A 55,362-nucleotide genomic window follows, 5' to 3' on the forward strand; every position below is an offset into this window, starting at 1 on the left:
CCCCGGCGCGGGGGGGCCCCCCCCCCCGGGGCGCCCCCCCCCCCGCCCGGGGCCGGCCCCCCGCCCCCCCCCCGGCCCCCCGCCCGGCCGGGGGGGCCGCCCCGGGCCTCCCCGCCCCACACCGGGCCTCGTGGAGCGTCCGGGACCTCAGGGCCGGCCGGGGCCGGCGGCCGTCAGCACTCGATGACGTTGACGGCGAGGCCGCCGCGCGAGGTCTCCTTGTACTTGATCTTCATGTCGGCCCCGGTCTCCTTCATGGTCTTGATCGCCTTGTCGAGGGAGACGTGGTGGCGGCCGTCGCCGCGCAGTGCCATCCGGGCGGCGGTGACGGCCTTGACCGACGCCATGCCGTTGCGCTCGATGCAGGGGATCTGGACCAGGCCGCCGACCGGGTCGCAGGTGAGCCCGAGGTTGTGCTCGATGCCGATCTCGGCGGCGTTCTCGACCTGCTCGGGGGAGCCGCCGAGGACCTCGGCGAGGCCGCCCGCGGCCATCGAGCAGGCGGAGCCGACCTCGCCCTGGCAGCCGACCTCGGCGCCGGAGATGGAGGCGTTCTCCTTGAAGAGCATGCCGATGGCGCCGGCCGCGAGCAGGAAGCGGACGATGCCGTCCTCGTCGGCGCCCGGGATGAAGTTCAGGTAGTAGTGCAGGACGGCGGGGATGATGCCGGCCGCACCGTTGGTGGGGGCGGTGACGACGCGGCGGCCGGAGGCGTTCTCCTCGTTGACCGCCATCGCGTACAGCGTCACCCACTCCATCGCGTTGGCCGGGCCGATGCCCTCGGCGCGCAGCGCGCGGGCCCCGGAGGCGGCCCGCCGGCGAACCTTGAGGCCGCCGGGGAGTATCCCCTCGCGGGACATGCCGGCCCGGACGGACTCCTGCATGACGCGCCAGATCTCCAGCAGCCCGGAGCGGATCTCCTCCTCGGTCCGCCAGGCCTTCTCGTTCTCCAGCATCAGGCCGGAGATGGACAGGCCGGTCTCCCGGCTGAGCCGGAGCAGTTCGTCGCCGGTGCGGAAGGGGTACTTCAGCGCGGTGTCGTCGGGCTTGACCCGCTCCGCGCCGATCGCGTCCTCGTCGACGACGAAGCCGCCGCCGACCGAGTAGTAGGTCTTCTCCAGCAGGGTGGAACCGTCCGCGCCGAAGGCCCAGACGGTCATGCCGTTGGCGTGGTAGGGCAGCGAGCGGCGGCGGTGCAGGACCAGCTGGCTGTCGGGGTCGAAGTCGATGGCGTGGGTGCCGAGCAGGTTGAGCCGCTTCTCGGCCTTGATCCGCTCGACGTCCCGGTCCGCCTGGTCGACGTCGACGGTGCGGGGAGAGTTGTTCTCCAGGCCGAGCAGGACGGCCTTCGGGGTGCCGTGGCCGTGACCGGTCGCGCCGAGCGACCCGTACAGCTCGGCGCGGACGGCCGCCACCTCGGTCAGCAGGCCCTCCGACTTCAGGCGGCGGGCGAACATCCGGGCGGCGCGCATCGGGCCGACGGTGTGGGAGCTGGACGGGCCGATGCCGATGGAGAAGAGGTCGAAGACGCTGATGGCCACGGAGGGACGTCCTTGTCTGGTCTCGTGGGATGTGCAGGCGGGCGGGTGCTGACACGGGACGGGGCACCGCGCGCACTCTCCAGTGTGCGCGGTGCCCCGGAATCCCTGGTGGACCGGCGGGGTGAGGCCGGTCACCTGCACCCGAACTACAGGTTCGGGTAGAGCGGGTACTTGTCGGCCAGCGCGGTGACGCGGGCCTTCAGCGAGGCGGCGACGGTCTCGTCGTAGGCCGGCTTCAGGGCCTCGGCGATGATGTCGGCGACCTCGCGGAAGTCCTCGGCCTGGAAGCCGCGGGTGGCGAGAGCCGGGGTGCCGATCCGCAGGCCGGAGGTCACCATCGGCGGGCGCGGGTCGTTCGGGACGGCGTTGCGGTTGACGGTGATGCCGACCTCGTGCAGACGGTCCTCGGCCTGCTGGCCGTCGAGCTGGCTGTTGCGCAGGTCGACCAGGACGAGGTGGACCTCGGTGCCGCCGGAGAGCACGGACGCACCGGCCTCGGCGACGTCGTCCCGGAGCAGGCGCTCGGCGAGGATCCTGGCGCCGTCGAGGGTGCGCTGCTGGCGCTCCTTGAACTCCTCCGAGGCGGCGACCTTGAAGGCGACGGCCTTGCCGGCGATGACGTGCTCCAGCGGGCCGCCCTGCTGGCCGGGGAAGACCGCGGAGTTGATCTTCTTGGCCCACTCGGCCTTGGAGAGGATGACGCCGCCGCGCGGGCCGCCCAGGGTCTTGTGGGTGGTGGTGGTGACCACGTCCGCGTACGGCACCGGGTTGGGGTGCAGACCGGCGGCGACCAGGCCGGCGAAGTGCGCCATGTCGACCATGAGCAGCGCGCCGACCTCGTCGGCGACCCGGCGGAACGCGGCGAAGTCGAGCTGGCGCGGGTAGGCGGACCAGCCGGCGATGATCAGCTTCGGCTGGTGCTCCTTGGCGAGGCGCTCGACCTCGGCCATGTCGACCCGGCCGGTCTTGTCGTCGACGTGGTAGGCGGCCACGTTGTAGAGCTTGCCGGAGAAGTTGATCTTCATGCCGTGGGTCAGGTGACCGCCGTGGGCCAGGGACAGGCCCAGGATGGTGTCGCCCGGCTGGATCAGCGCGAACATCGCGGCGGCGTTGGCCTGCGCGCCGGAGTGCGGCTGGACGTTGGCGTGCTCGGCGCCGAACAGGGCCTTGATCCGGTCGATCGCGATCTGCTCGACCACGTCGACGTGCTCGCAGCCACCGTAGTAGCGGCGGCCGGGGTAGCCCTCGGCGTACTTGTTGGTCAGGACCGAACCCTGGGCCTCCATGACCGCCACCGGGGCGAAGTTCTCGGAGGCGATCATCTCCAGGGTGGTCTGCTGGCGGTGCAGCTCGGCGTCGACCGCGGCGGCGATCTCCGGGTCGAGGGCGTGCAGGGACTGGTTCAGAACCGTCATGGTGGGGTCTTCCCGGGAGGAGAGAAGGAGAGCCGCACGCGGCGCCCCCGCGGGGGCGGCGACGGGCGACGGGAGGGCGAAGCCGGTGGGCGCGGGGCGGCCGCCGCGCTGCGGCCGCCCCGACGGGTGGCTCAGGCCGAGGGGTTGGTGAGCGCGGTGTACTCGTCCGCGCTCAGCAGCTCGTCGGTGGACTCGACGCGCACCTTGAACAGCCAGCCGCCGTCGAAGGGCTCGCCGTTCACCAGGGCGTTGTCGTCCAGGACGGCCTGGTTGACCTCGGTGATCTCGCCGGTCACCGGCGAGTAGAGGTCGCTCACCGACTTGGTGGACTCCAGCTCACCGCAGGTCTCACCGGCGGTCACGGTGTCGCCGACCTCGGGCAGCTGCACGTAGACGATGTCACCGAGGGCGTCGGCCGCGTGCTTGGTGATGCCGACCGTGGAGACGCCGTCCTCGGCGACGGTCAGCCACTCGTGCTCCTTGGTGTACTGCAGGTGCTGGGGGTTGCTCATGACGTCATTCTCCAGGATGGGAAGCGGGTACGACGAAGCGGCCCGGTGGGCGGGCATGCCTCGGGAAGGGGAAGGGGTCAGCGGGCGCGCTTGTAGAACGGCAGCGCCACGACCTGGACGGGCTCGTGCTTGCCGCGCACGTCCACCGCGACGGTGGTGCCGGGGGCGGCGTGCGCCGCGTCCACGTAGGCGATCGCGATCGGCTTGCCCAGGGTGGGGGAGGGGGCGCCGGAGGTGATCCGGCCGATCGGCTCGCCGTCGGCGGAGACCACGCTGTACTCGGCGCGCGGGACGCGCTTGCCCTCGGAGACCAGGCCGACCAGCACCCGCGGCGGGTTGGCCTCGGCCGCGGCGGCGGCCTTCTCCAGTGCCTTGCGGCCGATGAACGCGCCCTCGTTGGTGGTCTTGTCGAAGCGGACGACCCGGCCCAGGCCGGCGTCGAACGGGGTCAGCTCGGTGGACAGCTCGTGGCCGTACAGCGGCATGCCGGCCTCCAGGCGCAGCGTGTCGCGGCAGGAGAGACCGCACGGGACCAGGCCGCGGTCGGCGCCGGCCGCGGTCAGCGACTGCCAGATCTGCTCGGCGTCGCCCGGGTGGCAGAAGATCTCGAAGCCGTCCTCACCGGTGTAGCCGGTGCGGGCGAGCAGCACGTCGCGGCCGGCCACCTGGGCCGGGAGGATCGCGTAGTACTTCAGGCCGGGCAGGTCGGCGTCGGTGGTGTCGGCCAGGATGCCGGTGGCCTCCGGGCCCTGCACGGCGATCAGCGCGTAGGTGTCGCGGTCGTCGGTGACGACGGCGTCGAAGCCCTTGGCGCGGGCGATCAGCTCGTCCAGCACCAGCTGGGCGTTGGAGGCGTTGGCGACGACCAGGAACGCGTCCTCGCGCAGGCGGTAGACGATCAGGTCGTCCAGGATGCCGCCGTCCTCGGCACAGATCATGGTGTAGCGGGCGCGCAGCACGCCGAGCGCGGAGACGAAGCCGACCAGCGCGTGGTCCAGCATCTCGCCGGCCTGCGGGCCGGTGACGGTGATCTCGCCCATGTGGGAGAGGTCGAAGAGGCCGGCCCTGGTGCGGACGGCGAGGTGTTCCTCGCGCTCGCTCCCGTAGCGCAGCGGCATGTCCCAGCCGGCGAAGTCGGTCATGGTCGCGCCGAGGGCGCGGTGCAGCGCGTCGAGCGCGGTCAGGCGGAGGGACGACATGGCCAGGAACTCCTCGGTCGGGGCACTCAGGGGTGCACGCGCCGGAGCCGGCCCTGCTCGGGACCGACCCTGCGCGCGGGCATGCGGCGGCTGGGCCTCCCCATCTGTCGTCGAACCTGAGAGCTTCACCGCGCGCTGTCCTACGGGAACAGCATGGCGGCTTGCACCGTGGGTGGGCGTACGGCAGGGCCGTGCGCCGCTTTCCAGATGTGCCTAACCCGTGCGGTAGGGGTGCCTGAGAGATTCCGGGGAGGACTTGCTCCTTCGGCGCCGGCTGTGCCACCAGACGGGGCACTCCGGACTCTCCCGCGCGGGTTCGAGCGGCCGGTATGGAGTTAGGGGCCTCGGTGGGAATACACCCGAGACGCGGACATCATGGCACGTCCGCCCGGATGAGGGGAGAGGGGGAGGGGCCGGGCCGGGGGATCCGGCCACCGGGGAGCCCGGCGCCGGGGCGCTCCGGAGCAGGGCCGGGGCGGTGCCCGCTAGGCTGCGGGCGTCGGCGAGCGGAGGGCGGTACAGCGGCGCATGGGGAACCCGGTGGAGCAGCAGCAGGGGTGGGGCGGCCAGGAGCCGGTGCCGCCGGGCGGCGGATGGCCGGCCAACGAGCTGGAGCAGGTGCTCACCGCCGCGCTCGGTGATCCGGGGGCGACCCCCCGGGTGATCGAGGTGCTGGCCCGCAGCCAGGTGTGGATCCCGCTGCCGGCCGGCGGCGACCCGCAGGGGCAGTCGCTGGACCTCCCGGTCGTCGAGCTGGCCGGCGACCCGTACGTGCCGGTGTTCTCCTCGCAGGAGGTGTTCGTCCAGCAGGCGCCGGGGATGGCCTTCGCGGTCGCGCCGATGTGGGAGTTCGCCCGGGGCCTGCCGCTGGGCGTGGGGGTCGCGGTCAACCCGGAGGCGGCGGTGGGCATCCCGGTGCCGCCGGAGGGCGTGGCCGAACTGCGCCGCGGGCCGCGCGAGGACCGCTGGGAGGCCGGGGACGCGCCGTCCGGCGGCCGGGTGGCGCTGCGCGAGCCGGTGCCGGGCGAGGACCCGGAGCCGTTCCTGGCCGCCTGCCGGAACGAGCTGTTCGCCCTGCCGGGGGTGTTGACCGCACGGCGGGCACTGGCCAGTGTGGAGGGCGAGCCCACCGTGATGTTCGTGGGCGTCCAGCTCGATCCGTCGGCCCCGGCCGACCCGGGGGCGGTCAACGAGGCGCTGGGGCGCGCGCTGGGAACCGCGCCGCTGCCCGGCGGCGTCCACCTCGTACTGCTCGACCTCGCGGACGACCCGGTGGTCGACTGGATGCTGAACCGGGTCGCCCCTTTCTACGCGCGGGGTTGATCCGGCCCCCGGCCGCGGTCGGGCGGGGGAGCGGTGCGCACCCTGGCACGTCGGCGTGGCGGTGGTCGGCGGCGCCCCATAGGGTGCGTCCTGGCGGCCGCGGGGCCGCCGGTGGCAGACGAGGAACGAAGAGGCGCAGCGAGGTGGGCGCATGAGTGCGGGAGCGGTAGCGGGCGGTGCACCGGGGCCCTGGGGCCAGGCACCCACCGGACGTCCGGATCAGGGCGCGCTGGAGCGCGCCCTGCGCGAGGTGGCGCCGGAGCGCTACGAGGCGTACGAGACGCTGCTGCACGCGCTGGCCGAGGGGCAGGTCTGGATGCTCCTCTGGCACGGTACGCCGGGCAGCGCGGACGCCCAGTACGGGAACATGGAGATCAGCGGCCACGGCTACGCGCCGGCCGTGACCTCGCCCGAGCAGTTGACGGCGTCCGGCTGGGCCCGGGCGCACGAGGTGATCTCCGGCCGGGAGATCGCCGCCTCGCTGTTCCGGACCCGCTGGGGGCTCTGGCTGAACCCGCACGCGCCGGGTGGCGGTGTCGGGGTGCCCTGGGCGGACCTGCGCCGGGTCGCGGCGGGGCTGGACCGGCTGCCGGCCGGTCCGTTGAAGCTGAGCGAGCCGCAGGTGCCGGCGCAGCAGTTCTTCGCGCTGCTGGAGCGCCAGGCGGTCGAGGTGCGGGCGGTGCGGGCGCTGCGCCGGGCCTGGGTGCGCCCGACGGTGGGCGAGCCGTACCTGGCCATCGGCCTGGAGCTGTACGAGAGTTCGCCGCCCACGGTGGAGGCCGTGCGGGCGCTGATGCAGCGGGCGATCGCGGTCGCGCCGGAGGGCCTGGCCGTCTCGACGGTGGCGATGGCGGACGAGTTCGACCCGGTGGCGCTCTGGATGCGGGCCAACGCGCGCCCGTTCTACGACCGGGAGGCGGCCGGGACGGGCCGCCCGCAGGGGCCGTACCCGCCGGTGCCGCCGCCGCCCTACGCCTCGCAGCAGGGGCCCGGCTACGGCTACGGCACGCACCCGCCCGCGCCGGGCTGGCCGGGGCAGCAGCAGCCGCCCCAGCAGCCGTGGCCCGGCTACCCCGGGCGCTGAGCCGCCAAACGCAATAGCAACTTTCCTTTTCCGGAACCGGTCTGACGACAAGTCAGGCCGGTTCCGACGTTTTCCGGACGAACTTCCCGAAGTCGGTGGCCATCATCTTGACATGGCTGTTACAGCTGTGTGAAGAGGGATATACCGGGGATCAGGGAGGTGCATGGGCGCAGATCACAGTTGGGCATCTGTCGGTTGTCAGGGCTGGCGCAAGCCAGTTCGGATGGCAGAGAGTTCTGCAACAGCCGCCGCGCGTGGTTGGCGCCTCACAAAGGCGAACGCGCTGACGGACCGCAATATCCACGTGATGCCCATGCCGCGTGGCAGCAGTACTGAGCACGCCGTACCGCTGGGAACACCGCACTCCGTATGCCCGCACGTCCGCACCAGCCGTACCGCCGATCCCGGCGTCCGGCACCCGTGGGCCGGCCACCGTCGGCGAGGGGACCGAACTGACCATGACCGCACCCGTCAAGACCGCCGGCAACGCTCCGGAGGCAGCAGCCGCCGCGAGCCCGGCCAACAAGATCGAGGGCCGCTCGCTCGGCCGGATCGCCTGGACCCGCTTCAAGCGGGACAAGGCCGCCGTCGCAGGCGGCGTCGTCGTGATCCTGCTGATCCTGCTCGCCGTGCTGGCCAAGCCGATCGAATCGGTCTTCGGCCTCGACCCCGACGCGCTCAACCAGGACCTGCTGGACGCCAACCTCGGCGGCCTGCCGCTGGGCGACTGGGGCGGGATGAGCTGGGACCACCCGCTCGGTGTCGACCCCCTGCAGGGCCGTGACCTGCTCTCCCGCGTCATCGAGGGCTCCTGGGTCTCCCTGCTGGTCGCCTTCGGTGCGACCCTCCTGTCCAACACCATCGGCACCGTGCTCGGCGTGATGGCCGGCTACTACGGCGGGTGGGTGGACACCCTGATCAGCCGGGTGATGGACGTCTTCCTCGCCTTCCCGCTGCTGCTCTTCGCCATCGCGATCTCCGCCTCGCTCCAGGGCGGCGCGTTCGGCCTGCACGGCCTCCCGCTGCACATCGCCGTGCTGATCTTCGTGATCGGCTTCTTCAACTGGCCCTACATGGGCCGGATCGTGCGCGGCCAGACCCTCTCGCTGCGCGAGCGCGAGTTCGTCTACGCGGCCCGCAGCCTCGGCGCACGGGGTCCGTTCATCCTCTTCAAGGAGCTCCTGCCGAACCTGGTCGGTCCGATCCTGGTCTACTCGACCCTGCTGATCCCGACCAACATCCTCTTCGAGGCGGGCCTCAGCTTCCTCGGCGTCGGCATCCAGGCACCCCAGGCCTCCTGGGGCGGGATGCTCAACGACGCGATCCAGTACTACCAGGTGGACCCCCAGTACATGGTGGTCCCCGGTATGGCGATCTTCCTGACGGTGCTCGCCTTCAACCTGCTCGGCGACGGGCTCCGTGACGCCCTCGATCCCAAGAGCAACTGACCCAGCGTCAGGACCCTCCGTTCGGCCACCACTTCCTCAAGGGGTTGATCCCACCCATGCGCAGGTCCCGTACCGTCGCACTGACCGCCGCAGCTGCCGCCGCGGTCCTGGTCGTCACCGGCTGTTCGTCGAGCTCCAAGAGCGACGACGCCAAGCCCACCGCCACCGGTGGCTCCGCGGCCGGCGGTGCCTCCGGCGCCGACGCGGCCACCAAGGGCATCGTCAACGCCTCGGACAAGAAGGGCGGCACCGTCACGTACGAGATGCGTGGCACGCCGGACTCCCTGGACCCGGGCAACACGTACTACGCGTACATCTACAACTTCTCCCGCCTGTACGGGCGTCCGCTCACCACCTTCCAGCCGGACGGCCAGAAGCTCGTCCCGGACCTGGCCGAGTCGCTCGGCCAGGCCAGCGCGGACGGCCTGTCCTGGACGTACAAGCTGCGCGCGGGCCTGAAGTACGAGGACGGCACGCCGATCACGTCCAAGGACGTCAAGTACGCGGTGCTGCGCTCCAACTACGCGCCGGAGGTCAACTCCAACGGCCCGACGTACTTCAAGGAGATGCTGGTCGACAACGAGACGCCGTACCAGGGTCCGTACAAGGACAAGGAAGGCGACCTCAAGTCCATCGAGACGCCGGACGACCAGACCATCGTCTTCCACCTGAAGCACGCCTTCGCGGACTTCGACTACCTGGTCTCCGCCCCGCAGACGGTGCCGGTCCCGAAGGACAAGGACACCGGCTCCAACTACGTGAAGCACGTCATCTCCTCGGGCACCTACAAGTTCGAGAGCTACGAGGACGGCAAGCAGGCGGTCCTGGTCCCGAACACCAACTGGGACAAGAGCACCGACCCGATCCGCAAGCAGCTGCCGGACAAGATCGTGCTCAAGATGAACATCGAGCAGTCCACGATCGACAAGGACCTGCTCGCCGGGAACGCCCAGGTCGACCTGGTCGGCGCCGGCGTCGACCAGCAGACCCAGGCGAAGATCCTCCAGGACCCGAAGCTCAAGGCCTCCACCGACAACGCCTACGGCGGCCGTCTGGTCTACACCGCGATCAACTCCAAGGTCGCGCCGTTCGACAACGTCGAGTGCCGCAAGGCCGTCCAGTACGCCATCGACAAGGTCTCGGTGCAGACCGCGATCGGCGGCCCGATCCGCGGCGCGGTCGCCAACACCGTGCTGCCGCCGGACATCCCGGGTCACGAGGACTTCAACACCTACCAGACCAAGGACAACAAGGGCGACGAGGCCAAGGCCAAGGACGCCCTGAAGGCCTGCGGCAAGCCCGGCGGCTTCGACACCGTCATCACCGCGCGCACCGAGCGCGGCCCGGAGATCGCCGCCGCGACCTCGATCCAGGCCGCGCTGAAGAAGGTCGGGATCAACGCCGAGATCCAGCAGTACCCGCAGGGCAAGTACCTCTCCGACCACGTCGGTGTCCCGGCGTTCAACAAGGAGAAGAACGTCGGCCTGATGATGATGCAGTGGGGCTCCGACTGGCCGACCGGCTACGGCTTCCTGCAGCAGATCGTCGACGGCCGCTCGATCAAGGCCTCCGGCAACAGCAACCTCGCCGAGCTGAACGACCCCGAGGTCAACAAGCTGATCGACGACGCCGCGGTCAACACCGACAAGGCGGCCCGCGAGAAGATCTACGCCCAGATCGACAAGAAGGTCATGGACGCGGCCGTCTACGTCCCGCTGACCTACTTCAAGGTCTTCCTGTACCGCCCGGACAGCGCGACCAACCTCGTCTCCACGCCGGCCTTCTCGGGTGAGTACGACTACCTGAACATCGGCACCACCAAGTAAGAGCCTGGCTCCGCATCCCTGAAGGCAGGTGAAGGCAGCGGCGCCCGCCGTCGTCCGGAGGATCCCGGACGACGGCGGGCCGCCGGAGCCGCCCAACTGTGTTTGCCTACATCATCCGCAGGACGCTGGCCGCCGCGGTGCTGCTGCTGGTGGTCAGCGCGGTCACCTTCGCGATCTTCTTCCTGCTCCCGCGTCTGGCCGGCGAGACCACCGACCAGCTCGCCGCCCAGTACATCGGGAAGAACCCGTCCCCCGAGGCGATCGCGGCGGTCAAGAAGAACCTCGGTTTCGACCAGCCGCTGTACACCCAGTACTGGAACTTCCTGAAGGCGCTGGTCGCCGGTGCCGAGTACAACTTCGGCCCTGACCCCGCCACCTGCCACGTGCCGTGCTTCGGCTACTCGTTCAAGAACCACCTGGAGGTCTGGCCGGAGCTCACCAAGCGCATCCCGGTCACCATCTCCCTGGCCATCGGCGCCGCCGTCATCTGGCTCGTCTCCGGCGTCACCACCGGCGTGATCTCCGCGCTCAAGCCGAAGTCGATCTTCGACCGGCTCTCCATGGGCGTCGCCCTGGCGGGCGTCTCGCTGCCGGTCTTCTTCACCGGTGCGCTGCTGCTCACGCTCTTCAGCTACGAGTGGCCGATCCTGGACAACCTCCAGTACACCAACTTCACCGACGACCCGCTGATGTGGGCGCGCAACCTGATCCTGCCGTGGATCTCCCTCGCCTTCCTGTACTCCGCGCTCTACGCCCGGCTCACCCGCGCGGGCATGCTGGAGACGATGAGCGAGGACTACATCCGCACCGCCCGGGCCAAGGGCCTGGCCGAGCGGAAGGTGGTCGTCCGGCACGGCCTGCGGGCCGCGCTCACCCCGGTCGTCACCATCTTCGGCATGGACCTCGGCCTGCTCCTCGGTGGCGCGCTCATCACCGAGCAGGTCTTCTCGCTCCAGGGCGTCGGCTTCTTCGCGGTCTCCGCGATCAAGGACAACGACCTGCCGAAGATCCTCGGCGTCACCCTGCTCGCCGCGTTCTTCATCGTCCTGTGCAACCTCGTGGTTGACCTCCTGTACGCCCTTGTCGACCCCCGGGTGAGGCTGTCGTGACCGAGCTCCAGAAGACCGCGGCACCCGAGGCCGCCCCGACCGGGTCCGCCCCGACGGGGGACGCCTTCCTCTCCGTCCGGGACCTGCGGATCCACTTCGACACCGACGACGGCCTGGTCCGCTCGGTCGACGGGGTCAGCTTCGACCTCAGCAAGGGGCGGACCCTCGGCATCGTCGGCGAGTCCGGCTCCGGCAAGTCCGTCACCTCGCTCGGCATCATGGGCCTGCACCGCTCCAAGCGGGCCCGGATCGGCGGCGAGATCTGGCTGGACGGCGAGGAACTGGTCGCGGCCGGCCCGGACCGGGTCCGCCAGCTGCGCGGCCGCCAGATGGCGATGATCTTCCAGGACCCGCTCACCGCGATGCACCCGTACTACACGGTCGGGCAGCAGATCGTCGAGGCCTACCGGGTGCACCACCCGCGGGCCACCAAGAGGCAGGCGCGGGCCCGCGCGGTCGAGATGCTCGACCGGGTCGGCATCCCGCAGCCCGACCGCCGGGTCGACGACTACCCGCACCAGTTCTCCGGCGGCATGCGCCAGCGCGCGATGATCGCCATGGCCCTGGTCAACGACCCCTCGCTGCTGATCGCCGACGAGCCCACCACCGCCCTGGACGTCACCGTCCAGGCGCAGATCCTGGACCTCATCCGCGACCTCCAGGAGGAGTTCGGCTCCGCCGTCATCATCATCACCCACGACCTCGGGGTGGTCGCCGAGCTCGCCGACGACATCCTCGTCATGTACGGCGGCAAGTGCGTCGAACGCGGCCCGGCCGAGACCCTCTTCGACGCGCCCGAACACCCCTACACCTGGGGCCTGTTGGGCTCGATGCCGCGCCTCGACCGGGAGCTCCAGGACCGGCTCGTCCCGGTCCGGGGCACCCCGCCCAGCCTCATCAACGTGCCGTCCGGCTGCGCCTTCCACCCGCGCTGCCCGTACGCCGAGCTGACCGGCGGGCGCTCGGCCGGCGAGGTCCCGGTGCTCACCGAGGCCGCGGTCGGACACCACGCCGCCTGCCACCTCGCGACCGCCGACCGGCACCGCATCTTCACCGAAGAGATCGCGCCCCGACTGTGAGCCCCGCCCCGTACCACCTCTCTGGAGAGAACCGATGACGGACACTCAGGCGGCGGCCATCCCTTCTCCCGCACCCGCCCCCGACCGGGAGCCGCTGCTCCGGGTGGCCGGCCTGACCCGGCACTTCCCGATCCACGGCGGCCTGCTGCGACGCCAGACCGGCGCCGTCCGCGCGGTCGACGGCATCGACTTCACGGTCAACGCCGGTGAGACCCTGGGCGTCGTCGGCGAGTCCGGCTGCGGCAAGTCCACGATGGGCCGGCTGGTCACCCGGCTCGACGAACCCACCGGCGGGACGATCGAGTTCGAGGGCACCGACATCACCCACCTGGGCGTCGGCGCGATGCGGCCGCTCCGCCGTGACATCCAGATGATCTTCCAGGACCCGTACTCCTCGCTGAACCCCCGGCACACCGTCGGCACCATCGTCAGCGCGCCGTTCCGGCTGCAGAAGGCCGAGCCGGCCGGCGGGGTGAAGCAGGCCGTCCAGGACCTGCTGGAGCTCTGCGGACTCAGCCCCGAGCACTACAACCGCTACCCGCACGAGTTCTCCGGCGGCCAGCGCCAGCGCATCGGCATCGCCCGGGCGCTCGCCCTGCGGCCCAAGATGATCGTCGCGGACGAACCGGTCTCCGCCCTGGACGTCTCCATCCAGGCGCAGGTGGTCAACCTGCTGGACGACCTCCAGCAGGAACTCGGCCTGACCTACCTGATCATCGCGCACGACCTCTCGGTGGTCCGGCACGTCTCCGACCGGGTCGCGGTCATGTACCTCGGCAAGATCGTCGAGATCGCCGACCGGGACTCGCTCTACAGCCGCCCGATGCACCCCTACACCAACGCCCTGATGTCCGCGGTGCCGGTGCCCGACCCCCGCCGCAAGCAGCGCGCCGGGCGTGAGCGGATCCTGCTCAAGGGCGACGTGCCGTCCCCGATCAACCCGCCCAGCGGCTGCCGGTTCCGCACCCGCTGCTGGAAGGCCCAGGACGTCTGCGCGAGCCAGGAGCCGCCGCTCGTCGCGCTGGAGTCCGGGCACCAGGTGGCCTGCCACTTCCCCGAGAACGCTCCCGGGTCCGCTGCCGCGGCCGCCCCCGGGACCGCCCCGTCGGGCGGACCGGTGCCCGTCTCCGGGTGAGGCCCGGGCCGCCCGCGGAACGGCGGAGGCCGTCCCGCACCGTCCGTCCGGAGCTCCGGGCTCCGGACGGACGGTGCGCGGAGGTCCGGACCATCGGGTCCATAGTGGTCCGGTGACCTCGCAGATCTTCCCCTCCGACGTGCAGCAGTCGCTGGACCTCGTCGGCATCTTCGTCTTCGCCCTCTCCGGAGGGCTGCTCGCCGTCCGCAAGAACATGGACATCTTCGGCATCTGTGTGCTGGCCGAGGTCACCGCACTGGGCGGCGGGGTGATGCGCGACCTCGTGATCGGCGCCACCCCGGTCGCCGCCTTCAGCAACCTCGGCTACTTCGTCACCCCGCTGGCCGCTGGGCTGGTCGTCTTCTTCCTGCACCCCGAGGTCGAACGGATCAACCGCGCCGTGCAGACCCTCGACGCGCTCGGCCTCGGCCTGTTCTGCGTCACCGGGACCGCCAAGGCGCACGACTACGGGCTCGGAGCCGTCGCGGCCGTCGCGCTCGGCATGGTGACCGCGGCGGGCGGCGGCGTCATGCGCGACCTGCTCGCCGGGGAGATCCCCTCCCTGCTCCGCTGGGACCGGGAGATCTACGCCGTGCCCGCCCTGGTCGGCTCGGCGCTGGTCGCCGTCCTCATCGCCCTCGACCGGCTGACCGCCCTCACCGGCACCGCCGCCGCCCTGACCGCCTTCCTGCTCCGGATGCTCGCCCTCAAGTACGGCTGGCGCGCACCGCGGGCCTGGCACCGCAACGGTTCTCGCACCAGCGAGGAGTAGGCGAACCGCCGTACGCCAGCGAGATCGCCTCGACCGTGCAGAGCAGCTCCGGCACCAGCCGCACCAGCTCGGCGGGCGACACCCGGTCGGTCGGCGCCGAGACCGCGCAGGCCGCCACGGCCCGCCGGTCGCTGCCGGCCACCGGCGCGGCGACGCAGGTGACCGCCTCCCGGTGCTCGGCCGACTCGGCGGCCCAGCCCCGGCGGCGGACCGCGGCCAGGTCGGCGGAGAGCTCCGCCTCGGGCAGGCCGTCCCCGGGCAGCCCGGCCAGCAGCACCCGGCCGATCGCCGTCCCGGCCGCCGGGGCGCGCCGCCCGATCCTGGTCGGCCGCCCGGCCTCGCCGTCCCACCGGCCCGCCAACTCGTCCAGGTACAGCACCTCGCCGTCCTGCAGCACCGCCAACTGCACGGTGCAGCCGGAGCGCTCGGCGAGGGCCGCCAGGTACGGCGCGGCCACCTGGCGGACGTCGATCTCCTCCAGGGCCCGGTTCGCCAGCGACAGCACCTTGCCGCCCAGCCGGTAGCGACGGTCGGACTGCCGGTGGACGAAGCCGTGCTCCTCCAGCGTGCGCAGCAGCCGCAGCGCGGTCGACTTGTGCACCCCGATCGAGGTGGCGGCCTGTTCGAGGGAGACCGGGCCGTCGCCGAGCGACCCGAGCAGGGTCAGCGCACGATCGACAGACTGCGACATTCCGCCCCGTCCTGTTCCGTCCGGCCGCATTGCGGTGGCCGTCAGGCTAACCGTTCGAGGCGGGTGCCCCCTACCGGGCCCCGGTCGCCCGGCACCCCCGCCGTCCGGGTCTGCCCCTCCGCCCGCCGCCGGACCCGCCCGTCCGACTGCCCGCCCGGGCACGGCGGGTCACCGGCCGCCCGGGAGCGGCGGTCGGTGGCCGGATCGGTACGGTGGGCGGATCGGCCGCCGGACCGCACACCGGGGGCCCTCTACAATCGGATGGTTATGCCATACCTGGACCATGCGGCGACCACGCCGATGCTGCCCGAGGCGATCGCCGCGATGACGGCGCACCTGGGGGTCGTCGGCAACGCCTCCTCCCTGCACGCGGCCGGCCGCCGGGCCCGCCGCGTCGTCGAGGAGTCCCGCGAGTCGCTGGCCGACTCGCTCGGCGCCCGGCCCAGTGAGATCGTCCTCACCGCCGGCGGCACCGAGTCCGACAACCTGGCCGTCAAGGGCCTGTACTGGGCCCGCCGGGGGGCCGACCCGGCCCGCACCCGGGTGCTCTGCAGCCCCGTCGAGCACCACGCGGTGCTGGACGCCGTGCACTGGCTCGCCGAGCACGAGGGCGCCACCGTCGACTACCTGCCGGTGGACGGCCTCGGCCGGGTGCACCCGGCGGCGCTGCGCGAGGCGGTCGAACGCGACCCGGCCTCGGTCGCGCTCGTCACCGTCATGTGGGCCAACAACGAGGTCGGCACCGTCCAGCCGGTCGCCGAACTCGCCGCCGTGGCCGCCGAGTACGGCATCCCGATGCACGCCGACGCGGTCCAGGCGCTCGGTCAGGTCCCGGTGTCCTTCGCGGACTCGGGGCTCACCGCGCTCACCGTCACCGGCCACAAGATCGGCGGACCGTTCGGCATCGGCGCCCTGCTGCTCTCCCGCGGGGCGACGCCCGTCCCGCTGCTGCACGGCGGCGGCCAGGAACGCGACGTCCGCTCCGGCACCCTTGACGCACCCGCCGCCGCCGGCTTCGCGGCTGCCGCGGGAATCGCCGTCGAACGCCGCGCCGAGCACGCCGGCACGCTCGGCGCACTGCGGGACGACCTGGTCGCCGAGGTGCTGGCCGGGGTCCCGGACGCGGTGCTCAACGGCGACCCGGCGGCGGACGGACGGCTCCCCGCCAACGCGCACTTCTCCTTCCCCGGCTGCGAGGGCGACGCACTGCTGATGCTGCTCGACGCCCAGGGCATCGAGTGCTCCACCGGCTCGGCCTGCTCGGCCGGCGTCCCGCAGCCCAGCCACGTCCTGCTGGCGATGGGCGTCGACCCGCTGCTCGCCCGGGCCTCGCTCCGCTTCTCGCTCGGCCACACCTCCACCCGGGAGGACGTCGCCGCCCTCACCGGGGCCATCGGCCCGGCCGTCCACCGCGCCCGCAACGCCGGTCTCGCGGCCGTCCGGCGCTGAGGAAAACCCCGGCGGAATGCCGGACGGCACCACGTACGCTTGGACTCATCATGACTGACTTCCCGGGTGCTCCGACCGCTCCGTCCCCCACCGGCCGCCTGCGCGTGCTCGCGGCGATGTCCGGCGGGGTGGACTCCGCCGTCGCCGCGGCCCGCGCCGCCGAGGCCGGACACGAGGTGACCGGCGTGCACCTGGCACTCTCCAGCAACCCGCAGTCCTTCCGTACCGGCGCCCGCGGCTGCTGCACCATCGAGGACTCCCGGGACGCCCGCCGGGCCGCCGACGTGATCGGCATCCCGTTCTACGTCTGGGACCTCGCCGAGCGGTTCCGCGAGGACGTGATCGACGACTTCGTCGCCGAGTACGCGGCCGGGCGCACCCCCAACCCCTGCCTGCGCTGCAACGAGAAGATCAAGTTCGCCGCGCTGCTGGACAAGGCGGTCGCGCTCGGCTTCGACGCCGTCTGCACCGGCCACTACGCCCGGATCGTCGACCTGCCGGACGGCCGCCGCGAGCTGCACCGCGCGGTGGACGGCGCCAAGGACCAGTCCTACGTGCTCGGCGTGCTCGACGCCGACCAGCTCGCCCACTCGCTCTTCCCGCTCGGCGACACCACCAAGGACGTCATCCGCGAGGAGGCCGAACGGCGCGGCCTGGCCGTCGCCAAGAAGCCCGACAGCCACGACATCTGCTTCATCGCGGACGGCGACACCCAGGGCTTCCTCGCCCGGCACCTCGGCACCGCGACCGGCGACATCCTCGACGCCGACGGCACCAAGCTCGGCGAGCACGACGGCGCGTACGGCTTCACCATCGGCCAGCGCAAGGGCCTGCGGATCGGCCGCCCGGCCGCGGACGGCAAGCCGCGCTACGTCCTCGACATCTCGCCGGTGAACAACACCGTCACCGTCGGCCCGGTCGAGGGCCTGGACGTCACCGCGCTGACCGCGATCCGTCCGCGCTGGTGCGGCGACGAGGCACCCGCGGAGGGGCGCTACACCGCCCAGCTGCGCGCCCACGGCGAGGAGGTCCCGGTCGCCGCCTCGGTCGCCGACGGCGAACTCCGCGTCCGCCTCGACACCCCGGCCCGCGGCATCGCCCCGGGCCAGGCGGTCGTGCTCTACGACGGCACCCGCGTGGTCGGCTCCGCCACCATCGCCACGACGGAGCGCCCGGCCGTCAACGCCTGAGCACACGACGGTCGGGCCCGTCCAGCCAGGCCCACTGCCGCTCCGCCGTGACCGTCAGGCCGAACCGGCCGGGGGGCGGCCGGCCGTTGTCGAGCCACCAGCGGTGGGCCTCCTCGACCTCGTCCCAGAGCCGGCGAGGGCCGTACTGCCACGCGGTGCCGTCCTCGACGGCGGCCCAGGAACGGGCGTCGGTGGTCGCCACCCACAGCCGGGCGCCGTCCTCGTCCCAGGCGGTCCACACGGTCCCCAGCCGCAGCCCGAGCGCGAAGCGGGCCTCCCACTCGTCTCCCGTGACCCGCCACGGGGACAGCACGGTCCGGCGTTCTTCGGGGACGTGCTCGTCGCGGACGACGTCGCGGAAGATCCGCAGATCCTGCCGCTGGGTGCGCATCAGCATGAATGCCGAGTGCGGGGCGAACCGGCCCTGCGCACGGCCCCGTTCGACGGTGAGCCTGAGAAGACCCCAGCAGAGCATGGGGTTGTCCCAGGGAGTGAGGACGATGCCGCCCGGCCTGGTCTGTTCGATCCACGCCCACGGGACCCGTCGGACCGAGCAGGTCGAGATGATCCGGTCGTACGGCAGTCGACGGTGCCGGCCGAGGGAGCCGTCCCCGCAGATCACGTCGACGGTCAGGCCGGCCGCGTTCAGGGAGGTCTGCGCCTGCCGGGCGACCCGGGGGTCGATCTCGATCGAGGTGACGCCTCCGGGGCCGAGGCGGTGGGCGAGGAGCGCGGCGTTCCAACCGGTACCGGTGCCGATCTCCAGGACGTGCATGCCGGGGCGGACATCGAGGTCGCGGAGCATCCGGACGACGATCGAGGGGGCGGAGGCCGAGGAGGAGGGCCAGGCCTCGGTGGGGTCGGGCGGTTCGGCGCCGTCGTTGACCTGGGTGACGATCGGCACGTCCGCGCAGGCGGCATCGAACCAGCGGTCGTGGTCGGTCCGGAGGTCGCACGGCTCGTAGCCGCCTCGGCCGTCGTCCAACCAGACCCGCTCCGGGAGGAAGCGGTGGCGGGGGACTGCCGTGATCGCTTCCTGCCACTCGCGGGGGACGGGGCCGCCGAGCGCTTCGCCGGCGGCCCGGAGCAGGCCGCGGGCGGCGGCCTGCTCCGGGTGGTGAGGGGAGTCCGTCACTTCTTGTCGTCGTCCTTCCGGTGCTTCGGCTCGGGTGCGGGCCGCGCGCCGTCGGGGGACGGCTTGTCCGTGCCGGGGTCCTTCTTGCCCCCGTGCTTCCCGCCGCTGTCCTTGTCGGTTCCCCAGGCCATGGGTCCTCCTCGTGTTGTGGTGGTGATCGGGTTGTGGCTACCGGTCCGGAGGGCGCGGCGTGGGCGGATTCGCCGGCTTCGGTCGGGGTGGCTTCGGTTCGGGCGCGGGCATGGCGGTGCTCCTTTCTGTGCGAGGGGAGAGCGGTCCGGCTTCAGCGGGCGCGGTCGATCAGCACCAGGGCACCGGCGACGACGTGGAGTGCGGCCGCGACCGACACCCCGTAGGCGGCCCAGACCCGAACGGGATCGTCGCCGGAAGGCGAGCCGCCCTCGGAACAGCGATCGTCGTCCGTCGACGGGCGGTTCATCGGGGGATCGAAAGGTCGGCGTGCACGACCTTTCCGAGTGCCTCGACGCTCACGCCCCATCTGCCCCGGGTCAGGCGGTTCACCAGGGTCAGGCCGCGGTGGCACTCCTCGTCCGGAGCGGCCTGGATCAGTACCGGCAGGGCACACGAGCCGTCCCGAACCGAGATCCGCACGGTCGTCCGCGAGATGACTCGGACGGTGACCGCCATCTGCTGCCGGCATCCGGTCTTCGCGGCATTGGCGACCAGCTCGCTCGCGACCAGCTCGGCCGTGTCGAGCAGTTGGTCCAGTGCCCATTCCGTCAGGGTCTCCCGGAGGAACCGGCGAGCCTGCCCCGCCGATTCCGGCAGGTAGGGCAGCAGGATCTCGGCTGAGGTCAGAAGGCGAGCCGGTCCGTCAGCAGGAGGCGCGTGAGCCTCAACCGACCTCTGTGGCATGGCAACTCCTCTGTGAACTGGCCCGCTCGGCAAGATGTTCGAGTGCCGGGTTCGGGAGGGATCCGAGCAATCGATGTCGCAGACTCCTGCATCAGGTCTACGATTTCCGAGCCACGCGCGGAATCTCTCCGTGTCCGAGACGCTACGCCGCGTAGTGCATCGTTTCGACGGGCCGTCAGTACGAGTTACCCGGCCGATCCAGGCCAGGGGGAGCCCCGATGGTTGCTCAATCTCAGGCAGGGCGAGGAACAACACCGACCGGGGGTCGGTCTTCGCCCGAGCGGGAGCTGGAGGGCGCGATCGCCGGCTATCTCTTCAAGGTCATTCGCGAGCAGATTCCCCGGACTCAGGAGGAGCTGGCGGAGGAGCTCGGAGTGGACAAGAGCACCGTCCAAGGGTGGGAGTCCGGACGGCGTCCGCTGTCGTCCACCAGAGCCGGAAACCTTGTAGCGATGCGCCGAAGACTGATCCTTCTCGGTGCTCCGTCGGCTCTGGTGGACATACTCGCTGTCGCGATGGACGCAGACCTCCTCCTGGGCGAGATTCTCAGGGCGGAACCGACCCGCGCTCGGGTTCGTGAGCACCCGCTGGCGGGATGGGTGCTCACGCGAGACACGACGCACATGATCGGCTGGGCGGTCAGCGGAGTTCTCCCCGGCGCCGTTGCTGCCTACTCGACGCTTCCGGCCGCGCGACGTGGGCCGGTCTCGTCGTCGCCCCTTCTGGACCCTGGGTCGAGGGCACGCTTCTTCCACAATCTCCGGACTGCTTCGGATGCCGCGGAGCGGGCTGGACCGGACGCGGCTCTCCTGCGTCGACAGGTCTGGTACCTCTCCGCGTACGACCGGGAATGGGATGCCGCGAACTGGTTCGACGGAATGCGTCGCAGAGGTGCACTGACTGCGACGGTTGACGGCTGGTCGCCGCAGTGGGCCGAGGCACGGTCGGTGGCAGCGGCCTTGGCTCGTCAAGGCGACGCGGCTCTGTTGAGGGAGTTCATCAACAGGTCGATTGTTGATCACGACCAGGCGGAGGCGGCCAACCTGAACTACTGGGCGCATTGGCTCGGCCTCGACCGTCGGGCTCAAACGGACGACTGCTTCATGGCTGAGCGCGACCGGCCGGCCTGGGATGCCTCGGCGCTCCTGCGGGAGCTCGCCGTACGGCTCGACCGGGCTGTCGAGTACACCGATCTATATGTTCATTCGGTTTGGGCTCTGATCCTTTCCCGCCGGAATCTGCTCGACTCCGATCCGTACGTGGCGCGGGAACTGGCCCGAAGAGTTGGTGTTCTGCTTGACGACGGACTTCTGCCTTCCGAGTCCCGGCGCAAGTTGGAGTCGGTGTACTACGGTCTCCGGGCAGGTGGCTACGGCGTGTGAGAGAGGGCGGCGATGGCAGAAGACGGGCAGGCGAAGGGCACCGCGGGGTACCTGTTCGAAGCAGGGATGCTCAAGAGGGCGAAGCGATCGGGCTGGTGGATCGCCGGAGTCAAGGATCCCGAGACGATTGCCGAACACTCCTTCCGCGTCGGTGTTGTCGGTGCGGTCCTCGCGATGATGGAAGGCGCCGATCCGGCGAAGGTCGCCCTGCTGTGTCTCTTCCATGACACGCAGGAGACCCGCGTCGGCGACATTCCGCACATCGGACGGCGATACGTCACCGCCGCGTCCAACGAGCGCGTCACTGCCGACCAGGTCAGTGCTGCCCACCCGGTTGTGGCCGCGGGAGTCCAGGCGATCGTCGAGGAGTACGAGAACGGCGAGAGCTTGGAGGTGGTCGTTGCACACGACGCCGACAAGCTCGAATGTCTGATCCAAGCCGTCGAGTACCGGGAGCAGGGCTACCGGAACGTCCAGCCCTGGATCGACAGCAGCCTCGGCAGCCTGAAGACCGACGCGGCCCGGCAACTCGCCGAGGCCTCGCTCACGATGACGTCGCTGGAGTGGCAGAAGACCTACCTTGGGTAGGCTGCCCACCCCTCCTCGAACCCCGGTGACATGACGGGAGGCGAGGAGACCGGCCCGCCGCCACTGCACTCCGTGTCCGTCGCAGGGGTGGTGGTGCGGGAGGACGGGCGGGTGCTGGCGATCCGCCGGGCGGACAACGGGGCGTGGGAGCCGCCGGGCGGGGTGCTGGAGCTGTCCGAGGCCGTCGAGGACGGGGTGCGGCGGGAGGTCTTCGAGGAGACGGGCATCAAGGTCGGTGTGGAACGGCTGACCGGCGTGTACAAGAACGTGACCCGCGGCATCGTCGCCCTGGTCTTCCGCTGCCGTCCGGAGGGCGGGACGGCGCGGCTCTCGGACGAGTCGACCGCCGTCGACTGGCTCACGCCGGCGGAGGTCTCCGACCGGATGGCCGAGGTGTACGCCGTGCGCGTGCTCGACGCGCTCCGGGACGGTGCCGCGCCCAGCATCCGTGATCACGACGGCCGGCGGGTGCTCGGGCGGTAGGGCGTCCCACCGGGGAGGAGGATCTCCGGACCGTGATAGACCGGACGCACTATGAACATCACTGTCTTCTGCTCCGCGTACTCGCTCGACGACCGCTACTCGGCTCCGGCCGCCGAGTTCGCCCGGCTGCTGGGGGAGGGCGGGCACACGCTGGTCTGGGGCGGTTCGAACGCCGGGCTGATGGGTCTGCTCGCGGACGGGGTGAAGGCCGCCGGGGGCCGGCTGGTCGGGGTCTCCGTCGAGTTCCTGAGGCACAAGGCGTACGACGGGGCCGACGAGCTGATCACCACCGCCGACCTCGCCGAGCGCAAGGCCCAGCTGCTGATGCGGGCCGATGCCGTGGTGGTGCTCGTCGGCGGCCTCGGCACGCTGGACGAGGTCACCGAGGTGCTGGAGCTGAAGAAGCACGCGCTGCACGACAAGCCGGTGGTCGTCCTGGACACCGAGGGCTTCTACGCGGGCCTGCGCACCCAGCTGGAGCGGATGGACGCCGAGGGCTTCCTGCCCCGCCCGCTGGGCGACCTGATCACCTTCGCCGGTACTCCGGCCGAGGTTTTCGAACAGCTCAAGTCCGGCGCCTGAGAGGATCGGCCCCATGGCTGCACATCTGATCACCGGCGCCGGCTCCGGCATCGGCGCCGTCCTCGCCGAACGCCTCGCGGAACGCGGGGACGACCTCTGGCTGCTGGCCCGCGACGCCCGCCGCGCCGCCGAGCTGCGCGAACGCTTCCCCGGGGCGCAGACCCTGGTCGGCGACCTCGGCACCCCGGCGAAGCTCTCCTGGGCCCTGGGGCACCAGGCACCGCCGATCGAACTCGACTCGCTGCTGCACGTCGCGGGCATCGTCGAGCTGGGCCCGGTCGGCGAACTGCCGGTCAAGGCCTGGCAGGACACCCTGAACGTCAACCTGGTCGCGCCCGCCGAGCTGACCCGTCTGCTGCTGCCCTCGCTGCGGCTGGTCAGGGGCCACGTCGTCTTCGTGAACTCCGGTGCCGGTCTGCGGGCCAGTGCCGACTGGTCGGCGTACGCGGCGAGCAAGCACGGCCTGAAGGCGCTCGCCGACTCGCTGCGCGCGGAGGAGCACGGGCACGGCGTCCGGGTCACCTCGGTCTACCCCGGCCGCACCGCCACGGCGATGCAGGTCAAGGTGCACCAGCAGGAGGGCAAGGAGTACGACGCCGGGCAGTGGATCGAGCCGGAGTCGGTGGTGAAGGCGATCCTGACCGCCCTCGACGTCCCGCGCGACGCCGAGATCACCGACATCACCGTCCGCCCCGGCCGCTGAGCCGCGACCGGCGGGGCGGGAGGTCGGCCGGTCCGACCTCCCGCCCCGGCGCACTAGGCTCGGGCGGGTGAGCAACGGACACCCCTTCCCCGACCTGGTCGGCGCCGCCACCGGCGTCGGATCGCTGCCCGGCACCGACGCCCGGGAGGCCGCCAGGACCTCCACCGGTGCGCTGGAGCACCTGCCGTTCCTCCCCGAACTGCCCGCGCGCGGGCCGGGCGCGGACATGATCGGACGCTCCGCCGGGATGCTGGTCGAGCTGTTCACGCAGACCGAGCCGAGCGGCTGGCGGTTCGCCGACCGCCCCGGCCGGGACACCCGCCGCGCCCACTCCTGGCTCGGCGAGGACCTGGACGCGCTGGAGGAGTACACCCAGGGCTACCGGGGACCGCTCAAGGTCCAGGCGGTCGGCCCGTGGACGCTGGCCGCGTCGATCGAGCTCAAGCACGGCGAGAAGGCGCTCGCCGACCGCGGCGCCTGCCGCGACATCGCCGCCTCGCTCACCGAGGGCCTCCGCCGCCACCTCGCCGACGTCCGCCGTCGCGTCCCCGGCGCCGAGGTCGTCCTCCAGCTCGACGAGCCCTCGCTGCCCGCCGTGCTGGCCGGCTCCGTGAAGACCGCCAGCGGCTTCCAGCGGCTGCGCTCGGTCGACCGGCAGGTCGCCGAGGAGGTCCTGCGCGAGGTGGTCCTCGGGCTGGACGCGCCGGTCGTGGTGCACTGCTGCGCGCCGCAGGTGCCGCTGCCGCTGCTGCGCCGCGCCGGGGTGGTCGGGGTCTCGCTGGACTTCTCGCTGCTGACCGAGCGTGAGGACGAGGAGCTGGGCGAGGCGATCGACGCGGGCACCGTGATCCTCGCCGGTGTCGTCCCCTTCACTGACCAGGGAGTGTCGGACGCGGCCGGTAGTGTCCAGGGTGTCAGGACGTTGTGGCGCAGGCTCGGGTTCGCCCCGGAGCTGCTGGGCCGCCGTGTGCTGGTGACGCCCACCTGCGGGCTGGCCGGGGCCTCACCGGCCTACGCGCGCACGGCGCTGTCACTCAGCGTGAAGGCGGGCCAGAGCCTGGTGGACAACCCGGAATGAGAAGTTAACGGAGGGCTTGCGGTGGTGGCTGTCGAGGGCTGGGAGGACGTTCCGGCGGAGGTTCGCAGGCGGCACGCCGAGCTGGCCACCGAGATCGAGGACCACCGGGCCCGCTACTACGAGCAGGACGCTCCGGTCGTCAGCGACGCCGAGTTCGACGCGCTGATGCGCGAGCTGGAAGGGCTGGAGGCCGAGCACCCGGCGCTGGTCACACCGGAGTCGCCGACCCAGCGGGTCGGCGGCGCGCCGACCGGGCTGTTCGCCCCCGTCGAGCACCGGGAGCGCCTGCTCAGCCTGGACAACGCGATGGACGACGACGAGCTGGCCGCCTGGGCCGAGCGCGTCGCCGCCGAGCTGGCCGGCATCGACTACCACTACCTCTGCGAACTCAAGGTGGACGGCCTGGCCGTCAACCTCACCTACGAGAACGGCCAGTTGGTGCAGGCGGCGACCCGCGGCGACGGCCGGGTCGGCGAGGACATCACCGCCAACGTCCGCACCATCAAGGAGATCCCGCACCGGCTCAAGGGCGAGAACATCCCCGAGCTGGTGGAGATCCGCGGCGAGGTCTACTTCCCGACCGACGCCTTCGAGGCGCTCAACGCCTCCTTCGCGGAGGAGAACGAGCGCCGCCGGCTGGAGAACGAGGAGCGCGCCAAGGAGGGCAAGCGGCCCCGGGCGATGATCCGGCTCTTCATGAACCCGCGCAACGCCGCCGCCGGCTCGCTCCGTCAGAAGGACCCGCTGGTCACCGCCTCCCGTCCGCTGCAGATGGTGGTGCACGGCATCGGTGCCCGGGTCGGCTTCGACATCGACGACCAGTCGCACGCCTACCGGCTGCTGCACGACTGGGGCCTGCCCACCGCGCGGCACAACGAGGTGGTGGGGACCCTCGACGAGGTCCGCGCCTTCATCCGGCGCTTCGGCGAGCAGCGGCACTCGGTCGAGCACGAGATCGACGGCGTGGTCGTCAAGGTCGACGAGATCGCCCTGCAGGGCCGGCTCGGCTCCACCTCCAAGTCCCCGCGCTGGGCGATCGCCTGGAAGTACCCGCCGGAGGAGGTCACCGGCAAGCTGGCCGAGATCAAGATCGGCATCGGGCGCACCGGCCGGGCCACCCCGTACGCGGTGCTGGCCGAGCCGGTCAAGGTGGCCGGCTCGATGGTCCAGTACGCGACGCTGCACAACCAGGACGTGGTGAAGGCCAAGGACGTCCTGCTGGGCGACACCGTGGTGCTGCGCAAGGCCGGCGACGTCATCCCGGAGATCCTCGGCCCGGTCTACGACGTGCGGGACGGCAGCGAGGTGCCGTTCGTGATGCCCTCGCACTGCCCCGAGTGCGGTGCCGAGCTGCGGCCGATGGCCGAGGGGGACATCGACCTGCGCTGCCCCGACGCCCGGTTCTGCCCGGCCCAGATCCGCGAGCGGATCGCCTTCCTCGGCGGGCGCTCGGCGCTGGACATCGAGGGTCTGGGCTACGTCGCGGCCACCGCGCTGACCCAGCCGCTGACGCCGGCCGAGGCGCCGGTGCGCAACGAGGGCGACATCTTCGGCCTGACGGTCGAGCAGCTGCTGCCGATCAAGGTCCTGGTGCGCGACCAGAAGACCGGCATGCCGAAGCTCGACGACGAGACCGGCGAGGAGAAGGAGGTGTTCTTCTTCGCGACCACCGCCGGGGCGCCGAAGAAGAACACCGGGGTGATGCTCGACAACATCGAGAAGGCCCGGGACCGCCCGCTCTGGCGATTCCTCAACGGCCTCTCGATCCGGCACGTGGGCCCGGTCGCGGCCCAGGACCTGGCCAGGGAGTTCCGCGACCTGGACGCGATCTTCGCGGCGAGCGAGGAGCGGCTGGCCGCGACCGACGGCGTCGGCACGGGCACCGCGCGGTCGATCATCGAGTGGTACCAGGTGGACTGGCACCGCGAGATCCTGGAGAAGTGGCGTGCGGCCGGCGTCCGGTTCACCGAGGAGGCCCCCGAGGAGGAGGCCGAGCGTCCGCTGGAGGGCCTGACCGTCGTCGTCACCGGGACGCTGGCCGGGCACACCCGGGACGGCGCCAAGGAGGCGCTGACCTCGCGCGGCGCGAAGGTGACCGGATCGGTGTCGAAGAAGACCCACTTCGTGGTCGCCGGGGACAACCCGGGGTCCAAGTACGACAAGGCCGTCCAGCTCGGACTGCCGGTCCTCGACGACGCCGGCTTCGACGTCCTGCTGGCGCAGGGCTCGGCCGCGGCGCGGGTCCACCTGGGCCTGCCGCCGGAGCCCGAGGCCGAGGAGCCGGTGAAGAAGGCGCCCGCGAAGAAGCGTGCGGCGAAGGCCGCCGCGGGAGCGGTCGCGGAGGCCGCCGAGGGCGCGGCGGACGCGGGGGAGAGCGTGGCGGGGGAGCCCGCCGAGGCGCCCGCGTCGGAGGCCGCCGGGCAGGATCCGTCGGCGCCGGAGCCGGGGGCGGAGGAGCCCGCCGAGGGCTGACCCGCGCGCGGAGGCCGGGGATCCGTCTTGTTATCGTCCTGATGCAACGTCATCGGGTGTCGCACGGTGGGAGCGGGCATCGTGTCACCGTGCGACACCGGAGCGCGGTGGCGCATTTCCGGTTGTCCGAAAGTCTGCCCGTCGGGTGGGCCCGCGCATACCCTGGAGCGCAACAGAGTGTCAGCAGGGGTGGGGGTACCGGCTGAGCCGGACTCCGCGGGGCCGCTCCATGCCCGGCAGGCTGCCGGCACCGGTACGGTGCCTCACCGCTAGGCGGCCTGACGGGGCGGGCCCGACGGAGGACAGGGCTTATGGATCATACGACCGGCGGTGCGCCCACACGCCCGCCGCAGGGGGTGGCGGGTGCGGTCCTGCTGCTCGGAGTCCTGCTGGCCGGCGCCGCACCGCTCATCCCGCTGGCCGTCCTGGTCTACCGCTACGAACCCGAGCTGCTGCCGCTGTTCGCGGTTCCGCTGGCCGTGCTGGTCGCCGCCTGGCGGATCGCCCGGGACCGTGCCCGGGACCAGCTCACCGACCCGCTGACCGACCTGCCCAACCGCCAGGCGTTATTGATCGCGGCCCAGGAGGCGATCGCCGAGCACGCCGAGGGATACAGCGTCGGTCTGATCCTGCTCGACCTCGACCGCTTCCGGTCGCTCAACGACACCCTCGGTCATACCGCCGGTGACCGGCTGCTGGTCCACATCGCCCGCCGCCTGCACCGGGCGCTGCGCTCCGGCGGTGCGGCCGGCAGCGCCACCCGGGAGTCGATCGACGACGTCTTCGCCGGGCTGCCCCGGCACTACCGCGGCCGCCCGATGGTGGCCCGGATGGGCGGCGACGAGTTCGCCGTCCTGCTGCCCGGCATCGGCTGTCCGGACTCGCTGGAGAAGGTGGCCAAGGCGCTGATCGCCGAACTCGCCGCGCCGATCCGGCTGGACGGCCTGCTGCTCGTCCTGGAGGCCAGCGCCGGCGTCTGCGTCTACCCGCAGCACGCCCAGGACGCCGAGTCGCTGCTGCGCCGGGCCGACGTCGCGATGGGCCACGCCCAGCGCGGCCGTACCTCGGTCGAGCAGTACGACGAGGCGCAGGACGCCGACACGCCGTACCGGATCGGGCTGCTGGGCGACCTGCGGCGGGCCCTGGAGACCGGCGAGGTGCAGCTGCACTACCAGCCCAAGGTGGCCTTCGACGGCCGGGTGGTCGGGCTGGAGGCGCTGCTCCGATGGGAGCGGCCCGGGCAGGGGAAGGTCTCGCCGGACGAGTTCGTCGGGCTGGCCGAGTCCAGCGGCCTGATGCCCCGGCTGACCGACTACGTGCTGGAGGCCGCCGTCGGCCAGCTCGCCACCTGGCGCGAGCAGGGCCTCCAGGTGCAGGTCGCGGTGAACGTCTCCCCGCGCGACGTGCTCAACCCGGGCTTCGCCCAGCGGGTCGCCGGCCACCTGGTCCGCCACCAGGTCCCGGCCCACGCGCTCCAGCTGGAGATCACCGAACGGCTGCTGCTGGACGACTCCCGGCGGGCCGCCGACACCCTCGCCGAGCTGCGCGGCTACGGCGTCGGGATGTCCCTGGACGACTTCGGCACCGGCCACTCCTCGCTGGTGCGGCTGCGCAGCCTGCCGGTCGGCGAGCTGAAGATCGACCGCTCCTTCGTCTCCCGGATGGTCGCCGACGACCACGACGCGGCGGTGGTCCGCTGCTCGGTGGAGCTGGCGCACTCGCTCGGCCTGACCGTGGTCGCCGAGGGCGTCGAGGACGACGAGACCTGGGAGCGGCTGAACCGCATGGGCGTGGACGCCGTGCAGGGCTGGCTGGTCTCGGCGGCGCTGCCGGCCGAGCAGGCCACCGCCTGGCTGCGGGTGCACCGCACCGGCGCGCCGCCGGTGGAGCGGCTCACCACCGCCCCCGCCGTCCAGCTGCCGTCGGTGATCCACCCGGTGCGGCCCCCGGTGCTCCCGCCGGTGCCCCACGTTCTGCCGCCGGTGATCCAGGCGGTCCAGGCCGCGAAACTGGAGATCCAGGCGCCCGGGCAGCAGAGTTGGGCGCCGACCCGCCCCCAGTGAGCCGCTCCGCTCACCCGGGTGACCCGGGCCCGCCCTCACTCGTTGGCCGGTGGCCGGGCCGTGCCCCATAGGATGGGGACCACAGACCAAGAGGACGGGAGCGCCGGACAGGCCGCTCCTGCCCGGGCCCGGCGCCGCCGGAAGGCGGTACCGGGCCTCACCAGAACTCACCCTGAGGATCGCTGCATGCCTGGCATCACGCGCGAGGAGGTTGCCCACCTCGCTCGGCTGTCGCGTCTTGAGTTGCAGGCCGAAGAGCTGGACCACTTCGCCGAGCAGCTCGACGTGATCATCGGCGCGGTCGCCCGCGTTTCCGAGGTCGCCGGACAGGACGTCCCGCCGACCTCCCACCCGCTGCCGCTGACCAACGTCATGCGCGCGGACGAGGTGCGGCCGTCGCTCACCCCGGAGCAGGCGCTGGCCGGTGCCCCCGCCGCCGAGGAGCAGCGTTTCCGTGTGCCGCAGATCCTCGGGGAGGACTGACCGAGATGACCGACCTGATCCGTTACACCGCGGCCGAGACGGCGAACGCCGTCGCCACCGGCGAGGTCTCCGCCGTCGAGGTCGCCCAGGCGCACCTGGACCGCATCGACGCCGTCGACAAGAAGGTCAACGCCTTCCTGCACGTCGACACCGAGGGCGCGCTGAGCGCCGCCCGGGCCGTCGACGAGAAGCGCGCCAGGGGCGAGGAGCTGGGCCCGCTGGCCGGCGTCCCGCTGGCGCTGAAGGACGTCTTCACCACCAAGGGCGTCCCGACCACCTGCGGCTCCAAGATCCTCGAAGGCTGGATCCCGCCGTACGACGCCACTCTGACCACGCGTCTCAGGGACGCCGGCGTGGTGATCCTCGGCAAGACCAACATGGACGAGTTCGCGATGGGCTCCTCCACCGAGAACTCCGCCTACGGCCCGACCGGCAACCCGTGGGACCTCTCCCGGATCCCCGGCGGCTCCGGCGGCGGTTCGGCCGCCGCGCTGGCCGCCTTCGAGGCCCCGCTGGCGATCGGCACCGACACCGGCGGCTCGATCCGCCAGCCCGGCGCCGTCACCGGCACCGTCGGCGTGAAGCCCACCTACGGCTCGGTCTCCCGCTACGGCCTGGTCGCGTTCTCGTCCTCCCTGGACCAGGGCGGCCCGTGCGCCCGCACCGTGCTGGACGCGGCGCTGCTGCACGAGGCCATCGCCGGCCACGACCCGCTGGACTCCACCTCGATCGACGCGCCGGTCCCGGCCGTGGTCGAGGCCGCCAGGCGGCGTGACGTCCGCGGCATGCGGATCGGCGTCGTGAAGGAGTTCGCCGGCGAGGGCTACCAGGCCGGCGTGATGCAGCGCTTCAACGAGTCGGTGGAGCTGCTGCGCGAGCTGGGCGCCGAGGTCGTCGAGGTCTCCTGCCCGTCGTTCACCCTGGCGCTGCCCGCGTACTACCTGATCGCGCCCAGCGAGGCCTCGTCCAACCTGGCCCGTTTCGACGCGATGCGCTACGGCCTGCGGGTCGGCGACGACGGCACCCGCTCGGCCGAGGACGTCACCGCGCTCACCCGCGAGGCCGGCTTCGGCGCCGAGGTCAAGCGCCGCATCATCCTCGGCACCTACGCGCTCTCCTCGGGCTACTACGACGCCTACTACGGCTCGGCCCAGAAGGTGCGCACGCTGATCTCGCGCGACTTCGACGCGGCCTTCGCCGGCGTGGACGTCCTGGTCTCGCCGACCACCCCGACCACCGCCTTCCCGATCGGCGAGCGCGCCGACGACCCGATGGCGATGTATCTGGCCGACCTGTGCACGATTCCGTCCAACCTGGCGGGCAATGCGGCCATGTCGCTGCCGTGCGGGCTGGCCCCGGAGGACAATCTCCCGGTCGGCCTGCAGATCATCGCACCCGCGATGGCGGACGACCGCCTGTACCGCGTGGGCGGCGCCGTGGAGGCCGCACTCAACGACAAGTGGGGGCACACCCTGCTGGAGGAGGCACCGGCACTGTGAGCAAGATCGAGAAGGCCAAGGGCTTCAAGCACTCGAAGCCAGGCATCTGGCTGTCCATCGGCACGAGCGCGTTCAGCGTGATCACCGTGGTGAAGGACGTCCGCAAGGCCCGGGGCGAGAACGACACCCTGAAGCTTGTCAACGCCCTGGTCGGTGCCGCCGCGCTGGTCACCGGCACCGCCCTGCTGGTGCGCGAGCTGCGCCGGCTGGGCGACGACGACGTCCTGCTGGGCTGACCGAGCCCGCGAGGCCCGGCCTGTACCCGCCGTACAGGCCGGGCCGGCACCTCCAAGACTTTTAGTGAAGGGGACGCTGTGAGCGTCAAGAACCTGGTCTCCTACGAGGACGCTCTCGCGTCGTACGACCCGGTGATGGGCCTTGAGGTCCACGTCGAGCTGGGCACCAAGACCAAGATGTTCTGCGGTTGCTCGACCGAGCTGGGTGCCGAGCCGAACAGCCAGGTCTGCCCGACCTGTCTGGGCCTGCCGGGCTCGCTGCCGGTGGTCAACGCGATCGGCGTGGAGTCGGCCGTCAAGATCGGCCTGGCGCTGAACTGCGAGATCGCCGAGTGGTGCCGGTTCGCGCGGAAGAACTACTTCTACCCGGACATGCCGAAGAACTTCCAGACCTCGCAGTACGACGAGCCGATCGCCTTCGACGGCTACCTCGACGTGCAGCTGGAGGACGGCTCGACCTTCCGGGTGGAGATCGAGCGCGCCCACATGGAGGAGGACACCGGCAAGTCCAGCCACGTCGGTGGCGCGACCGGCCGCATCCACGGCGCCACGCACTCGCTGCTCGACTACAACCGGGCCGGCATCCCGCTGATCGAGATCGTCACCAGGCCGATCGTCGGCGCCGGCGAGCGCGCCCCCGAGGTCGCCAAGGCGTACGTCGCCGAGCTGCGCGAGCTGATCAAGGCGCTGGGCGTCTCCGAGGCCCGGATGGACAAGGGCCAGATGCGCTGCGACGTCAACCTGTCGCTGCGCCCGAACGGCACCGAGACCTTCGGCACCCGTTCGGAGACCAAGAACGTCAACTCGCTGCGCAGCGTCGAGCGGGCCGCCCGGTTCGAGATCCAGCGGCACGCGACGGTGCTCTCCGACGGCGGCACGATCGTCCAGGAGACCCGGCACTTCCACGAGGAGGACGGCAGCACCACGGCCGGCCGGATCAAGGACAACGCCGAGGACTACCGCTACTTCCCGGAGCCGGACCTGGTCCCGATCGCGCCGTCCCGCGCGTGGGTCGAGGAGCTGCGGGGCGGTCTCCCCGAGCTGCCGCGGGTGCGCCGGGCCCGTCTCCAGGCCGAGTGGGGCCTGACCGACAAGGACATGCAGTCGGTGCTGAACGCGGGCGCCGTCGAGTCGATCCAGGAGACCATCGCCGCCGGCGCCCCGGCCGACCAGGCCCGCAAGTGGTGGATGGGCGAGCTGGCCCGCCGGGCCAACGAGACCGGCACCGAGCTGAGCGAGCAGCCGATCACCCCGGCGCAGGTCGCCCGGGTCGCCGCGCTGGTCGCCGAGGGCAAGCTGAACGACAAGCTGGCCCGCCAGGTCATCGAGGCCGTGCTGGCCGGTGAGGGCGAGCCGGACGAGGTCGTCGAGAAGCGCGGCCTGGCCGTCGTCTCGGACGATTCCGCGCTCGGTGCCGCCGTCGACCAGGCCATCGCCGAGAACGAGGCGATCGCCGCCAAGATCCGTGACGGCAAGGTCGCGGCCGTCGGCGCCCTGGTCGGCGCGGTCATGAAGGCCACCCGTGGCCAGGCCGACGCGGCCCGTGTGAAGGATCTGATTCTGGAGAAGCTGGGCGCTTCTGCCTGAGTTTCTAAGGCGTCTTAGACCTTCTAAGGTCTACTTAGACGCCTCAGGCCCGGTCTTACCCCTCATAAGGGGTAGGCCGGGCCTTTGCCGTGTCCGGGCCGGGCACCCGGGCCCGGCACCTAAGGCCCGGACGGCCCGGAAGATCCGGCAGGCTGCCGATGCGGCCCACCCCCCTGGGAGAGGAGTGTTTACCCCAGAACGAGAGAGACACACCGAAACCCACAAGGGGAACACCGTGATCGAGTACGAGCTCATCAAGCAGCACGAGCAGGAACTCCAGGCCCTGGCCGAGCACGAGCGGCTGGTACGCCAGGCGAAGGGCGCCAAGCGCACCGGATGGCGGCCGAACGTCGCCTTCCGCTCCGTGCGACGCGCCGCGCGTCCCGGCGAATGCTGACGGACCGGCACCGACCCGGTGCCGCAGGGAATCCGGAGGGGGAGGCGACACGGGGGTGCGCCTCCCCTTCCGGGCGTCCGGAGGGCGGGATAACCGCTCGGCCGGTGCAGGACCTCTATGGCATGCTCGCATCCATGCAGCAGATATCGGTGAGTCCCGTCTTCGTCGGCCGCGATCCGGAGCTCACCGCCCTGACGGCCGCGCTGCGACGGGCCGGCTCGGGACAGCCGCAGGCCGTGCTGATCGGCGGCGAGGCGGGCGTCGGCAAGACCCGGCTGCTGGAGGAGTTCCTGCGACAGGCCTGCGACGACGACGTGCTGACCACCGTCGGCGGCTGCCTGGAGATCGGCGCCGAGGGCCTGCCGTACGCACCGCTGGCCACCGCGCTGCGCCGGCTCCACCGCGGCATGGGGGCCGACTTCGAGGGCGCCGCCTCGGGGATGGAGGGCCATCTCGCCCGGCTGCTGCCCGACTTCGGCGAGGCCGACGGCGAACCCAACAACGAGTACGGACGAGCCCGGCTGTTCGAGCACACCGCGAGGCTGTTCGAACGACTCGGCACGGACCGTACTCTCGTGCTCGCCGTGGAGGACCTGCACTGGTCCGACCGGTCCACCCGCGAGCTGTTCTCCTACCTGGTCCGCACCCTGCACCGGGCCCGCGTCCTGCTGGTCGCCACCTACCGCAGCGACGACCTGCACCGCCGCCACCCGCTGCGGCCCTTCCTGGCCGAACTGGAGCGGCTGCGCACCGTGCAGCGCATGGAGCTGGAGCGGTTCGGGCCGGGCGAGGTGGCCGCGCAGCTGGCCGGCATCCTCGGCACCGCCGCGCCCGACCGTCAGCTCGTCGACCGGATCCACCGCCGCTCGGAGGGCAACCCGTTCTTCGTCGAGGAGCTCGCCACCTCCGTCCGGGAGGGCTGCTCGGCCGGGCTCACCGACTCGCTGCGGGACATCCTGCTGGTCCGGGTGGAGGCCCTGGACGAGCAGACCCAGCGGGTCCTGCGGATCGCCGCCGAGGGCGGCTCCTACGTCGAACACGCCCTGCTCGCCGCCGTCCTGGACGACGAGGAGGAGCTGATCGACTCGCTGCGCGAGGCGGTGGGCGCCAACATCCTGCGCCCGGACACCGACGGCGACGGCTACCGGTTCCGGCACGCGCTGGTCCGCGAGGCCGTCTCGGACGACCTGCTGCCCGGTGAACGGCACCGGATCAACCGCCGGTTCGCCGAGGCCCTGGAGGCCGAGCCGCACCTGGTCGGCAGCGACACCCGGCCGGCCCGGCTGGCCAACTACTGGTACCACGCGCACGACCCGGCCCGGGCCCTGCCGACGGCCCTGGACGCCGCCCGGGCCGCCCGGCGGCGCAACGCCTTCGCCGAACAGCTGCGGATGCTGGAGCGGGCCCTCGAACTCTGGGACGAGGTCTCCGAGGAGGTGCTCGGCGGCACGCTGCGGCCGTACGACTGGGCCGAGACCTACCCGCCGTGCTCCTGCGACGCCGACGCCCACGACGAGAGCTGCGACCGGCTGAACCTGATCGACGTGCTGGCCGAGGCGGTCGTCGCGGCCCGCCGCACCGGCGACCGCGAGCGCGGGCTGAGCCTGGCCCGACGGGCGCTCAAGCTGGTCGACGAGGTCGAACACCCGGCCCGCGCCGCCTGGTTCCGGATCAACCGGGCCCGGATGCTCGGCCACCTGCGCCGCTCCGGCGACGAGGAGGAGATCGCGTACGCGCACCGGCTGGTCGAGCACCTGCCGGCGTCCGCCGTCCAGGCCGAGGTGTTCGCGCTCGGCGCCGGCAGCGGGATGCTCTCCAACCCCCGGCCCGAGCTGGTCGAGCTCGCCGAGCGGGCCGTCCGGATCGCCCGCCAGGTGGGCGCGCACGCCGTCGAGCAGCACGCCGTGATGACGCTCAGCGGACTGCGCAACGACCTCGACTCCGACCCGGACGCCGCGGTCGCCCAGCTCACCGCCGCGGTGGAGGCCACCCGGCGGATCGGCGCACCGGACGTCCTGCTGCGCGGCATCAACAACCTCTCCTCCATGCAGCGCGGGCTCGGCCGGGCCGAGGAGGCGGTGGCGCTGGCCCGCGAGGGCCTGGAGTCGGCGCGCGGCAACGGCCTGCAGCGCAACATCGGCGCCATCCTGACCGGCAACCTCGTCGAGGCGCTGATGGACCTCGGGCGGATCGACGAGGCCGAGCGGGTGCTCGCCGAGTGCGACCTGCTCGGCTCGACCGGCACCCACGCCGAGTTCCTGGACCGGATGCGCGGCGAACTCGCCCTGCTCCGCGGTGACCTGTCCGGCGCCGCCGCGATGCTGGCGCAGGCCAGGGCGGCCAACCGGGTCGGTCAGCTCCAGCACTCCGTCCCGATCGCGCGGCTGGCGCTGCGGATCGCGGTCGGGGCCGGCCGCCCGCTGGACGCCCGCGCCGAGCTGCTCGCCGCCCTGGACGAGGACCTCCGGTGCGGCTACCTCGCCGACCTCTACCCGCTGCTGGTCGACGGCGCCGCCGCCGAGGCCGACACCCGGGGCCTTCCGGAGGCCGGCCCCGGCCGGGCCGCGGTGCTGGCCCGGATCACCGCCGTCGCCGCCGGGCTGACCCCGACCGCGCCGCTGCACCGCGGCTGGGCCCGGCTGCTGGCGGGCGAGCTGGCCCGCGCGGAAGGGGCGGACGCCCCGGCGCACTGGGCCGCCGCGATCGAGGCGCTGCGCCCGACCGGGCTGCCGTACCCGCTGGCGCTCGCGCTGCTGCGGGCCGGCGAGGCGGAGGTGCTGGCCGGCCGCCGCGAGGCCGCGGTCGAACTGCTGCGCGAGGCAAGGGAACTGGCGATCGCCCGGTCCGACGCCGGACTCGGCGCGGAGGTCTGTGCGCTGGCCGAGCGGGCCGGTCTGGCGCTCACCGTGCGCCGTCCCGCCCCGGCTCCGGCGGCCCCGATCGGCGACTCCTTCAGCCTCACCCCCCGTGAGCGGGACGTGCTCCGTCTGCTCGCGCGGGGCTGCACCAACCGGCAGATCGCCGAGGAACTGTACATCTCGCCGAAGACCGCGAGCGTGCACGTGTCCAACATCCTCGGCAAGCTCGCGGTGGCCGGTCGGGGCGAAGCGGCCGCGCTGGCGCACCGGTTGCGGCTCTTTCCGGAGGACCTGGTCCCGGCCGGCCGCTGACCGCCCGACCCCGCAGATGCCCGACCGGTACCGCCGCCTTCCGGCGGTGGCCGGTCGGGCACTGTCGTGTGCTCCCGTGCGCGCCGCGTGAGCCCCTGTCCGCGCGCCCCCGCCAACCGGCCGGTTTCGTCGGAATCGAGTGTATTTCCCCACCTCCGCGCCATTACTCTACGTTGAGTGTGCGTGTCATTGAGTGACCGAAGTGGTGTAGGGTCCCGACCGGGAACATCGGTGCGGCGGGCCGGCCTGCAGGCCGCCCACCCCCTGGGCCACCGCCCTGACGGGGCGCCAGGTCACCGCGTACGGCCACCAGGCGTGCGGCCGGTGGTCCGTGGCCGGGGCGCCAGGCCCCGGGCCGGAGGGGGAGAGGCCGAGTGAGCCCCACCGACGCGGTGCTGCCCGGAGCCGGACGGCCGGAGGTGCCGGACACCGACCTGCCCGCGACCGGGCCGCCCACCGCCGGCCGGCCGGAACGGGACCGCTTCCCCGCCGCCGACCGGCCCGCCCGCGGCCGCCCGGCCGTTGACCACGCCGCCGTCGACCGCCCGGCCGCCGACCGTGCCGCCGACCGGGCCACCGCCGCCGCCCGCCCCGCCGTTCCGGGCGCGGCCGGCCGGTTCGGGCCGGCCCGCCGCGCGCTCCACAGCCGCAACCTGCCCGGCGCCGCCCTCGGCGTGCTCTGCCTCGCCTACGCCCTGGGTGCGGCGCTCGGCTGGGGCTCGCACCAGATCGCCGTCTTCATGGGCGACTTCGGTCTGGCCGCGGCGGCCCTCGCCGCCGCGCTCTCCTGCCTCGCGTACAGCTGCACGGTCGGTGGCCACGCCCGCCCGGCCTGGCTGCTGTTCGGCCTCTCCTCGCTCATGGTCGCCTTCGGCAACGGCACCTGGGGCTGGTACGAGCTGGTCGAGCGGACCCCGCTGCCGCCGAACTCGCTCGCCGAGTACGCCTTCCTGCTGTTCGCCCCGCTCGCCATCACCGGCGTCCTGGTGCTCGCCCAACGCCCCCGCACCGCCGCCGGCTGGCTCTGCCTGCTGCTGGACGGCTGGCTGGTGGCCGGCTCGCTGTTCACCCTCAGCTGGAGCCTCGCGCTCGGCCGCACCGCCGCCGGCGAGGACGGCTCCCCGCTCCGGCTGGCCCTCAACCTGGCCTACCCCGTCCTGGACATCCTGCTGGTCTCGCTGGTCGTCGGGCTGCGCTTCGGCGGCCGGGACGGCAACCGGGCCGCCGTCCACACCGCCATGGTCGGCCTCGCCGTCACGGTGCTCTGCGACGCCCTGTTCACCTCGCCCGAGCTGCGCAGCAGCTACCACTCCGGCGAACTGCTGGACGCCGGCTGGTTCGCCGGCAGCCTGCTGCTCGCCTGGGCGCCGTGGTCCCCGCGGTGGCGCCGCCCGCTGCGCGAGCACCCGGCGCTCGGTGGACTGCCCCGGCGCCGGGTCGCCACCACCTTCAGCGCGCTCACCCCGTACGCGGCCGCCGCCGTCTGCACCGCCGGCATCCTCTACAACGCCCTCGGCGGGCGGTCGCTGGACCGGGTGGTGGCCTCGGCCGCCTGCACCGTCGGCCTGGCGCTGATCCTGCGGCAGGGCATCATGCTGCTCGACAACCTCTCACTGGCCCAGGAACTCGCCCACAAGGAGGCGCACTTCCGCTCCCTGGTGCAGGGCTCCAGCGATGTCATCATGATCGCCGGCGCCAACGGCGTGCTCTCCTACGTCTCCCCGGCCGCGCTCGGCGTCTACGGGCGCGACCCGGAGGAGCTGGTGGGCGGCAACCTGCTCGACCTGATCCACCCCGAGGACGTCGACCGGGTGCTGCTGGAGGTCCGCCGCTTCCTGGCCCGCGGCCGGCTCGCCGCCCACCGCGACCCCGGCGGCGCCGAACCGGCCGCCGCCCGGGTGGAGTGCCGGATCAGCTCCGGTGACGGCGAGTGGCTGCACGTCGAGTCGACCGTCGACCGGTACCGCGACGGTCTGATCCTCAACAGCCGGGACGTCACCGAACGCGTGATACTCCAGGCCCAGTTGCAGCACAACGCCTTCCACGACCCGCTCACCGACCTGCCCAACCGGGCGCTGTTCACCCAGCGCCTGCGCGCCGCCCTCGCCACCCGCAGCCAGCAGGACGAGGCGGGCGCCGGGGTCGCGGTGCTCTTCCTCGACCTGGACGGCTTCAAGGCCGTCAACGACACCGCCGGCCACCAGGTCGGCGACGAGCTGCTCGTCCGGGCCGCCCGCCGGCTGCAGTCCGCCGTCCGCTGCGGGGACACCGTCGCCCGGTTCGGCGGCGACGAGTTCGCCGCGCTGGTCTGCGGCCCGCTCGGCCGCCTCCAGGTCCAGGAGCTCGCCGACCGGCTGCGGACGGCGCTCTCCGAGCCGTACTGGATCGGCGGCGTCGAACTCAGCGTGGCCGCCAGCATCGGCATCGCCTTCGGCACCCCCGAACGCGGCCCGGCCGCCGACCCGCGCGCCGCCACCGACGAGCTGATGCGCAACGCCGACCTCGCGATGTACCGGGCCAAGTCCGAGGGCAAGGGCCGGGTGGTGCTCTACACCCCCGCCATGCGCGCCGACCTGGAGCGCCGCACCGAACTCGACGAGCGGCTCCGGGCGGCTGTCCGGGAGGGCGGCTTCACCCTGCTCCACCAGCCGGTGGTGGACCTCGCCAACGGTGTGGTCACCGGCGTCGAGGCGCAGGCCCGCTGGCGCTCCGCCCAGGGCCTGCTGCTCACCCCCGCCGAGTTCCTGCGCTCCACCGAGCACGGCGACGCCGCGACCCGGTTCTCCCGCTGGCTGATCCGCGAGGCGGTCACCGCCGCCGCACTGCGCCGCGGCCTGCCGCTCAGGGGCCGCCCGGCGCCGCCGCCCGTCCCGGTCTCGATCCGGCTCTCCGCCGAGCGGCTCTGCGCGCCGGGCCTGTACGAGGCGGTGGTCGCGGCGCTGCGCGACAGCGGGCTGCCCGGCGGCCAGCTGGTCATCGAGGTGGCCCGGATGGGGCCGGACACCCTGGCGGACGAGCTCGGCCGCCGGCTCGGCGCCCTGCGGATGCTCGGCGTCTCCACCGCGCTGGCCGGCTTCGGGGCCGGCAACGGCTCGCTCGGCGCGCTCGCCCGGCTGCCGTTCGACGGCCTCAAGCTGGACCGCACGCTCGTCCAGGACCTGGGGGAGTCCCCGCTCAGCCGGACCCTCGCCGGGCACGCCCTGCGGCTCGGCCGCGACCTCGGGCTGGTCACCGCCGCCGAGGGCGTCGACCTGCCCCGGCAGATGGCCGTGCTGCAGGAACTGGGCTGCCGGCAGGGCCAGGGTTCGGCCTTCGCCCCGCCGCTGGACGAGACCCGGCTGAGACGCGCGCTGGCCCGCCGTTCCTACCCGCTGCCGAGACCGGTCGGCGCCCTCGCGGCGCGGCGGGCCTTCCTCGCCGCGGACGCCCGTACGAGTGGCTGCGGCGAGGGTGCGCCGGGACGTGTCGCACCTCACCACGGCGGCCCCGACCTGCCCGAACACCGAGCCGCCGCAGGTCCGGGAGCGGGTCCGCATGGCGAGACTGTCGTCCCACCTGCTTGACAGTCCACCCTTGACGGGAGGAAGGTCGTTGCCATGCGCACCCGAATTCTCGTACTTGGCGGGCGCGTCGGCTGAGCGGGCCTCGCCCCGTTCGTGACAGACCGACGCGCCACCCCTCGCATGCCCTTGGCACGAGGGGTTTTTTGTTGCACTGACGCTGTTCCACCACCGCAAGACCCCTGGCCCCGAGCCCCTCGAATAGGGACGATTGGGGCAGAGCCGGCGATCGGCCCGCAAGCGGGACCCCACCCTCGACCTACCGGGGCCCGGAACCACCGGGCCGGCAAGAACCGAGAAGAGACAGGCAGATGACTGAGCACGCCGCATCCCCCCGCCGCGGGGACACCCCGGCCGCCCACGCTCCCGCTCCCCAGCACGTCGTCGAGACCATGACCGGCGCCCAGTCGCTCATCCGCTCGCTGGAGGCCGTGGGCGCGGACACCGTCTTCGGTATCCCGGGCGGGGCCATCCTTCCCGCGTACGACCCGCTGATGGACTCGGTCAAGGTGCGCCACATCCTGGTCCGCCACGAGCAGGGTGCCGGCCACGCCGCGACCGGCTACGCGCAGGCCACCGGCCGGGTCGGGGTCTGCATGGCCACCTCCGGCCCGGGCGCCACCAACCTGGTGACCCCGATCGCCGACGCCTACATGGACTCGGTGCCGATCGTCGCGATCACCGGCCAGGTCGCCTCCAAGGCGATCGGCACGGACGCCTTCCAGGAGGCGGACATCTGCGGCATCACGATGCCGATCACCAAGCACAACTACCTGGTCACCGACCCGGCCGAGATCCCCCGGGTGATCGCCGAGGCGTTCCACATCGCCGCCACCGGCCGCCCCGGCCCGGTCCTGGTCGACATCGCCAAGGACGCCCTGCAGGCCACCACGACCTTCCGCTGGCCGGTCGAGACGTCGCTGCCCGGCTACCGTCCGGTGACCAAGCCGCACGCCAAGCAGATCCGCGAGGCCGCGAGGCTGCTGGTCTCCGCCAAGCGCCCGGTCCTCTACGTCGGCGGCGGCGTCATCAAGGCCGGTGCCACGGCCGAACTGCGCATCCTGGCCGAGCTGACCGGCGCCCCCGTGGTCACCACCCTGATGGCGCTCGGCGCCTTCCCGGACAGCCACCCGCAGCACCTGGGCATGCCCGGCATGCACGGCTCCGTCCCGGCGGTCACCGCACTGCAGAAGTCCGACCTGCTCTTCACCCTCGGCGCCCGCTTCGACGACCGGGTCACCGGCAAGCTGGACGGCTTCGCGCCGCACGCCAAGGTCGTCCACGCCGACATCGACCCGGCCGAGATCGGCAAGAACCGCCCCGCCGACGTGCCGATCGTCGGCGACGCCCGCGAGGTGCTGGCCGACCTGATCGTCGCCGTGCAGGCCGAGTTCGACGCCGGCCACAAGGGCGACTACGCGGACTGGTGGGAGAAGCTCGACGCCTGGAAGAAGACCTACCCGCTGGGCCACGAGCCCGCCCCGGGCGGCCAGCTCTCCCCGCAGCAGGTCATCGAGCGGATCGGCCGGCTGGTCGGCCCGGACGCGATCTACGCGGCGGGCGTCGGCCAGCACCAGATGTGGAGCTCGCAGTTCATCCAGTTCGAGAAGCCGGGGACCTGGCTGAACTCCGGCGGCGCCGGGACGATGGGCTACGCGGTGCCGGCCGCGATGGGCGCCAAGGCGGGCCGCCCGGAGACCGCGGTCTGGGCGATCGACGGCGACGGCTGTTTCCAGATGACCAACCAGGAACTGGCCACCTGCGCCCTGAACGACATCCCGATCAAGGTCGCGGTCATCAACAACGGCTCGCTGGGCATGGTCCGCCAGTGGCAGACCCTGTTCTACAACCAGCGCTACTCCAACACCGTGCTGCACTCCGGGCCGGAGCACGACGGCATCGAGCCGCCGGCCCAGGGCACCCGGATCCCCGACTTCGTCCTGCTCTCCGAGGCGATGGGCTGTGTCGGTCTGCGCTGCGAGCGCCCGGAGGACCTGGACGCGGTGATCAAGCAGGCGATGGAGATCAACGACCGCCCGGTGGTCATCGACTTCATCGTCCACCAGGACGCCATGGTCTGGCCGATGGTCGCGGCCGGCACCAGCAACGACGAGATCCTGTTCGCCCGGGGCGTCCGCCCCGACTTCGGCGACGACCTCGACTGAAGCCCCCCACCTCCAGAACGACCTAGGGAACAGAGACCCATGTCCAAGCACACCCTCTCCGTCCTGGTCGAGAACAAGCCCGGCGTGCTCGCCCGCATCGCCTCGCTGTTCTCCCGTCGGGGCTTCAACATCGACTCCCTCGCCGTCGGCCCCACCGAGCACCCGGACGTCTCCCGGATGACGATCGTGGTCAACGTCGAGGACCTCCCGCTGGAGCAGGTCACCAAGCAGCTCAACAAGCTCGTCAACGTGATAAAGATCGTCGAACTCGACCAGTCCGCTGCGATCCAGCGGGAACTGGTCCTGGTGAAGGTCCGCGCCGACAGTGAGACCCGGTCGCAGATCGTCGAGATCGTCCAGCTGTTCCGCGCCAAGACGGTCGACGTGTCCCCGGACGCGGTGACCATCGAGGCCACCGGCAGTTCGGACAAGCTGGAGGCCATGCTCCGGATGCTGGAGCCGTACGGCGTCAAGGAGCTCGTCCAGTCCGGTCTGGTCGCCATCGGCCGCGGCGCCCGTTCGATCACGGACCGCTCGCTGCGCGCCCTCGACCGCAGCGCGTAGCGTCCCGCCGGCCGCCCGCCACCACCCTCCCGGGCGGCGTGCCGGCGCGCGACACCGCGGTCCGTCTCACACCCTGAAGCACCGTCCCACCGCACCGCCGGGTCCACGTACGGTTGGAACCGCAGTACCCGGCAACACCACCACGCAAGGAGAAGTGCCCCCGTGGCCGAGCTGTTCTACGAAGACGACGCCGACCTGTCCATCATCCAGGGCCGCAAGGTCGCGGTCATCGGCTACGGCAGCCAGGGCCACGCCCACGCGCTGTCCCTGCGCGACTCGGGCGCGGACGTCCGGGTCGGCCTGAAGCCCGACTCGAAGTCGCGCCAGAAGGCCGAGGAGGCCGGGCTGCGCGTGGTCACCCCCGCCGAGGCGGCGGCCGAGGCCGACGTCATCATGATCCTCGTCCCGGACCCGATCCAGTCCGACGTGTACGAGGCGGACATCGCCCCGCACCTGAAGGCCGGCGACGCCCTGTTCTTCGGCCACGGCCTGAACATCCGCTTCGGCTTCATCAAGCCCCCGGCCGACGTCGACGTCTGCATGGTCGCCCCGAAGGGCCCGGGCCACCTGGTCCGCCGCCAGTACGAGGAGGGTCGCGGCGTCCCCGCGATCGTCGCCGTGGAGCAGGACTTCAGCGGCAACGCGTTCGCCCTGGCGCTGTCCTACGCCAAGGGCCTGGGCGCCACCAAGGCCGGTGTCATCAAGACCACCTTCACCGAGGAGACCGAGACCGACCTGTTCGGTGAGCAGGCCGTCCTCTGCGGTGGCACCGCCGCCCTGGTGAAGGCCGGGTTCGAGACCCTGGTCGAGGCCGGCTACCAGCCGGAGATCGCCTACTTCGAGTGCCTGCACGAGCTGAAGCTCATCGTCGACCTGATGTACGAGGGCGGCCTGGAGAAGATGCGCTGGTCGGTCTCCGAGACCGCCGAGTGGGGCGACTACGTCACCGGCCCCCGCATCATCACCGACGCCACCAAGGCCGAGATGAAGAAGGTCCTCACCGAGATCCAGGACGGCACCTTCGCCAACACCTGGATCGCCGAGTACAAGGCCGGTCTGCCCAAGTACAACGAGTACAAGAAGGCCGACGAGGACCACCTGCTGGAGACCACCGGCAAGAAGCTCCGCAAGCTGATGAGCTGGGTCAAGGAAGAGGCCTGAGCCTCACCGCTCTCGTGACGCCCTTGTACAACTAGGCTGCTCCCGTCCGGGTGATTTCGCCGGACGGGAGCAGCCTGGTACCCAGCCCGTCGATACACTTCCGAGTGCGCGTCAGGCCCACAGCGTCGTGCGTCTACCTACGCGGCATGCCACCTTCCCCCCGCCTTCCACGCCACCTACGTGCCGGGGAGAACCGGACAGTTAAGGACAACACTGTCGTGAGCACTGCTAACACTGTGAAATCCGGCGTCGTACTGATCGCCGAGGAGCTGTCGCCCGCCACCGTCGACGCCCTCGGTCCCGACTTCGAGATCCGTCACTGCAACGGCGCGGACCGCACCGAGCTGCTGACCGCCATCGCGGACGTCGACGCCGTCCTGATCCGCTCGGCCACCAAGATCGACGCCGAGGCACTGGCCGCCGCACGCAAGTTGAAGGTCGTCGCCCGTGCCGGCGTGGGCCTGGACAACGTGGACGTCGCCGCCTCCACCAAGGCCGGCGTCATGGTCGTCAACGCGCCGACCTCCAACATCGTCACCGCCGCCGAACTCGCCTGCGGCCTGCTGATCTCGGTCGCCCGCAACATCGCGCCGGCCAACGCCGCGCTCAAGCAGGGCGAGTGGAAGCGCAACAAGTACACCGGCGTCGAGCTGAGCGAGAAGGTCCTCGGCGTGGTCGGCCTCGGCCGGATCGGCGTCCTGGTCGCGCAGCGGATGTCCGCGTTCGGCATGAAGATCGTCGCGTACGACCCCTACATCCAGGCCGCCCGCGCCGCGCAGATGGGCGTCAAGCTGGTCTCCCTGGAGGAGCTGCTGGAGGTCTCGGACTTCATCACCGTCCACCTCCCGAAGACCCCGGAGACCATCGGCCTGATCGGTGACGAGGCGCTGCACAAGGTCAAGCCGAGCGTCCGGATCGTCAACGCGGCCCGCGGCGGCATCGTCGACGAGGAGGCGCTCGCCTCCGCGCTGCGCGACGGCCGGGTGGCCGGCGCCGGCCTCGACGTGTACACCAAGGAGCCGTGCACCGACTCGCCGCTGTTCGCCTTCGACAACGTGGTGGCCACCCCGCACCTGGGCGCCTCCACCGACGAGGCGCAGGAGAAGGCCGGCATCGCCGTCGCCAGGTCGGTCCGGCTGGCGCTGGCCGGCGAGCTGGTGCCGGACGCGGTCAACGTCCAGGGCGGCGTCATCGCCGAGGACGTCCGTCCGGGTCTGCCGCTGGCCGAGAAGCTCGGCCGGATCTTCACCGCGCTGGCCGGCGAGGTGGCCGTCCGGCTCGACGTCGAGGTGCGCGGCGAGATCACCCAGCACGACGTGAAGGTGCTCGAACTCTCCGCGCTCAAGGGCGTGTTCGAGGACGTCGTGGCGGAGACGGTGTCCTACGTCAACGCCCCGCTGTTCGCGCAGGAGCGCGGCGTCGAGGTGCGCCTGACCACGTCCAGCGAGAGCCTGGAGCACCGCAACGTGATCACCGTGCGCGGCACCCTGGCGAGCGGCGAGGAGATCGCCATCTCCGGCACGCTGTCCGGCCCGAAGCAGACCCAGAAGATCGTCGGCGTGGACGCCTTCGACGTGGACGTGGCGCTCACCGACCACATGGCCTTCTTCAAGTACGAGGACCGCCCGGGCGTGGTCGGCGTCCTCGGCCGCCACCTCGGCGACGCCGGCGTCAACATCGCCGGCATGCAGGTGGCCCGTGACGGCAGCGGCGCGCTGGCCTCCATCACCGTGGACAGCCAGATCCCGCAGGACGTCCTGACCGCCATCGCCGGCGAGATCGGCGCCCGCTTCGCCCGCTCGGTCGACCTGGGCGACTGAGCCCCGGAACGCCCCGCCGGCAGGGCCCGGACCACCGTTCGCACGGTGGTCCGGGCCCTGCTGCTTTCCTCCGGGTGACCCGCGTCTCAGATAGTAGGAAATCCAAGTATTCGTGCAGACACGGCCGCGCCCCGGTCGTACCGTGGAGGGACCGTACGGTGTGCCGCCCCTGCAGCCAGGGCGTTCGGCCCGGACGGCCCCGCATGCCCGATGGGCGGGTGATCCCCGCCCGGCGTGCCGTCCCGTGACCCGCCGCCGCCCCCGTGCGGCGCGCTTCGCACGGGTCCCCCCGTCGCACACCCTCCACGCGTCCTTCCCCGGCACGCAACGAACCAAGGAGCCCGGCATGTCCCCGACCGCAGACCGCCACGCCGCTTCCGCCGCCGCCACCGCCACGACCCGCGCCCCCCGCCGCCGTCGGACGGCCGAGCCGAACCCCTTCGCCGCCGCCGCGCTGCAGCGTGCGCTCGACCGCCGCGACAACGGCGGGTCGGCCGGCCGCGCCTGACGGGCGGGCCTCCGCCTGATGGGAGGGCCCGCCTCCGGCGGGCTCGCCGTCCCCTCCGGACGACCGGGTCCGCAGGATCCGCGTTCATCCTCCGAATAGGCCGACCGGGCTGACGGCGGGTCACTCGGGAGAGTGCAAGTTGCCACCGTTCGGGGGATGTTGCTCGCCCTGACCGGCGCGATATTCCTAATTTGGGGCCCCCGGAAGGGTGATCGACGGCCGCGCGGGCGGGCGTCAGCGGCGCGACATGCGGATCAGCTCCCCCGGCCGGGGGAGAGGGTCCCATGCGTCAGCCGACCGTCCGTCGACCGCTCGTCCGGATCGGGCTCGTCCTGAGCCTCCTGGCCGGGCCGATCCTGCTCACCGCCGCCCCGGCGGCCGGCAGCCCACCGGGCGCCCCGCCGGGCCGCACGGCCGCGGCCGGCGCCCCGGCCTCCGTCCTGCTGGAACTCCGCACCGAAGCCGTCGCCCCCGCCTGGCGCCGGGCCGGCGCCGAGGCCCGGCGGGCCCAGCGCTCCCCGGAGGCAGTCCGGGGCGAGGCAGCCCGGGCCGGAGCCGGACAGCGGGCCCGGGCCTCCGCGGCCCTGGACCGGCTCGCCGAGGCCGTCCGCGGCGTCGCTCCCACCGCCCGGGAGCTCTACCGCACCCGCACCCTGCTCACCGGCCTCGCCGTCACCGTGCCCGCCGACCGGCTGCCCGCGCTGCGCACCCTGCCCGGGGTCGCGGCCGTCCGCCCGATCGTCCGCAAGCAGCGCGCCAACGCCCACTCCGTGCCGGTGACCGGCGCGCCCGAGGTCTGGTCCGGGGCCTCCGCGGACACCTCCTCCGGCGCCGCCGGGAACACCGGCGGGGGCGTCCGGATCGGCGTCGCCGACAGCGGCATCGACTACACCCACGCCGACTTCGGCGGCCCCGGCACCGAGGAGGCCTTCACCGCGGTGGACGGCGCGAAGCCCGCGCCCGCCGGCCTCTTCCCCAACGCCAAGGTGGTCGGCGGCCGGGACCTCGTCGGCGACGACTACAACCCCGACCCGGCCTCCCCGCACTACCAGCCCGAACCCCGCCCCGACGACAACCCGATCGACTGCGCCCGCAACGGCCACGGCACCCACGTCGCCGGCACCGCCGCCGGCCTCGGCGTCACCACCGACGGACGCCCCTACACCGGTCCCTACCGGCCCGGCCTCGACCCGGCCGGCTTCAGGGTCGGCCCCGGCGCCGCACCCGGCGCCCAGCTCTACGCGATCCGGGTCTTCGGCTGCGACGGCTCCACCGACCAGCTCGCCCAGGCCCTCGACCTGGCCGCCGACCCCGACGGCGACGGCGACCTCGGCGACCGGCTCGACGTCCTCAACCTCTCGCTCGGCAGCCGCTTCGGCTCCACCGACGACGCCGACGCCCTCGCCGTCGACCGGCTCTCCGAACTCGGCACCGTCGTGGTCGCCGCCGCCGGCAACGAGGGCGACGTCCACGGCATCGGCGGCAGCCCCGGCACCGCCGCCCGGGCCGTCGCCGTCGCCGCCTCCGTCGACCCGCACAGCGACGCCGACGGCATCACCGTGCTCGACCCCGAACCGCTCGCCGGCGTCGTCCCCGCCCACTGGAGCGCCCGCTACCAGGACTGGTCCACCGCCGACGTGACCGGCGCGCTCGCCCTGCCCGCCGACCAGTCCGACGGCTGCACGGCCTTCACCGAGGCCGACCGGCAGCGGATCGGCGGAAAGATCGCCGTCCTCGCCTGGCGCACCCGCGAATCCGAGCGCGCCTGCGGCTCCGGCCCCCGCGCCGACCACGTCGCCGAGGCCGGCGCGATCGGTGCGCTGCTCGCCGCCGACGACGACCACCTCGCCGAGATCGCCGGGAACGACCGCGTCCCGCTCGCCCTGCTCGCCCGCGCCGACGGCGCGCGGCTCCGCGAGGGCGCCGCCGCCGGCCCGGTCCGGGTCCGGCTCGCCGCACCCGGCAACCCGCTGCACGGCGTCGTCCCCCAGGACCAGCCGCTGCGCCTCGACACCCTCACCGACTTCACCTCCCGGGGCATCGGCGTGCCCGGCGTGGTCAAGCCCGACCTGGCCGCCCCCGGCGAGACCATCTGGTCCGCCAAGGTCGGCAGCGGCAGCGGCGGCCAGCGCGAGGACGGCACCTCGATGGCCACCCCGCACACCGCGGGCCTGGCCGCCCTGGTCCGCGCCGCCCACCCCGACTGGACCGTCGAGCAGGTCAAGGCCGCGCTGATGAACACCGCCGGCGACACCTGGGCCGGCGACGGCGCCACCGGCCCGGTCTACGGCCCCGAACGCACCGGCGCAGGCCGGGCCCGGGTGGACCGCGCCGTCCGCACCCCCGCCGTCGCCTACGCGGCGGGCGCGGGCGCGGTGCAGGGCGCCGTCGGCGTCTCCTTCGGCCCGGTGGCGGTCGGCGGACCGCTCACCCTCGACCGCGAGGTCGAGGTGCGCAACCTCTCCGGCTCCCCGGTCGCCTACCGCACCGGCTACGCCGCCGCGACCGAACTGCCCGGCGCCCGCTTCGACGTCTCGCCCGGCCGGGTCGACGTCCCGGCCGGCGGCAGCGCCCGGGTCCGGGTCACCCTCGCGGTCCCCGGACAGCTCGGCCGCGTCCCGGACCCGACCATCGCCACCCTCCAGGGCGGCAAGGCCCGCACCTACCGGGGCGAGCTCTCCGGCCGGCTGCTGCTCACCCCGGACGACCCGGCCGTCCCCGAGCTGCGGGTGCCCGTCCTCGCGGCCCCGCGAGCGGCCTCCGAGCTGACCGCCACCACTCCGGTCCGGACCATCCGCGCGAACGCCCTGGCCGCCCTCTCCGGCACCGCCGCGCCCGGCGACCGGCCCGGACTGCTCAGCGCCTTCGCCCTGGGCGGGGAGGCCGCCCGCTGGCCCGACTGCCCGCCGGACAGCGGTGCGGCGGTCGGCCCGGGCGCCGGCATCGTGCCGGACGACAGCACGGACGAGGCCGCCGGGATCCAGGACGTCTGCGTCGAGCGCGCCGGGGACCGGGCCGCCAACCTGCGGGCGGCCGGCGCGGCCACCGACGCTCCCGCCGTCGCCGGCGACCCGCTCGCCGAGGGCGTGCTCTACCTCGGGGCCCAGGTCTGGGCGCCCGCCGCCACCCCGGTCGGCCTGTTCGGCGTCCGGGCCTCGCTCGACACCGACGGGGACGGCGCCACCGACGTGATCGTCAAGGCCGACCGGCAGCGCGGCAGCGACGTCCTGGTGGCCCGGGCGCTCGACGCCCGCACCGGCGCCGAGCTGGACGTCCAGCCGCTCAACGCGCGCTGGGGGGACACCGACACGGCGTTGCTGGACAGCGACGCGGTGGTCCTCCCGGTCCGGCTGGCCGTCCTGCCGGGCGTGCGGGCGGGTCACAGCACCGTCCGCTACGCGCTCTGGACCGGTGTGGCCGGCGCGGGGAAGCCCGATCCGGCCGGGGCCTTCTCGGCGATCGGCCTGCGCGGCACCCGGCCCACGCTGACCGTCGACGTCCTGCAACCGGCTGTCGACGTCCGCACCGGTCAGGGCGGCCCGGCGGCCGTCGCCGCGCCGGCCGGGCCCGGCACCGTCCTCGACATCCGCCGCACCGAGGGCGACACGTCCCGCCTGTTCCTGCTCCACCACTTCAACCCGGACGGCCGGAGGGGGCAGGTCCTGACCCTGCCGTGACCCCGAGGAGGGGGCGCCCGCAAACAGCCGGGCGCTCCCTCGAAAGGTGGAAGATCGGGGACGGTCGGCCCGAGTAGCCTGAGATCAGCCACGAGGATGCCCGCATGGGAGAACCATGAGCGTCGTGCCGTACCCCGACTGGATTCGGCCCCCCGCCGGTGGTTACACCGCCGAGGACCTCGACCGGCTGCAGGATCTCCCGCCGCACACCGAGCTGCTCGACGGGAGCCTGGTCTTCGTGAGTCCGCAGACGAAGTTCCACGTGAGGACGAAGCGCCTGCTGGAGCGTGCGCTGGAACAGGCTGTTCCGGACGGGTGGGAAGTCTGGCCCGAGATGACGGTGACCATCGACCGGCGGAACCGTCCGGAGCCGGACCTGCTCGTCGTCAACGCGTCCTCGGACACCGGGTATCTCCAGACGACCTTCGACGCCGAACACGTACTGCTCGCCGTCGAGGTCGTCTCGGAGGAATCGCGGGACCGGGACCGGGAGGTCAGGCCGCGGAAGTACGCGAGGGCGGGCATCCCACACTTCTGGCGGGTCGAGTGCGACGAGGGGCGTCCGATCGTCTACACCTTCGAGATCGACCCGGCCACCGGCCTCTACGGCCCCACCGGCATCCATCACAAGCAGCTGAGGCTGAACCGGCCCTTCCCGGTCGACATCGATCTGACCTGATCGCTTCCGGGTGGCTATGTCCGGATAGTGGACGGCAGATGTCAGGCTCTGGGACGGCGGAGTAGCCTCCGAGCATGTCTCGCACGATTCGTCTCGCAGTTGTCCCCGGTGACGGCATCGGCCAGGAAGTGGTGGCCGAAGGCCTCAAGGTCCTTGGTGCGGTGCTCCCCGCCGACGTGAAGCTGGAGACCACCGAGTTCGACCTCGGCGCCCGGCGCTACCACCGCACCGGCGAGACGCTGCCGGACAGCGTCCTGGCCGAGCTGAAGGCGCACGACGCGATCCTGCTCGGCGCCATCGGCGACCCGAGCGTCCCGTCGGGCGTACTGGAGCGGGGGCTGCTGCTCAAGCTGCGGTTCGCCTTCGACCACCACATCAACCTCCGCCCCGGCCGGCTCTTCCCCGGCGTGAAGTCCCCGCTGGCCGGCGAGCCGGACATCGACTTCGTGGTCGTCCGCGAGGGCACCGAGGGCCCGTACGTCGGCAACGGCGGCTCGCTGCGCACCGGGACCGAGCACGAGGTGGCCACCGAGGTCAGCCTGAACACCGCGTTCGGCATCGAGCGGGTCGTCCGGGACGCGTACGCGCGTGCCGCCGCCCGGCCGCGCAAGAAGCTCACCCTCGTCCACAAGAACAACGTGCTGGTGCACGCCGGCCACCTGTGGACCCGGATCTTCGAGCAGGTCGGCCGGGAGTTCCCCGAGGTCACCACCGACTACCTGCACGTCGACGCGGCGACCATCTTCTTCGTCACCCAGCCCGAGCGGTTCGACGTCATCGTGACCGACAACCTGTTCGGCGACATCCTGACCGACCTGGCCGCCGCCGTCACCGGCGGGATCGGCCTGGCCGCCAGCGGCAACATCAACCCGAGCGGCGCGTTCCCGTCGATGTTCGAGCCTGTGCACGGTTCGGCGCCGGACATCGCGGGCCAGGGCAAGGCCGACCCGACCGCCACCGTGCTGTCGGTCGCCATGCTGCTGGAGCACCTCGGCCTCGCCGCCGAGGCCGCCCGGATCGAGGCCGCGGTCGCCGCGGACCTCACCGAGCGGACCGGAACCCGTACCACCGCCCAGGTCGGCGACGCGCTCGCCGCCCGAGTATCCGGCTAGGCCGGAACCGAAAGAAGGTAGTCCGGCCTGGCAGGGCCGGAACCGACAGACGGTGTTCCGGCCGGTGGGCCGGACCCCATAACGGCAGCTTGCGGCTCTCCGAGGAGCCGGCGACTGTTCGGCACGGCCCTCTGGATGCGAGTATCGACAGTGGGCCGTGCCGTTGTGCGTCCGTTTCGGGGAAATCCACCGAAACGCTCACCCGGCGGAGGCGGCCCGGACCAACCCCACGGTGAAGGACACACAGCCATGAGCACGCCCACCCAGGCGCCCATCACGTTCGACCTCAAGCCCTCCGCCCACCCGCTCTCCGACGCGGAGCGCGAGGCCCGACTGGTTAACCCGGGTTTCGGGAGGGTCTTCACCGACCACATGGTCACCATCCGCTGGACCGAGGGCGTGGGCTGGCACGACGCCCAGCTGGCGCCGTACGCGCCGCTGGAGATCGACCCGGCCAACATGACCCTCCACTACGGTCAGGCGATCTTCGAGGGCCTCAAGGCGTACCGCCAGGCCGACGGCTCGATCTCGACCTTCCGCCCGGAGGCCAACGCGGCCCGCTTCCAGTCCTCGGCCCGCCGCCTGGCGATGCCGGAGCTGCCGGTCGAGACCTTCGTCGAGGCGGTCGAGCTGCTCGTGCAGCAGGAGCAGGCGTGGGTCCCGAACGAGGCCGAGCAGAGCCTCTACCTGCGCCCGTTCATGTTCGCTACCGAGGTCGGCCTGGGTGTCCGCCCGGCCAACTCCTACCTCTTCATGATCATCGCCTCTCCGGCCGGCGCCTACTTCTCCGGTGGCGTCAAGCCGGTCTCGGTCTGGCTCTCCGAGGACTACGTCCGCGCCGCCCCGGGCGGCACGGGCGCCGCCAAGTGCGCCGGCAACTACGCCGCCTCGCTGGTGGCCCAGGCCGAGGCCGCCGCCAAGGGCTGCGACCAGGTGGTCTGGCTCGACGCCGCCGAGCACCGGTGGATCGAGGAGATGGGCGGCATGAACCTGTACTTCGTCTTCGGCGAGGGTGCGGACGCCCGGATCGTCACCCCGGAGCTGTCCGGCGCCCTGCTGCCCGGCATCACCCGTGACTCGCTGCTCCAGCTCGCGGCCGACCTCGGCTACGCGGTCGAGGAGCGGAAGATCTCCACCGAGGAGTGGAAGCAGGGCAACGCCGACGGCACCCTCACCGAGGTCTTCGCCTGCGGCACCGCCGCGGTGATCACCCCCGTCGGCTCGGTCAAGTCCCGCGGCGGCGACTGGACCGTCGGCGCCGGCGAGCCCGGCCCGGTCACCATGGAGCTGCGCAAGACCCTGCTGGCCATCCAGGGCGGCCAGGCGGCCGACACCCACGGCTGGCTGCACAAGATCGTCTGACCGCCGCGAGCGGCACGTCCGGGAGCCCGCCGCGGCGGGCCCCCGGACGGAACGGGAGCCGCCCGGGCCGCGCGCCGGCCCGTCGCGCGCCGGCCACCGGGCGGACCCGTCACGCAGCCGCGGCCCCCGTTCCGGATACCGAGACGGGGCGGCCGGATCCCGGATCGGTGTGCCAGACTGCGAGCGTGTCCTCGCTTTCGCTGATTATTAGCAGCAGGCGCGCCGGTCCGCAGTGACCGCTCCCGCAGTACCCGATGCGGAGCGACCACCAGCGTCCAGACCCGCGCGCAGACCTCTCGCACCCGCGAGGGGTCTTTTTGTTTCCCCCGGACCGGCCGGAGCCCCCACAAGGGGCCGAGGGACACCGGGGAGCGCGCGGGATGCTGGACAGTGGAGCCGGATCAGAACCGGCAGAGCAGCACCCGACCTCCCGGAACGGAGAACCCAGGGTCATGACCCAGGCGAGCAACCTCCCAGACGACGCCTTCCACGTCTTCGACACCACCCTGCGCGACGGGGCCCAGCGCGAGGGCATCAACCTCACGGTGGCCGACAAGCTGGCCATCGCCCGGTACCTGGACGAGTTCGGGGTCGGCTTCATCGAGGGCGGCTGGCCCGGCGCCAACCCCCGGGACACCGAGTTCTTCGCCCGCGCCGCCACCGAGCTGGACCTGGCCAACGCCCAGCTCGTCGCCTTCGGCGCCACCCGCCGGGCCGGCGGCAACGCGGCCGACGACCCCCAGCTCGCCGCCCTGGTGAACTCGGGCGCGCCCGTCGTCACCCTGGTCGCCAAGGCCCACGACCGCCACGTCGAGCTGGCGCTGCGCACCACGCTGGACGAGAACCTGGAGATGATCCGGGACAGCGTCGCCCACCTGCGCGCCCAGGGCCGCCGCGTCTTCATCGACTGCGAGCACTTCTTCGACGGCTACAAGGCCAACCGGGACTACGCCCTCGCCGTGGTCCGGGCCGCCCACGCGGCCGGCGCCGACGTGGTGGTGCTCTGCGACACCAACGGCGGGATGCTGCCGGCCGGCGTGCACGACATCGTCGCCGACGTGCTCCGCGAGACCGGGGCCCGGCTCGGCATCCACGCCCAGGACGACACGGGCTGCGCCGTCGCCAACACCCTGGCCGCGGTGGACGCGGGCGCCACCCACGTCCAGTGCACCGCCAACGGCTACGGCGAGCGGGTCGGCAACGCCAACCTCTTCCCGGTGGTCGGCGCGCTGGAGACCAAGTACGACCGCCGGGTGCTGCCCGCCGGCAAGCTGGCCGAGATGACCCGGATCTCGCACGCCGTCGCGGAGCTGGTCAACCTGACCCCCTCCACCCACCAGCCCTACGTCGGCTTCTCCGCGTTCGCCCACAAGGCCGGCCTGCACGCCTCGGCGATCAAGGTCGACCCGGACCTGTACCAGCACATCGACCCGGAGACGGTCGGCAACACCATGCGGATGCTGGTCTCCGACATGGCCGGCCGGGCCTCCGTCGAGCTGAAGGGCAAGGAGCTCGGCTACGACCTCTCGACCGACCGCGACCTCGCCGGACGGGTGGTGGCCAGGGTCAAGGCGCAGGAGAGCCTCGGCTACACCTACGAGTCCGCCGACGCCTCGTTCGAGCTGCTGCTCCGCGACGAGGTGCGGGGCGACCGCGCGCGCTTCTACACCCTGGAGTCCTGGCGGACCATCAGCGAGCAGGGGCCGGAGGGGAGTACCGGGAACGAGGCCACCGTCAAGCTCCGGGCCAAGGGCGAGCGGATGATCGCCACCGGCGAGGGCAACGGTCCGGTCGACGCGCTGGACAAGGCCCTGCGCACGGCGCTGGAGCGGATCTTCCCGCAGCTGGCCAAGCTGGAGCTGGTCGACTACAAGGTCCGGATCCTGGAGGGCCAGCACGGCACCGGCTCGAAGACCCGGGTGCTGATCGAGACCACCGACGGGACCTCCGCCTGGTCCACGGTCGGGGTGGCCGACAACGTGGTGACCGCCTCCTGGCTCGCCCTGGAGGACGCCTACACCTACGGCCTGCTCCGGTCCGGCCTGGAGCCCGTCACCGAGTGACCGGCGTGACCGTGCGGCCCGTGGACCGGAGGGTCCGCGGGCCGCACCGCTGTCGCGCGCACCGTCGCCGTACGCGCCCGTCTCACCGAAGGCGGGCGAGGAGGGCGTGTTCGACGAGGGTGATGAGGGCGCTCTTGGCGCTGTCCCGGCGTCGGGCGTCGAGGGTGACGACGGGGGTGTCGGG

General features: G+C 72.5%; 44 protein-coding genes, 1 pseudogene and 1 riboswitch. Of the genes and pseudogenes, 35 read left to right on the forward strand and 10 right to left on the reverse strand.

Translation table 11 applies throughout. The features are described from left to right. Nucleotides 1-173 precede the first annotated feature (173 nt). The 4 genes from ABZY91_RS21075 to gcvT form a co-directional block, all read right to left on the reverse strand. Complete coding sequence (locus ABZY91_RS21075; RefSeq protein WP_355404339.1) at nt 174-1,541, reverse strand: L-serine ammonia-lyase; 1,368 nt, start codon at nt 1,539-1,541, stop codon at nt 174-176. A gap of 146 nt (nt 1,542-1,687) precedes the next feature. After that, nucleotides 1,688-2,956, reverse strand: a complete 1,269-nt coding sequence (gene glyA, locus ABZY91_RS21080; RefSeq protein WP_329882953.1) for a serine hydroxymethyltransferase — start codon at nt 2,954-2,956, stop codon at nt 1,688-1,690. 131 nt (nt 2,957-3,087) lie between these two features. Continuing rightward, on the reverse strand, nt 3,088-3,468 hold the full coding sequence (gcvH, locus tag ABZY91_RS21085; protein ID WP_329882952.1) for a glycine cleavage system protein GcvH: 381 nt from the start codon (nt 3,466-3,468) through the stop codon (nt 3,088-3,090). Between the two features lie 77 nt (nt 3,469-3,545). Continuing rightward, nucleotides 3,546-4,667, reverse strand: a complete 1,122-nt coding sequence (gcvT, locus tag ABZY91_RS21090; RefSeq protein ID WP_329882951.1) for a glycine cleavage system aminomethyltransferase GcvT — start codon at nt 4,665-4,667, stop codon at nt 3,546-3,548. A gap of 213 nt (nt 4,668-4,880) precedes the next feature. Continuing rightward, a riboswitch (glycine riboswitch) is annotated at nt 4,881-4,986 on the reverse strand. Between the two features lie 209 nt (nt 4,987-5,195). Here gcvT and ABZY91_RS21095 point away from each other — a divergent pair. From ABZY91_RS21095 to ABZY91_RS21130, 8 genes are all read left to right on the forward strand, one after another. Next, on the forward strand, nt 5,196-5,990 hold the full coding sequence (locus ABZY91_RS21095; RefSeq protein ID WP_355404342.1) for an enhanced serine sensitivity protein SseB: 795 nt from the start codon (nt 5,196-5,198) through the stop codon (nt 5,988-5,990). 151 nt (nt 5,991-6,141) lie between these two features. Further along, the gene (locus ABZY91_RS21100) at nt 6,142-7,074 is read left to right on the forward strand and encodes an enhanced serine sensitivity protein SseB C-terminal domain-containing protein (protein WP_355404344.1); all 933 of its coding nucleotides are present in this window, start codon (nt 6,142-6,144) and stop codon (nt 7,072-7,074) included. Between the two features lie 458 nt (nt 7,075-7,532). Then, nucleotides 7,533-8,522, forward strand: coding sequence for an ABC transporter permease (locus ABZY91_RS21105; RefSeq protein WP_329882948.1), 990 nt, complete (start codon nt 7,533-7,535; stop codon nt 8,520-8,522). A gap of 56 nt (nt 8,523-8,578) precedes the next feature. Beyond that, nucleotides 8,579-10,348, forward strand: coding sequence for an ABC transporter substrate-binding protein (locus ABZY91_RS21110; protein ID WP_355404346.1), 1,770 nt, complete (start codon nt 8,579-8,581; stop codon nt 10,346-10,348). A 98-nt stretch (nt 10,349-10,446) separates the two neighbouring features. Beyond that, nucleotides 10,447-11,457 (forward strand): ABC transporter permease, encoded by a 1,011-nt coding sequence (locus tag ABZY91_RS21115; protein ID WP_329882946.1) that lies wholly within the window; start codon nt 10,447-10,449, stop codon nt 11,455-11,457. Further along, nucleotides 11,454-12,536: an ABC transporter ATP-binding protein gene (locus ABZY91_RS21120; protein WP_329882945.1), complete on the forward strand. Its 1,083-nt coding sequence runs from the start codon at nt 11,454-11,456 to the stop codon at nt 12,534-12,536. Before ABZY91_RS21115 ends, ABZY91_RS21120 begins: the two co-directional genes overlap by 4 nt. A 34-nt stretch (nt 12,537-12,570) precedes the next feature. Further along, nucleotides 12,571-13,671 carry a dipeptide ABC transporter ATP-binding protein gene (locus tag ABZY91_RS21125; protein ID WP_329882944.1) on the forward strand — a complete coding sequence of 367 codons (1,101 nt, stop codon included), beginning with the start codon at nt 12,571-12,573 and terminating at the stop codon, nt 13,669-13,671. Nucleotides 13,672-13,783: 112 nt separating this feature from the next. Beyond that, nucleotides 13,784-14,443 (forward strand): trimeric intracellular cation channel family protein, encoded by a 660-nt coding sequence (locus tag ABZY91_RS21130; protein WP_329952181.1) that lies wholly within the window; start codon nt 13,784-13,786, stop codon nt 14,441-14,443. Here ABZY91_RS21130 and ABZY91_RS21135 read toward each other — a convergent pair. Then, entirely contained in the window at nt 14,379-15,134 is a 756-nt protein-coding gene (locus ABZY91_RS21135; protein WP_355404349.1) for an IclR family transcriptional regulator, read from the reverse strand. The genes ABZY91_RS21130 and ABZY91_RS21135 overlap by 65 nt on opposite strands. Nucleotides 15,135-15,401: 267 nt before the next feature. Between ABZY91_RS21135 and ABZY91_RS21140 the strand changes: the two genes are divergently transcribed. Together ABZY91_RS21140 and mnmA are read left to right on the forward strand one after the other, a co-directional pair. Further along, entirely contained in the window at nt 15,402-16,583 is a 1,182-nt protein-coding gene (locus ABZY91_RS21140) for a cysteine desulfurase family protein (protein ID WP_355404351.1), read from the forward strand. A gap of 50 nt (nt 16,584-16,633) precedes the next feature. Further along, nucleotides 16,634-17,773 (forward strand): tRNA 2-thiouridine(34) synthase MnmA, encoded by a 1,140-nt coding sequence (gene mnmA, locus ABZY91_RS21145; RefSeq protein ID WP_329882940.1) that lies wholly within the window; start codon nt 16,634-16,636, stop codon nt 17,771-17,773. Here the strand turns inward: mnmA and ABZY91_RS21150 are convergent. The 4 genes from ABZY91_RS21150 to ABZY91_RS21165 all read right to left on the reverse strand — a co-directional run bounded on the left by ABZY91_RS21150 (nt 17,763) and on the right by ABZY91_RS21165 (nt 19,784). Beyond that, complete coding sequence (locus tag ABZY91_RS21150; protein WP_355404353.1) at nt 17,763-18,908, reverse strand: methyltransferase domain-containing protein; 1,146 nt, start codon at nt 18,906-18,908, stop codon at nt 17,763-17,765. The two genes, mnmA and ABZY91_RS21150, sit on opposite strands and share 11 nt — an antisense overlap. Continuing rightward, nucleotides 18,905-19,039 carry a hypothetical protein gene (locus tag ABZY91_RS21155; protein WP_327680895.1) on the reverse strand — a complete coding sequence of 45 codons (135 nt, stop codon included), beginning with the start codon at nt 19,037-19,039 and terminating at the stop codon, nt 18,905-18,907. The genes ABZY91_RS21150 and ABZY91_RS21155 overlap by 4 nt, the downstream gene beginning before the upstream one ends. Before the next feature lie 152 nt (nt 19,040-19,191). Continuing rightward, nucleotides 19,192-19,347 carry a hypothetical protein gene (locus ABZY91_RS21160; RefSeq protein WP_355404356.1) on the reverse strand — a complete coding sequence of 52 codons (156 nt, stop codon included), beginning with the start codon at nt 19,345-19,347 and terminating at the stop codon, nt 19,192-19,194. Continuing rightward, nucleotides 19,344-19,784: an ATP-binding protein gene (locus tag ABZY91_RS21165; protein ID WP_355404358.1), complete on the reverse strand. Its 441-nt coding sequence runs from the start codon at nt 19,782-19,784 to the stop codon at nt 19,344-19,346. The genes ABZY91_RS21160 and ABZY91_RS21165 overlap by 4 nt, the downstream gene beginning before the upstream one ends. Before the next feature lie 218 nt (nt 19,785-20,002). Here ABZY91_RS21165 and ABZY91_RS21170 point away from each other — a divergent pair, with 218 nt between their 5' ends. The 25 genes from ABZY91_RS21170 (at nt 20,003) to cimA (ending at nt 55,178) form a co-directional block, all read left to right on the forward strand. Then, nucleotides 20,003-21,166 (forward strand): helix-turn-helix transcriptional regulator, encoded by a 1,164-nt coding sequence (locus ABZY91_RS21170; RefSeq protein WP_355404360.1) that lies wholly within the window; start codon nt 20,003-20,005, stop codon nt 21,164-21,166. 12 nt (nt 21,167-21,178) lie between these two features. Beyond that, on the forward strand, nt 21,179-21,754 hold the full coding sequence (locus ABZY91_RS21175) for an HD domain-containing protein (protein WP_355404362.1): 576 nt from the start codon (nt 21,179-21,181) through the stop codon (nt 21,752-21,754). Between the two features lie 30 nt (nt 21,755-21,784). Then, nucleotides 21,785-22,237, forward strand: coding sequence for an NUDIX domain-containing protein (locus tag ABZY91_RS21180; protein ID WP_355404364.1), 453 nt, complete (start codon nt 21,785-21,787; stop codon nt 22,235-22,237). A 51-nt stretch (nt 22,238-22,288) separates the two neighbouring features. Further along, nucleotides 22,289-22,819, forward strand: coding sequence for a TIGR00730 family Rossman fold protein (locus ABZY91_RS21185; RefSeq protein WP_329882939.1), 531 nt, complete (start codon nt 22,289-22,291; stop codon nt 22,817-22,819). A 13-nt stretch (nt 22,820-22,832) separates the two neighbouring features. Then, nucleotides 22,833-23,522: an SDR family oxidoreductase gene (locus ABZY91_RS21190; protein ID WP_355404366.1), complete on the forward strand. Its 690-nt coding sequence runs from the start codon at nt 22,833-22,835 to the stop codon at nt 23,520-23,522. Nucleotides 23,523-23,589: 67 nt separating this feature from the next. Next, complete coding sequence (locus tag ABZY91_RS21195) at nt 23,590-24,600, forward strand: methionine synthase (RefSeq protein ID WP_329952177.1); 1,011 nt, start codon at nt 23,590-23,592, stop codon at nt 24,598-24,600. 21 nt (nt 24,601-24,621) lie between these two features. Continuing rightward, entirely contained in the window at nt 24,622-27,072 is a 2,451-nt protein-coding gene (gene ligA / locus ABZY91_RS21200; protein ID WP_355404368.1) for an NAD-dependent DNA ligase LigA, read from the forward strand. Nucleotides 27,073-27,383: 311 nt separating this feature from the next. Next, complete coding sequence (locus ABZY91_RS21205; RefSeq protein WP_329952175.1) at nt 27,384-29,135, forward strand: bifunctional diguanylate cyclase/phosphodiesterase; 1,752 nt, start codon at nt 27,384-27,386, stop codon at nt 29,133-29,135. Between the two features lie 186 nt (nt 29,136-29,321). Next, nucleotides 29,322-29,618 (forward strand): Asp-tRNA(Asn)/Glu-tRNA(Gln) amidotransferase subunit GatC, encoded by a 297-nt coding sequence (gene gatC / locus ABZY91_RS21210; RefSeq protein ID WP_035845952.1) that lies wholly within the window; start codon nt 29,322-29,324, stop codon nt 29,616-29,618. Between the two features lie 5 nt (nt 29,619-29,623). Further along, nucleotides 29,624-31,117, forward strand: a complete 1,494-nt coding sequence (gatA, locus tag ABZY91_RS21215) for an Asp-tRNA(Asn)/Glu-tRNA(Gln) amidotransferase subunit GatA (RefSeq protein WP_329882934.1) — start codon at nt 29,624-29,626, stop codon at nt 31,115-31,117. Then, complete coding sequence (locus tag ABZY91_RS21220) at nt 31,114-31,353, forward strand: hypothetical protein (RefSeq protein WP_329882933.1); 240 nt, start codon at nt 31,114-31,116, stop codon at nt 31,351-31,353. Before gatA ends, ABZY91_RS21220 begins: the two co-directional genes overlap by 4 nt. 78 nt (nt 31,354-31,431) lie before the next feature. Further along, nucleotides 31,432-32,940, forward strand: coding sequence for an Asp-tRNA(Asn)/Glu-tRNA(Gln) amidotransferase subunit GatB (gene gatB, locus ABZY91_RS21225; protein WP_329882932.1), 1,509 nt, complete (start codon nt 31,432-31,434; stop codon nt 32,938-32,940). A gap of 235 nt (nt 32,941-33,175) precedes the next feature. Further along, nucleotides 33,176-33,337, forward strand: a complete 162-nt coding sequence (locus tag ABZY91_RS21230) for a hypothetical protein (protein WP_355404371.1) — start codon at nt 33,176-33,178, stop codon at nt 33,335-33,337. Between the two features lie 134 nt (nt 33,338-33,471). Continuing rightward, on the forward strand, nt 33,472-36,507 hold the full coding sequence (locus ABZY91_RS21235) for an AAA family ATPase (RefSeq protein WP_355404373.1): 3,036 nt from the start codon (nt 33,472-33,474) through the stop codon (nt 36,505-36,507). Between the two features lie 653 nt (nt 36,508-37,160). Next, nucleotides 37,161-40,070 carry an EAL domain-containing protein gene (locus ABZY91_RS21240; protein ID WP_329883198.1) on the forward strand — a complete coding sequence of 970 codons (2,910 nt, stop codon included), beginning with the start codon at nt 37,161-37,163 and terminating at the stop codon, nt 40,068-40,070. A gap of 308 nt (nt 40,071-40,378) precedes the next feature. Continuing rightward, nucleotides 40,379-42,232, forward strand: a complete 1,854-nt coding sequence (locus tag ABZY91_RS21245) for an acetolactate synthase large subunit (protein WP_355404375.1) — start codon at nt 40,379-40,381, stop codon at nt 42,230-42,232. Nucleotides 42,233-42,271: 39 nt separating this feature from the next. Then, on the forward strand, nt 42,272-42,796 hold the full coding sequence (ilvN, locus tag ABZY91_RS21250; RefSeq protein ID WP_329882928.1) for an acetolactate synthase small subunit: 525 nt from the start codon (nt 42,272-42,274) through the stop codon (nt 42,794-42,796). 162 nt (nt 42,797-42,958) lie between these two features. Further along, a complete protein-coding gene (gene ilvC, locus ABZY91_RS21255) occupies nt 42,959-43,957 on the forward strand; it encodes a ketol-acid reductoisomerase (RefSeq protein WP_329882927.1) in 999 nt (332 codons plus the stop codon). A 218-nt stretch (nt 43,958-44,175) separates the two neighbouring features. Then, a complete protein-coding gene (gene serA, locus ABZY91_RS21260) occupies nt 44,176-45,777 on the forward strand; it encodes a phosphoglycerate dehydrogenase (protein WP_329882926.1) in 1,602 nt (533 codons plus the stop codon). Between the two features lie 346 nt (nt 45,778-46,123). Next, nucleotides 46,124-46,285 carry a hypothetical protein gene (locus ABZY91_RS21265; RefSeq protein WP_329882925.1) on the forward strand — a complete coding sequence of 54 codons (162 nt, stop codon included), beginning with the start codon at nt 46,124-46,126 and terminating at the stop codon, nt 46,283-46,285. 284 nt (nt 46,286-46,569) lie between these two features. Then, nucleotides 46,570-49,962 (forward strand): S8 family serine peptidase, encoded by a 3,393-nt coding sequence (locus tag ABZY91_RS21270; protein WP_355404379.1) that lies wholly within the window; start codon nt 46,570-46,572, stop codon nt 49,960-49,962. Nucleotides 49,963-50,077: 115 nt separating this feature from the next. Continuing rightward, the gene (locus tag ABZY91_RS21275) at nt 50,078-50,641 is read left to right on the forward strand and encodes a Uma2 family endonuclease (RefSeq protein WP_355404381.1); all 564 of its coding nucleotides are present in this window, start codon (nt 50,078-50,080) and stop codon (nt 50,639-50,641) included. 74 nt (nt 50,642-50,715) lie between these two features. After that, the gene (locus ABZY91_RS21280) at nt 50,716-51,753 is read left to right on the forward strand and encodes a 3-isopropylmalate dehydrogenase (protein ID WP_329882923.1); all 1,038 of its coding nucleotides are present in this window, start codon (nt 50,716-50,718) and stop codon (nt 51,751-51,753) included. A gap of 249 nt (nt 51,754-52,002) precedes the next feature. Further along, nucleotides 52,003-53,115 carry a branched-chain amino acid aminotransferase gene (locus ABZY91_RS21285; protein ID WP_329882922.1) on the forward strand — a complete coding sequence of 371 codons (1,113 nt, stop codon included), beginning with the start codon at nt 52,003-52,005 and terminating at the stop codon, nt 53,113-53,115. A 452-nt stretch (nt 53,116-53,567) separates the two neighbouring features. Beyond that, nucleotides 53,568-55,178, forward strand: a complete 1,611-nt coding sequence (cimA, locus tag ABZY91_RS21290; protein WP_355404385.1) for a citramalate synthase — start codon at nt 53,568-53,570, stop codon at nt 55,176-55,178. 82 nt (nt 55,179-55,260) lie between these two features. Here cimA and ABZY91_RS21295 read toward each other — a convergent pair. Continuing rightward, nucleotides 55,261-55,362 (reverse strand): annotated as a pseudogene (locus tag ABZY91_RS21295) (ATP-binding protein); the annotation flags it as partial.

Source organism: Kitasatospora sp. NPDC002965, assembly GCF_040611255.1.
Lineage (GTDB): Bacteria > Actinomycetota > Actinomycetes > Streptomycetales > Streptomycetaceae > Kitasatospora.

What these genes read in the sequence shown, in the direction of transcription:
- glyA (WP_329882953.1), bottom strand. Translation starts at nt 2,956, where the DNA reads ATGACGGTTCTGAACCAGTCCCTGCACGCCCTCGACCCGGAGATCGCC.
- gcvH (WP_329882952.1), bottom strand. Translation starts at nt 3,468, where the DNA reads ATGAGCAACCCCCAGCACCTGCAGTACACCAAGGAGCACGAGTGGCTG.
- gcvT (WP_329882951.1), bottom strand. Translation starts at nt 4,667, where the DNA reads ATGTCGTCCCTCCGCCTGACCGCGCTCGACGCGCTGCACCGCGCCCTC.
- ABZY91_RS21095 (WP_355404342.1), top strand. Translation starts at nt 5,196, where the DNA reads ATGGGGAACCCGGTGGAGCAGCAGCAGGGGTGGGGCGGCCAGGAGCCG.
- ABZY91_RS21100 (WP_355404344.1), top strand. Translation starts at nt 6,142, where the DNA reads ATGAGTGCGGGAGCGGTAGCGGGCGGTGCACCGGGGCCCTGGGGCCAG.
- ABZY91_RS21105 (WP_329882948.1), top strand. Translation starts at nt 7,533, where the DNA reads ATGACCGCACCCGTCAAGACCGCCGGCAACGCTCCGGAGGCAGCAGCC.
- ABZY91_RS21110 (WP_355404346.1), top strand. Translation starts at nt 8,579, where the DNA reads ATGCGCAGGTCCCGTACCGTCGCACTGACCGCCGCAGCTGCCGCCGCG.
- ABZY91_RS21125 (WP_329882944.1), top strand. Translation starts at nt 12,571, where the DNA reads ATGACGGACACTCAGGCGGCGGCCATCCCTTCTCCCGCACCCGCCCCC.
- ABZY91_RS21135 (WP_355404349.1), bottom strand. Translation starts at nt 15,134, where the DNA reads ATGTCGCAGTCTGTCGATCGTGCGCTGACCCTGCTCGGGTCGCTCGGC.
- ABZY91_RS21140 (WP_355404351.1), top strand. Translation starts at nt 15,402, where the DNA reads ATGCCATACCTGGACCATGCGGCGACCACGCCGATGCTGCCCGAGGCG.
- mnmA (WP_329882940.1), top strand. Translation starts at nt 16,634, where the DNA reads ATGACTGACTTCCCGGGTGCTCCGACCGCTCCGTCCCCCACCGGCCGC.
- ABZY91_RS21155 (WP_327680895.1), bottom strand. Translation starts at nt 19,039, where the DNA reads ATGGCCTGGGGAACCGACAAGGACAGCGGCGGGAAGCACGGGGGCAAG.
- ABZY91_RS21160 (WP_355404356.1), bottom strand. Translation starts at nt 19,347, where the DNA reads ATGAACCGCCCGTCGACGGACGACGATCGCTGTTCCGAGGGCGGCTCG.
- ABZY91_RS21165 (WP_355404358.1), bottom strand. Translation starts at nt 19,784, where the DNA reads ATGCCACAGAGGTCGGTTGAGGCTCACGCGCCTCCTGCTGACGGACCG.
- ABZY91_RS21170 (WP_355404360.1), top strand. Translation starts at nt 20,003, where the DNA reads ATGGTTGCTCAATCTCAGGCAGGGCGAGGAACAACACCGACCGGGGGT.
- ABZY91_RS21175 (WP_355404362.1), top strand. Translation starts at nt 21,179, where the DNA reads ATGGCAGAAGACGGGCAGGCGAAGGGCACCGCGGGGTACCTGTTCGAA.
- ABZY91_RS21180 (WP_355404364.1), top strand. Translation starts at nt 21,785, where the DNA reads ATGACGGGAGGCGAGGAGACCGGCCCGCCGCCACTGCACTCCGTGTCC.
- ABZY91_RS21185 (WP_329882939.1), top strand. Translation starts at nt 22,289, where the DNA reads ATGAACATCACTGTCTTCTGCTCCGCGTACTCGCTCGACGACCGCTAC.
- ABZY91_RS21190 (WP_355404366.1), top strand. Translation starts at nt 22,833, where the DNA reads ATGGCTGCACATCTGATCACCGGCGCCGGCTCCGGCATCGGCGCCGTC.
- ABZY91_RS21205 (WP_329952175.1), top strand. Translation starts at nt 27,384, where the DNA reads ATGGATCATACGACCGGCGGTGCGCCCACACGCCCGCCGCAGGGGGTG.
- gatC (WP_035845952.1), top strand. Translation starts at nt 29,322, where the DNA reads ATGCCTGGCATCACGCGCGAGGAGGTTGCCCACCTCGCTCGGCTGTCG.
- gatA (WP_329882934.1), top strand. Translation starts at nt 29,624, where the DNA reads ATGACCGACCTGATCCGTTACACCGCGGCCGAGACGGCGAACGCCGTC.
- ABZY91_RS21235 (WP_355404373.1), top strand. Translation starts at nt 33,472, where the DNA reads ATGCAGCAGATATCGGTGAGTCCCGTCTTCGTCGGCCGCGATCCGGAG.
- ABZY91_RS21245 (WP_355404375.1), top strand. Translation starts at nt 40,379, where the DNA reads ATGACTGAGCACGCCGCATCCCCCCGCCGCGGGGACACCCCGGCCGCC.
- ilvN (WP_329882928.1), top strand. Translation starts at nt 42,272, where the DNA reads ATGTCCAAGCACACCCTCTCCGTCCTGGTCGAGAACAAGCCCGGCGTG.
- ABZY91_RS21265 (WP_329882925.1), top strand. Translation starts at nt 46,124, where the DNA reads ATGTCCCCGACCGCAGACCGCCACGCCGCTTCCGCCGCCGCCACCGCC.
- ABZY91_RS21270 (WP_355404379.1), top strand. Translation starts at nt 46,570, where the DNA reads ATGCGTCAGCCGACCGTCCGTCGACCGCTCGTCCGGATCGGGCTCGTC.
- ABZY91_RS21275 (WP_355404381.1), top strand. Translation starts at nt 50,078, where the DNA reads ATGAGCGTCGTGCCGTACCCCGACTGGATTCGGCCCCCCGCCGGTGGT.
- ABZY91_RS21280 (WP_329882923.1), top strand. Translation starts at nt 50,716, where the DNA reads ATGTCTCGCACGATTCGTCTCGCAGTTGTCCCCGGTGACGGCATCGGC.
- ABZY91_RS21285 (WP_329882922.1), top strand. Translation starts at nt 52,003, where the DNA reads ATGAGCACGCCCACCCAGGCGCCCATCACGTTCGACCTCAAGCCCTCC.
- cimA (WP_355404385.1), top strand. Translation starts at nt 53,568, where the DNA reads ATGACCCAGGCGAGCAACCTCCCAGACGACGCCTTCCACGTCTTCGAC.